General features: G+C 44.7%; 45 protein-coding genes and 6 pseudogenes (1 of these 51 running past the window's edge). 17 read left to right on the top strand and 34 right to left on the bottom strand.

The genetic code is table 11. The features are described 5' to 3' along the window. Window positions 1–271: pseudogene (gene metE / locus BLO31_RS09575) on the bottom strand (5-methyltetrahydropteroyltriglutamate--homocysteine S-methyltransferase) (it extends 2,008 nt beyond the left edge of the window). A gap of 269 nt (window positions 272–540) precedes the next feature. Between metE and metR the strand changes: the two are divergent. Beyond that, window positions 541–1,452, top strand: a complete 912-nt coding sequence (gene metR, locus BLO31_RS09565; RefSeq protein WP_070965200.1) for an HTH-type transcriptional regulator MetR — start codon at window positions 541–543, stop codon at window positions 1,450–1,452. Window positions 1,453–1,475: 23 nt separating this feature from the next. Here metR and BLO31_RS09560 read toward each other — a convergent pair whose 3' ends face one another. The 5 genes from BLO31_RS09560 to BLO31_RS23110 form a co-directional block, all read right to left on the bottom strand. Further along, entirely contained in the window at window positions 1,476–1,673 is a 198-nt protein-coding gene (locus BLO31_RS09560; protein ID WP_070965197.1) for a DUF4250 domain-containing protein, read from the bottom strand. A gap of 90 nt (window positions 1,674–1,763) precedes the next feature. Beyond that, window positions 1,764–2,444, bottom strand: a complete 681-nt coding sequence (locus tag BLO31_RS09555; RefSeq protein WP_070965194.1) for a hypothetical protein — start codon at window positions 2,442–2,444, stop codon at window positions 1,764–1,766. 104 nt (window positions 2,445–2,548) lie between these two features. Beyond that, a complete protein-coding gene (locus BLO31_RS09550) occupies window positions 2,549–5,005 on the bottom strand; it encodes an EAL domain-containing protein (RefSeq protein ID WP_070965191.1) in 2,457 nt (818 codons plus the stop codon). Between the two features lie 152 nt (window positions 5,006–5,157). Next, window positions 5,158–7,263 (bottom strand): EAL domain-containing protein, encoded by a 2,106-nt coding sequence (locus tag BLO31_RS09545; protein ID WP_084659738.1) that lies wholly within the window; start codon window positions 7,261–7,263, stop codon window positions 5,158–5,160. Then, a complete protein-coding gene (locus BLO31_RS23110; protein WP_084659736.1) occupies window positions 7,220–7,642 on the bottom strand; it encodes a hypothetical protein in 423 nt (140 codons plus the stop codon). The genes BLO31_RS09545 and BLO31_RS23110 overlap by 44 nt, the downstream gene beginning before the upstream one ends. A gap of 225 nt (window positions 7,643–7,867) precedes the next feature. Here BLO31_RS23110 and BLO31_RS09540 point away from each other — a divergent pair. Then, window positions 7,868–10,107, top strand: a pseudogene (locus BLO31_RS09540) (YgiQ family radical SAM protein). Window positions 10,108–10,255: 148 nt separating this feature from the next. Then, a complete protein-coding gene (locus tag BLO31_RS09535) occupies window positions 10,256–12,268 on the top strand; it encodes a methyl-accepting chemotaxis protein (RefSeq protein WP_070965188.1) in 2,013 nt (670 codons plus the stop codon). 64 nt (window positions 12,269–12,332) lie between these two features. Here BLO31_RS09535 and BLO31_RS24860 read toward each other — a convergent pair whose 3' ends face one another. The 14 genes from BLO31_RS24860 to BLO31_RS09475 form a co-directional block, all read right to left on the bottom strand. Further along, window positions 12,333–12,860: an EAL domain-containing protein gene (locus tag BLO31_RS24860; RefSeq protein ID WP_281182247.1), complete on the bottom strand. Its 528-nt coding sequence runs from the start codon at window positions 12,858–12,860 to the stop codon at window positions 12,333–12,335. Window positions 12,861–12,901: 41 nt separating this feature from the next. Then, on the bottom strand, window positions 12,902–13,969 hold the full coding sequence (locus tag BLO31_RS24855) for an EAL domain-containing protein (protein ID WP_281182246.1): 1,068 nt from the start codon (window positions 13,967–13,969) through the stop codon (window positions 12,902–12,904). Next, window positions 13,966–15,039 (bottom strand): protein-glutamate methylesterase/protein-glutamine glutaminase, encoded by a 1,074-nt coding sequence (locus tag BLO31_RS09525; protein ID WP_070965185.1) that lies wholly within the window; start codon window positions 15,037–15,039, stop codon window positions 13,966–13,968. Before BLO31_RS09525 ends, BLO31_RS24855 begins: the two co-directional genes overlap by 4 nt. Continuing rightward, window positions 15,036–15,839: a CheR family methyltransferase gene (locus BLO31_RS09520; protein ID WP_070965182.1), complete on the bottom strand. Its 804-nt coding sequence runs from the start codon at window positions 15,837–15,839 to the stop codon at window positions 15,036–15,038. The genes BLO31_RS09525 and BLO31_RS09520 overlap by 4 nt, the downstream gene beginning before the upstream one ends. Further along, window positions 15,839–16,369 carry a chemotaxis protein CheW gene (locus tag BLO31_RS09515; protein WP_070965179.1) on the bottom strand — a complete coding sequence of 177 codons (531 nt, stop codon included), beginning with the start codon at window positions 16,367–16,369 and terminating at the stop codon, window positions 15,839–15,841. The genes BLO31_RS09520 and BLO31_RS09515 overlap by 1 nt, the downstream gene beginning before the upstream one ends. Beyond that, complete coding sequence (locus BLO31_RS09510; protein ID WP_070965176.1) at window positions 16,359–16,871, bottom strand: chemotaxis protein CheW; 513 nt, start codon at window positions 16,869–16,871, stop codon at window positions 16,359–16,361. The genes BLO31_RS09515 and BLO31_RS09510 overlap by 11 nt, the downstream gene beginning before the upstream one ends. 8 nt (window positions 16,872–16,879) lie before the next feature. After that, a complete protein-coding gene (locus BLO31_RS09505) occupies window positions 16,880–18,319 on the bottom strand; it encodes a methyl-accepting chemotaxis protein (RefSeq protein ID WP_245688454.1) in 1,440 nt (479 codons plus the stop codon). Continuing rightward, a complete protein-coding gene (locus BLO31_RS24420) occupies window positions 18,277–18,864 on the bottom strand; it encodes a hypothetical protein (protein WP_245688453.1) in 588 nt (195 codons plus the stop codon). The genes BLO31_RS09505 and BLO31_RS24420 overlap by 43 nt, the downstream gene beginning before the upstream one ends. 27 nt (window positions 18,865–18,891) lie before the next feature. After that, entirely contained in the window at window positions 18,892–21,051 is a 2,160-nt protein-coding gene (locus BLO31_RS09500) for a chemotaxis protein CheA (protein ID WP_070965173.1), read from the bottom strand. Next, on the bottom strand, window positions 21,044–21,328 hold the full coding sequence (locus BLO31_RS09495) for an STAS domain-containing protein (RefSeq protein ID WP_070965170.1): 285 nt from the start codon (window positions 21,326–21,328) through the stop codon (window positions 21,044–21,046). The genes BLO31_RS09500 and BLO31_RS09495 overlap by 8 nt, the downstream gene beginning before the upstream one ends. Window positions 21,329–21,335: 7 nt before the next feature. Continuing rightward, on the bottom strand, window positions 21,336–21,704 hold the full coding sequence (locus tag BLO31_RS09490) for a response regulator (protein ID WP_070965497.1): 369 nt from the start codon (window positions 21,702–21,704) through the stop codon (window positions 21,336–21,338). A gap of 14 nt (window positions 21,705–21,718) precedes the next feature. Then, window positions 21,719–22,321, bottom strand: coding sequence for a hypothetical protein (locus tag BLO31_RS09485; protein WP_070965167.1), 603 nt, complete (start codon window positions 22,319–22,321; stop codon window positions 21,719–21,721). Between the two features lie 201 nt (window positions 22,322–22,522). Beyond that, a complete protein-coding gene (gene serC, locus BLO31_RS09480; protein ID WP_070965165.1) occupies window positions 22,523–23,617 on the bottom strand; it encodes a 3-phosphoserine/phosphohydroxythreonine transaminase in 1,095 nt (364 codons plus the stop codon). Between the two features lie 123 nt (window positions 23,618–23,740). Next, window positions 23,741–25,003 carry a DUF945 family protein gene (locus BLO31_RS09475; RefSeq protein ID WP_070965163.1) on the bottom strand — a complete coding sequence of 421 codons (1,263 nt, stop codon included), beginning with the start codon at window positions 25,001–25,003 and terminating at the stop codon, window positions 23,741–23,743. Between the two features lie 183 nt (window positions 25,004–25,186). Here BLO31_RS09475 and BLO31_RS09470 point away from each other — a divergent pair, with 183 nt between their 5' ends. The 3 genes and pseudogenes from BLO31_RS09470 to BLO31_RS09460 all read left to right on the top strand — a co-directional run bounded on the left by BLO31_RS09470 (window position 25,187) and on the right by BLO31_RS09460 (window position 28,367). Then, complete coding sequence (locus tag BLO31_RS09470; RefSeq protein ID WP_070965159.1) at window positions 25,187–27,148, top strand: ATP-binding protein; 1,962 nt, start codon at window positions 25,187–25,189, stop codon at window positions 27,146–27,148. Beyond that, window positions 27,145–27,641, top strand: a pseudogene (locus BLO31_RS09465) (response regulator). The gene BLO31_RS09470 and the pseudogene BLO31_RS09465 overlap by 4 nt, the downstream one beginning before the upstream one ends. Before the next feature lie 177 nt (window positions 27,642–27,818). Beyond that, window positions 27,819–28,367 (top strand): hypothetical protein, encoded by a 549-nt coding sequence (locus BLO31_RS09460; RefSeq protein ID WP_070965156.1) that lies wholly within the window; start codon window positions 27,819–27,821, stop codon window positions 28,365–28,367. Between the two features lie 101 nt (window positions 28,368–28,468). Here BLO31_RS09460 and BLO31_RS09455 read toward each other — a convergent pair whose 3' ends face one another. Then, window positions 28,469–29,056 (bottom strand): TfoX/Sxy family DNA transformation protein, encoded by a 588-nt coding sequence (locus BLO31_RS09455; RefSeq protein ID WP_070965151.1) that lies wholly within the window; start codon window positions 29,054–29,056, stop codon window positions 28,469–28,471. Window positions 29,057–29,428: 372 nt separating this feature from the next. Here BLO31_RS09455 and BLO31_RS09450 point away from each other — a divergent pair, with 372 nt between their 5' ends. From BLO31_RS09450 to BLO31_RS09430, 5 genes are all read left to right on the top strand, one after another. After that, entirely contained in the window at window positions 29,429–30,349 is a 921-nt protein-coding gene (locus BLO31_RS09450; protein WP_070965148.1) for an HDOD domain-containing protein, read from the top strand. 31 nt (window positions 30,350–30,380) lie between these two features. Continuing rightward, entirely contained in the window at window positions 30,381–31,286 is a 906-nt protein-coding gene (locus BLO31_RS09445) for a LysO family transporter (protein ID WP_070965145.1), read from the top strand. Window positions 31,287–31,382: 96 nt separating this feature from the next. Beyond that, window positions 31,383–31,895: a hypothetical protein gene (locus tag BLO31_RS09440; protein WP_070965142.1), complete on the top strand. Its 513-nt coding sequence runs from the start codon at window positions 31,383–31,385 to the stop codon at window positions 31,893–31,895. 105 nt (window positions 31,896–32,000) lie between these two features. Beyond that, a complete protein-coding gene (gene panP / locus BLO31_RS09435) occupies window positions 32,001–33,638 on the top strand; it encodes a pyridoxal-dependent aspartate 1-decarboxylase PanP (RefSeq protein WP_070965138.1) in 1,638 nt (545 codons plus the stop codon). Window positions 33,639–33,953: 315 nt separating this feature from the next. Beyond that, entirely contained in the window at window positions 33,954–34,808 is an 855-nt protein-coding gene (locus BLO31_RS09430; RefSeq protein ID WP_070965135.1) for a MurR/RpiR family transcriptional regulator, read from the top strand. 46 nt (window positions 34,809–34,854) lie between these two features. Here the strand turns inward: BLO31_RS09430 and BLO31_RS09425 are convergent, their stop codons facing one another. Beyond that, window positions 34,855–36,096, bottom strand: coding sequence for an iron-containing alcohol dehydrogenase (locus tag BLO31_RS09425; RefSeq protein ID WP_070965132.1), 1,242 nt, complete (start codon window positions 36,094–36,096; stop codon window positions 34,855–34,857). 356 nt (window positions 36,097–36,452) lie between these two features. Between BLO31_RS09425 and BLO31_RS09420 the strand changes: the two genes are divergently transcribed. Further along, window positions 36,453–36,716 (top strand): GrxA family glutaredoxin, encoded by a 264-nt coding sequence (locus BLO31_RS09420; RefSeq protein ID WP_070965128.1) that lies wholly within the window; start codon window positions 36,453–36,455, stop codon window positions 36,714–36,716. A 171-nt stretch (window positions 36,717–36,887) separates the two neighbouring features. Next, the gene (locus BLO31_RS09415; protein WP_070965124.1) at window positions 36,888–38,570 is read left to right on the top strand and encodes an aspartate:alanine antiporter; all 1,683 of its coding nucleotides are present in this window, start codon (window positions 36,888–36,890) and stop codon (window positions 38,568–38,570) included. 100 nt (window positions 38,571–38,670) lie between these two features. On the opposite strand, the gene fabV is transcribed toward BLO31_RS09415, so the two are convergent. From fabV to psrA, 3 genes and pseudogenes are all read right to left on the bottom strand, one after another. Further along, window positions 38,671–39,873 (bottom strand): enoyl-ACP reductase FabV, encoded by a 1,203-nt coding sequence (fabV, locus tag BLO31_RS09410; RefSeq protein WP_070965121.1) that lies wholly within the window; start codon window positions 39,871–39,873, stop codon window positions 38,671–38,673. A 160-nt stretch (window positions 39,874–40,033) separates the two neighbouring features. Then, a pseudogene (locus BLO31_RS09405) lies at window positions 40,034–42,318 on the bottom strand (acyl-CoA dehydrogenase). Between the two features lie 112 nt (window positions 42,319–42,430). After that, window positions 42,431–43,057, bottom strand: a complete 627-nt coding sequence (gene psrA / locus BLO31_RS09400) for a TetR family transcriptional repressor PsrA (protein WP_070965116.1) — start codon at window positions 43,055–43,057, stop codon at window positions 42,431–42,433. Window positions 43,058–43,498: 441 nt separating this feature from the next. Here psrA and BLO31_RS09395 point away from each other — a divergent pair. Both BLO31_RS09395 and BLO31_RS09390 read left to right on the top strand, forming a co-directional pair. Next, a pseudogene (locus BLO31_RS09395) lies at window positions 43,499–44,423 on the top strand (1-aminocyclopropane-1-carboxylate deaminase/D-cysteine desulfhydrase). 15 nt (window positions 44,424–44,438) lie between these two features. Beyond that, the gene (locus BLO31_RS09390; protein ID WP_070965113.1) at window positions 44,439–44,699 is read left to right on the top strand and encodes a DUF1496 domain-containing protein; all 261 of its coding nucleotides are present in this window, start codon (window positions 44,439–44,441) and stop codon (window positions 44,697–44,699) included. Window positions 44,700–44,739: 40 nt separating this feature from the next. On the opposite strand, the pseudogene BLO31_RS09385 reads toward BLO31_RS09390, so the two are convergent. The 9 genes and pseudogenes from BLO31_RS09385 to BLO31_RS09360 all read right to left on the bottom strand — a co-directional run bounded on the left by BLO31_RS09385 (window position 44,740) and on the right by BLO31_RS09360 (window position 54,355). Beyond that, a pseudogene (locus BLO31_RS09385) lies at window positions 44,740–46,181 on the bottom strand (NAD-dependent succinate-semialdehyde dehydrogenase). 204 nt (window positions 46,182–46,385) lie between these two features. Then, a complete protein-coding gene (locus tag BLO31_RS24415) occupies window positions 46,386–46,688 on the bottom strand; it encodes a hypothetical protein (protein ID WP_245688452.1) in 303 nt (100 codons plus the stop codon). Next, window positions 46,664–47,581, bottom strand: coding sequence for a CobW family GTP-binding protein (locus tag BLO31_RS09380; RefSeq protein ID WP_245688451.1), 918 nt, complete (start codon window positions 47,579–47,581; stop codon window positions 46,664–46,666). Before BLO31_RS09380 ends, BLO31_RS24415 begins: the two co-directional genes overlap by 25 nt. A 168-nt stretch (window positions 47,582–47,749) precedes the next feature. Beyond that, entirely contained in the window at window positions 47,750–48,175 is a 426-nt protein-coding gene (locus BLO31_RS09375; protein ID WP_070965110.1) for a hypothetical protein, read from the bottom strand. Between the two features lie 306 nt (window positions 48,176–48,481). Then, window positions 48,482–49,252 (bottom strand): restriction endonuclease, encoded by a 771-nt coding sequence (locus BLO31_RS24410; protein WP_245688450.1) that lies wholly within the window; start codon window positions 49,250–49,252, stop codon window positions 48,482–48,484. A gap of 88 nt (window positions 49,253–49,340) precedes the next feature. Continuing rightward, entirely contained in the window at window positions 49,341–49,544 is a 204-nt protein-coding gene (locus BLO31_RS24405; protein ID WP_245688449.1) for a hypothetical protein, read from the bottom strand. A 35-nt stretch (window positions 49,545–49,579) separates the two neighbouring features. After that, complete coding sequence (locus tag BLO31_RS24400) at window positions 49,580–51,598, bottom strand: DEAD/DEAH box helicase family protein (protein WP_245688457.1); 2,019 nt, start codon at window positions 51,596–51,598, stop codon at window positions 49,580–49,582. Window positions 51,599–51,617: 19 nt separating this feature from the next. Continuing rightward, window positions 51,618–53,612, bottom strand: coding sequence for a site-specific DNA-methyltransferase (locus BLO31_RS09365; protein WP_070965107.1), 1,995 nt, complete (start codon window positions 53,610–53,612; stop codon window positions 51,618–51,620). Then, window positions 53,609–54,355 (bottom strand): hypothetical protein, encoded by a 747-nt coding sequence (locus BLO31_RS09360; RefSeq protein WP_070965104.1) that lies wholly within the window; start codon window positions 54,353–54,355, stop codon window positions 53,609–53,611. The genes BLO31_RS09365 and BLO31_RS09360 overlap by 4 nt, the downstream gene beginning before the upstream one ends. Before the next feature lie 384 nt (window positions 54,356–54,739). Between BLO31_RS09360 and BLO31_RS09355 the strand changes: the two genes are divergently transcribed. Together BLO31_RS09355 and BLO31_RS09350 are read left to right on the top strand one after the other, a co-directional pair. After that, window positions 54,740–56,614 (top strand): hypothetical protein, encoded by a 1,875-nt coding sequence (locus tag BLO31_RS09355; protein ID WP_070965101.1) that lies wholly within the window; start codon window positions 54,740–54,742, stop codon window positions 56,612–56,614. A 138-nt stretch (window positions 56,615–56,752) separates the two neighbouring features. Beyond that, entirely contained in the window at window positions 56,753–57,532 is a 780-nt protein-coding gene (locus BLO31_RS09350) for an NYN domain-containing protein (protein ID WP_070965096.1), read from the top strand. Window positions 57,533–57,671: the final 139 nt, after the last annotated feature.

Below are 57,671 nucleotides of genomic sequence, written 5' to 3'. Positions count from 1 at the left end.
GGTCAGGGAACCCATTTGCATGACGCTTTGGCACATGACCAAGAAGTAGTGTGGTCGTTAGTACGTGATCGTACCAAGCAAAATCGCCCGCTGTTACATAGCTAAGACCAGCATCTTCTTGTGTTTTCCAGTTTTTACTGCGCAGGCCAGCACCGACTTTTTTCAGTTCTGCTTGGCTGATTTCGCCTCGCCAATACTTTTCTTGAGCAAATTTTAATTCTCGTTTTTCGCCAACACGTGGATAGCCAAGTATATGAGTTGTCGTTGTCATGTCCCTGTTCCTTATAATGAATTCGTTAGTGTTCGGTCAGACAATTAAAGATGTCTGGATGGCCAAACTATCTCGCTATTCTCTTTTTGGAACAATCTCCAAATATTCAACTTGTTTATTAAAATTTTTCATGCATATCAAATTAGCATCACTAAACTTCATTATGGAAAACAGAATTTATCATTTAGACGTCCAGATGTTTACACTTCTGAAAATTCAGGGTAAGTTATGAATATTCATGGATAGGATTATATGTGTGAGGAAAACTCATGATTGAGTTAAAACACCTGAGAACGTTAACTTCACTAAGAGATACGGGATCGCTGACGGCGACGGCGACCTCATTACACTTAACTCAATCGGCCCTTTCTCATCAGCTCAAGGATTTAGAAACTCGAATAGGTGGCCAACTATTCCTGCGTAAAACCCGCCCTGTTCGCTTCACTTCTGAAGGGAAAATTCTGCTCAATCTCGCTGACGAAATACTGCCGAGACTGGCTAGTGCTGAAAACGAACTCGCGGGATTAAAAGAAGATGTGAATGGCAGACTACATATGGCCATTGAATGTCATTCCTGTTTTCAATGGTTGATGCCTGCTCTAAAGGAGTATCAAGTAAACTGGCCAAATGTCACCCTAGATTTTTCTTCGGGATTTGGTTTTGAGCCTTTACCAGCCTTGATGAATGGTGAATTGGACTTGGTTATCACCTCTGATATTCAGCCCAGATCAGAAGTTCACTACGAGCCACTGTTCGATTTTGAAATGCGCCTAATCACCGCCGTAAACCATCCCCTCGCCCAGAGTGATCATATAACGCCAGAAGATCTCTCCGATCAAACCATGCTCAGCTACCCAGTGCAAAAACAGCGTCTAGACGTGTTCAAGCACTTTTTACAACCCGCTGGCGTAGACCCTGTAAAATGGAAGCAAGCGGATAACACCTTGATGTTAGTTCAAATGGTTTCTGCTGGGTTAGGCGTCGCCGCTTTGCCAAATTGGGCTATCAGCGAGTTCTCTAGGCAGGGGCTTATCACCAGCATCCCATTGGGCAACGGGTTGTGGAGACGACTGTTTGCGGCCACTAGAAACTCCGAAAAGAGTAAGCACTACTTGCAGGCTTTCTTTACGACAGCTAGGCAACAGTGTCAAAGCCACCTTGAAGGCATCAAGATGGCATAACAAGAAGATTTCAACTCTGGGGTTTATCGGTAAGCTTTGAACTGATTAGTTAAAGGATCGTACTGATACCCCAACATATCTAGCTTGCCAACTAGGGACTCGACATCCATCTCATAAGTGCTTACCAGCTCTTCAAAGCTATCGCACTCTAAGCGAAGTTTTTCGTTGACGATACCAAGTAAAATAACACTGTCTAGGTTAGTCACATTGCTCAAATCCATCACCATGCTCCTTCTATCTACACAATTGAGAGAGTGGTCTCTCGTCTCTTAAGCGTAGCGTCAATTTGGCTGGTGAAAAGTGAGCCAGTTCTAAACCACAAACAATATTTGACCAGAATAGACGCTAGTCAACATAACGAGCTGCGCGAGCGCAAGTAGGGCTTTATTCGGCGCTTTGCCTGAAATTAGATGCCAACACCACAAGAGCGTTGCTGCAACCATAAGTGACAGGGTGATCAACAGAGGTTGGATCAACAACTCGCGCTGCGATTCGTCAAACTGATACGCTTGAGCCAGTGCCAAAAGGCTGGTCAACATAGCCGCACAAACTCCAGTCACTGGCAGAATTCGATGAAACGCCTGTAGCCTTGTTCGAGCAATTGTTAGCAACAAGTGTGCGAACAGCGCGCCACAAAGAAACACTTGAATTAGGGTGTTTATGCCCGCAATCCAAGAGCTTGATTCGCTGGCTTGAATTAAGGTATAGGCAAAAGCCAAACCATTCGCCAAGTGCATTACCCATAGTGGGCCTTCGTCGCGGGTCTTTTTTGTTTGGACTTGGGAAAAGAAATAAGCAATGGCAAAAGTGACTAAAAATGCCTGAATTTTTAATGATGCTATCGCCAACCAGAGAATAGCGATCGCAGGCAATACTTTGTGAACTCGTCCTCTCTGCCCCGGACAAATATCCCCTTTGACCAAAACTAAGGTTAGAACACACTGAGCACCAAGTAACAAAGGGGCCAGCAACAGCAAAATTTCCTGCAACATCGAGATTTACCACTGGATATGAATAGGTGACGCATAATAGCAAATATTCGGCGCTTTAAATCCCATAAATTTTTATGGTTTTGTCACTAGCATTTAAACGGGGGTTAGTTGCTGGCGAAATAGCCGAGTACATCTTGATAGGACACTACCCCGAGATAGTTACCCGCTTCGTCCTCTACCACCCACGGCGGTTTGACACCGCTCCGAACCAATTCGGACATTTGCGTGACCTTAGTTTGAAACGACAAACGGTAGATATCGGTGCGCATCACCTGATTCATTCTTTTGCCCTTTAGTTTGAGATCTGCGGTCGTTTCCAGTTTTGTTCCAAAAGTCGGGCTTAAGTGGTAGTTCATACAAGCGCGATCGACAATCCCGACGCAATAACTTCCATCGAGTATAGGGATAACTTCTAAGTTGAAGTTTGGAGAATCAAACAAGGTTTTGGCGTGTTCTAGGGTATCTTGTGGTTCAAGACACGGCACATGCGTATGAGTCACACTCAGTATTCCCACCCCTCTAACCGAAGACTTGCGTTCTAGATAATCTTCCAGTTTGTCCATATAGGACCAAGCTTGGTCCAGTTCATCCATCGACAAAGGTCTAGAGAAAAAATACCCTTGTATATAATCCACTCCGATGGAGCACAGTACTTCGAGTTCATGTCGACTTTCCACCCCTTCCGCGACGACTTTTACATCTAGGGTATGGGCGAGATCCGTGATCATTTTTACAATGTAGTATCGCGAAGAACCAACTTTGATATGTTTGACAAACTCCCTATCGATCTTCAATAGGTCAAAGTTGCAATCGCTGAGGTAAGCAAAAGAGCTATAACCCGTACCAAAATCATCAATCGCGATACTCACCCCTTTTTGGCGTAAGTTTTTAATAAATGAAGACTGTCTTGATTCACTGTCGAAGTAGGCACTTTCTGTGAGCTCTATGGTGACAAGGTGAGGCGTTTGCGCATACTCTTTGATCATCATTTCCGCGCTTTGCAGTACTTCTTCCGGTTCAAGTTTGGTGTTTAACGAGCGATTGATCGTCAAACCAATATTGTTGCCGTAACGAGATTGTATGGTGTTTAAATCTTTTAACGCTCGAACCCCCACTGCCCAATCCAAATCAGAAATCAAATCGAGATCTTCGGCAATCGTCACCATCTCTTGAGTGTTCATCAGTTTGCCGGACGGCGTTCTAAAACGGCACAAGGCTTCAAACTTAACGATATCCCATGAATGCACATCGACAATGGGTTGATAAAACACTTCTATCTCTTGTTGAGTGATTTGCTTAACCGCCCAATCTTCAAGTTCCTTTCGACGCAAAACTTCTCGGTGAATTGCCCCGTGATAAAAGGCAATCAAACCTTTGGAGTCGTCCCCTTGTTCCAACATCGCTTGTACCGCGTGAGTCACCAACAACTTTGGAGTATGGGTGTCATGGCCCAATACCGATACGCCAACCTTTCCAGTGACTATCGCTTTGTGCATCTCCTTTCCCGACGAGAGGTTTAGCTCACTAAAGAACTTTCGGATGGTTTGATGGATAATTCGGACTTGGTTTGGACCACCGCTTTTCTCACAAACTAAACAAGCGACAAAATGGTTGTTACCTATGTATCCAACATGGCTAGAAACGGGGTTGCGCGCGAGGTGTTCGGACAACTTAGACTTGAGTTCAAAGTGATCACCATCGCCAAAATTTGGAACGAAAGCGAGTACCATAGTTACCTTGTCCTCAGCGGAATCCATCCACTGATTGGCAATAGCGTGAGTAAATTGTCCTTCAGTTGAAAGCTGAGTTAATAACTCGACGCCACCGTGTTCTACGTCGGCGATGCGATAAAGGTGATTCGACAAGTCTAAGTAGTATCCGATATAAAACGCTCTATCTCGCACCACCACTTTTTGAACGGTGAGCTCTTGCGGCACGATCTCCTGCTTGTGGGTTTTAATTAAAATTACACCACTCCAGAAGCCATTTTTCTCGATATCGACTCGCATCGTCTGGTAGAAGTCGTCACTGTGTTTACCTGAGTTAAGCACGTCGACGTTCTGACCGATCAATTGAGCACTACTGTAACCGGTATGACGGCGAAAATATTGATTCACCACCAGAATTTCACCGTAACCATCTGCTATTACAATCCCTCGGTGAGGGTTGTCAAACAGTTGCCTAAATAGAGCGCCCAGCATAGGGCCCGAAGAAGGGAATGAGAGTCTTGGATACAATTCCCCGACTAAGTACCTACTATCACTGGGGCGAAATACAAACTCTACGTAACTGATTTTTCCTTTGTTGAGGTATAACGCGCAGTGGTAGCTCGCTTCTTCTTTCCTTCGATAGGCAAGCTCCATGCGTTCGATAAACTCTCCTTGGTCGTCAAAGCTCATACACGACAGTATGAAGTTATCAGACAAACTGGGAAATCCAGAACCAAATAGTGCTTGGCACTCGGTGACATCGAGTTCCATTCGATGAGTGTCTATGTTCCAGTTCCATTCTACGCAAGGTTGAGAAGGAACGTCGGGCAGGTTTTCCACTGCATTGGTCATATTTCCTAACTCGCAGACAATCCATTAAGGTTGGCAGCCACACTGCTGCTTCTCCCTTAAACATAGTTCAGATTTAATCTACTGACAGAATTATCACCTTATCCAATCTTGTGCGTATGTTTTCGTGCAAATAACGGCTACCCAATGCTGGGCTAGCCATCACTACCTTCGGATTTGCCACTGTGGCGTTTACTAATAAAGTATTTAACCAAATCTTGGTAACAAATCAGCCCGCGGTACTCACCTCGAATATCTGAAATCACCCAAGGAAACGGGTGCCGATCTAGATACCACTCCAGTTCGTTTAAGGAGATATCATCTGACAGTGAAGTAAACTGTGTATCCATAATCGAGTTAACGGGCCGATGCCAAATTTGAGCTTCTTTGCTGGTCTCTAAATCCGTTCCCATATTTGGAGTTAGGCTTAAGTTCAACGAAGCTCGCGTGACTAGCCCTACGCAATGCCTATCTACCACCACTGGCAAAACGTCAAAACGCGGATCTTGCAAATATTCATGAGCTAATCTAAGCGGCTCTCCGGGGTCGAGATGCTGACTCGCTGGGCCAATAAGCCTAGCCAGCGTGTCGATTTGATGACTGCTTTCTACCCGTTCCCAAAGCGCAAGCAACTTGCTTTCAAACTCGCGAGTTTTGTGTATATTTTCCAATGGCACTGGGCGCGAGAAATAGTAGCCTTGCATATAATCAACGCCCAGACCTTTTAAAATTTCAACTTGGCCTTCAGTCTCCACGCCTTCTGCCACTACTTTAACCCCTAGCGTGTGACAAAGACTAGTCAAGGTGCTGACGATGTAATAACTGGTGTTGCCCTTTTCCAAATTACTCACAAATGAGCGGTCAATTTTCAAAATATCAAAATGGCTCGCCGCTAGATAACTGAATGACGAATACCCCACACCAAAATCATCAATAGCCACGCTTGCGCCGAGATTTCGCAATGATTCCAATCCTTCACTTTGGGTCTCGTTACAGTCAAAGAATGCACTTTCCGTTACTTCTATCGTAATCAATCCAGGGCTAATATCACTTTTTTGAATGAGAGCCTCTGCATCGCGAATTACCTCTTCGGCGCCACTTTTAATATTCATTGAACGGTTCATTGTAATGCCAACTTGATAACCCAATATTGCGTGAATTTTCTTTAGCTCTCGCAATGCAATTTCATTCACTAACTTATCTACTTGGCTCACTAAATCCAGATCTTCTGCCACTCCGATAATCTCTTCGGTGTTAACAGGTTCCCCTTTAAACAGAGGGAATCGACATAGAGCTTCCAGTTTAGCTATCCGCCAACTTTGGCTATCGATGATAGGTTGATAGTGAACCGTGAGTAGCTTATCTTCCACAACATGGGTCAGCCACTCTTCTAGCTCTTTTCGCCTTTCTATTTCTTGATGGATTTCTCGGTGATAAAAACTGAATCGACTGGAGGCTCCTGAATGATTTTCCAACATGGCTTGCACTGCGTGATTCACACACTTTTGTGGCGAATCCGCATCTAACCCAAAAACAGAGATACCGATTTTCCCGTCGATCACCATTTTGTAAACCGAACCACTCACGCTGTTTCTAAACTCGCGGAAAAAGTAACGAATTTTTGCTTGTAAAGCTCTGATATAATGGGCTTTGTTTGCACCAAAATATTCAATATTGGCAACAAAAATCCCGTTAGCTAAATATCCAGCGTGAGTACAATGACGATTGGTACTCAATGACAAGGCGATCTGCTTTTTGTCACTGTGACGGCGCGTTTGGTCCAACTCTGGCCTAATGGCCAACACCACACCACAACGCTCCTCATCGTAGTGCTTCACGCTCTCTTCTAGCTGCTTTAAAAACTTGTCCTTAGTAGGAAGTTGGGTGAGTAACTCCATCCCATCTAGCTCGTTCTCATCCACTCGTTGGGGATGATCGGAGAGATCGACGGTAAGCCCTAAAAAGTAATTGCGCCCGCCATTTAAACGCAACCGCTGGATGGTCAGTTCTTGGGGAATGATATCGCCACTGGCATTTCGACTGAGTATTGTTCCCGTCCAATGACCAGAAGATTGAATTTGACGCCACATCCGTTTGAAATAACCCGAGGTGTGCTTATTCGAATTAAAGATATTGGCTCTTAGCCCAATCAGCTCGCTGCGAAGAAAACCAAACTGCTTTTCGTAATAGGTATTACAGGCGAGTATTCGAGTTTGCTCATCGGTGATCACTATGCCGTGGTGGGGGTTTCGAAACCGCATGAAACAAATTTGCCATCTCTTGGCGACTTGGGATGATCACCAGTGGTTGAAAGTGACCGGACAACACATCGTCTTCAATTTCTTCAATGTAAAACTCGCCAAAAACCATAACGTGGTCATTGGGCAGTAAACTGCAACTCAGGTATTGTCTGTTACCTGTACGCCTAGCTCTCACCACGGCCTGTTTAAATTCATTGGCTTGGTCTGGTGTGAAGAACTGAAGTATATCGTTTGCCGTTTCTATCGGTTTATTTGGTCGAAGCAGTTCTTCAAACAGCGCTTGGTCATAGGTAAATTGATTCGATTTTATGTCCCAATGCCAAGAGAGCGATGGATATGGGGGCACTAACTGATTTTTAGCTTGGATTGTATTTTCCATCTCCGCCTTCCTTTGCATCATGGTTTATAAAATCACTTTAATATAAATGTACTAGAACGAAAGACGGTAAATCGTGAGCTAAGGCCAAAACAGTACATATTTTCCCTTATCAAATATGTGCTTATTGTCTGCACTTTCGACAAATGATTGCTACTCTTTACTTGCCTATAGATCCCTAAAGGGCAAGCCGCTATAATTCGCGCTCCGCGAAGCAGAGAACAAAATATGTACAGCAATATCACCCCAATTCACGAGTACAAAAAATACTGGGCCGAGTGCTACGGTATCGCACCTTTTTTACCTACCAGCCGTAAAGAAATGGATGCGCTTGGTTGGGATAGCTGTGACATTATTATTGTAACGGGTGACGCTTATGTCGATCACCCAAGCTTTGGTATGGCAATCATTGGACGTTTGTTAGAAGCGCAAGGCTTTAGAGTCGGCATTATTAGCCAGCCAAAATGGAACGACAAAACCGACTTTATGGCGCTAGGCAAACCAAACCTGTTTTTTGGTATCACTGCGGGAAACATGGATTCCATGATCAACCGCTATACCGCCGATAAAAAGCTACGCCACGACGACGCTTATACGCCTAACAACGAAGGGGGCAAGCGACCAGATCGAGCTACCCTAGTCTATTCGCAGCGCTGTCGCGAAGCTTACAAAGACGCACCCATTGTACTAGGCGGCATAGAAGCCAGCCTTAGACGCGTTGCTCACTATGACTATTGGTCCGATAAAGTTAGGCGCTCAGTTCTCTTTGATGCCAAAGCTGACATTCTACTTTTTGGCAATGCGGAAAGAGCATTAGTTGAAGTCGCTCATCGCCTTGCCAATGGTGAACCCATTAGCGAGCTGACCAATATTCGCGGTACGGCAGTCAATCTAGCTGAAGCCCCAGAAGGCTACACAATTGTCGACTCTTCACGCATTGAAAAACCGAGAAAAGAAGCCTTTGTTCCTACTAACCCGTATCAAGTAGAAACGCAATGTGAGACAAAGAGCAAAACCGAATCTGACGCTAAGCCCATTTCGATAAGACCCTCTCGTCACGATGCAGAAACGACAGCGGTAAGACTGCCTAACTTCGAAAAGCTTAGCAACGATCGTATTCTTTACGCTCACGCGAGTCGCATCTTGCATTTGGAAACGAACCCATACTCAGGCCGAGCTTGATACAACGCCACGGTAATCGAGAGTTATGGGTTAACCAAGCACCGATTCCACTGTCGACAGAAGAGATGGACTACGTATTTGGATTGACCTACGCGCGCGTTCCACACCCGAAGTACGGCAAAGCCAAAATCCCAGCTTATGACATGATAAAGACGTCGGTGAATATCATGCGAGGTTGCTTTGGCGGCTGTTCTTTCTGTTCGATTACCGAACACGAAGGTCGCATCATCCAAAACCGTAGCAAAGAGTCGATTCTTAACGAACTTGAAGAGATTCGCGATAAGGTGCCCGGTTTTACCGGTACAATTTCGGACCTTGGCGGGCCAACGGCAAATATGTATCGCTTAGGGTGTAGCGATCCGAAAGCAGAAGCAAACTGCCGCAGACCTTCATGTGTGTTCCCCGGAATTTGCAACAAACTGAATACCGACCACAAGCACACCATTGATCTTTATCGAGAAGCGCGAAAAGTCGATGGCATCAAAAAAGTCATGATTGCCTCTGGTGTTCGATACGACTTAGCCATTGAATCTCCAGAATACGTTCGCGAGCTGGTCACCCACCACGTGGGCGGCTATCTAAAAATCGCACCAGAACACACTGAAAAAGGCCCACTCGACCTGATGATGAAACCAGGTATGGGAACTTACGACCGCTTCAAAGAGATGTTTGAACAGTACAGCCGCGAAGCGGGTAAAAAGCAGTATCTTATCCCTTACTTCATTTCTGCTCACCCGGGAACCGAAGACGAAGATATGCTAAACCTTGCCCTCTGGTTAAAGAAGAACGAGTTTGAATGTGATCAAGTGCAGAACTTCTACCCTTCACCAATGTGTAACGCCACCTCGATGTACTATTCGGAAACCAACCCGCTTAAACGTGTGAAGTACAAAAAGCGAGAAGATGTCCCAGTGGCAAAAGGGGAACGCCAGCGTCGATTACACAAAGCCCTACTGCGTTATCACGACCCTGCGAACTGGCCGCTTATCCGCGAAGCCTTAACCCAAATGGGTAAAAAACACCTGATCGGAGACAAACCTAGCTGTCTTGTTCCTGCTGAAGATAAAGAAGCACAGACTCCAGCTCAAAGAAGACGTTCTGGCCGACATGGTGCAAACCGCTTTGCGACCAAACACACTAAGAATCAACCAGGTTTCTCTGGATTTAAAGAGAAAAACCAAGGGGACAAACCTGCACACGGCAAACCTAAAAACAAAGGTAAATCAGGCCATAATCCACACAAGGGCCGCACCGGAAAACCTAAGCATCGTCAGGCTTCTCACTAGTCTCCTCTCTCGAAATAAGCGCAGCATTTACTGCGCTTATTGTTTACCCACCCTTTAGAAATAAATTCGTCAGTTATTTTCTGGCGAAGTGTGAAATAGGCACCATACTTAGGAAGTCAAAACTAAACCTTAGTTGGAGTGCTCGCGCATGAATATAAAGCTATCTCAAGCTCTCTATTTAGGCTTCTCTATCATTATCATTACTACTTTGGTCTTGGCATTTGTCGTCTGGTCTCTTGTCAACAAATCCGCAGGGATTTCTTCTGAAATTAAATCCGATGACGTGCCCGGCGTGCTCGCCTACCTCAATGTGCTCGATGAAATTGGAGATATGCAAACCAATGCCCTTGAGTATCTCAACGGCGAAGCCGATGAATCAGCGAGCTTTAAAGAAAACGCCGAAGAGTTCAGATTTTACTACGCAATCTTAAGGCCGCTTGAGTCATCTAAGCCGACCGATATAGAAAAGATGGATAAGATAGAAGCGTATGCAAACCGATATATCGATACGGTTAACCAAGAAGTGTTTAGTAAGTACAACCCCGACGATGAAAAAAAGGCTATCGACAAGATCTATCGACTGACCAAGGAAGTAGGTGAGCCCCTTGAAAACTTGCTGGATAAGCTAAAAGAAGATGAGTTTACTGACGCCTACAAAACGACTAGTCTCGCCGAATCTCTCAACGATGACCTTCCCGGTGTGCGCTACTACTTAGAGTTGGTTGATGAAGGCGGCGATATGATTTCATCACTAAATGCTTACATCATGGGTGACCCTAACGCCAAAGAGGCATTTAACAAAGATGCCGCTTCCTTTAGTGACTATCTGGAGCGGCTAAGACCGCTGGAGAAAAGGCCAAACGAAGTCAGAGACATCAACAAAATCGAGCAGTATTACTTTGAAATCATTCAAGTGGCACAAGAGGTGTTTGATGGCTATGACCCAAGTACCAAGATCGCTGCCAACGCTTTAATTGATGACCTAGAACATCGAATTATCGGCCCTCTCGAAGACATTTTAGACTCTTCTTCTCAAGAAGAGCGCGACGACGCCATTAGTGCATTAGAAACGCTTAACATCAACAATGAAAAAATCGTCTTCTGGCTACTGGTCAACGTTATTGTCGTTGTCACAGTGGGCAGCGTTGTTGCTTGGCAAATGAGCACAATGATCAACAACCGTCTAAGAGTCATTGCGGTGAAAGCACAAGCCATCTCTGACGGGGATCTCTCTGGGCCTGCCATCAATGAAACCAACCGAGATGAACTGGGCAATCTATCCCGTTCAATAGACGGTATGCAAAATTCTCTACGCGAGGTAATTTCTAACATTACCAATGTCGCCACCGAAGTAGCCAATAGTACTGGTGCGGTGGACGATATGAGCAAACAAGTCGCTCAAGGTATTCAAGCCCAAGCAGATAAAGCGAACTTGATTGCCAGTGCGGTTGAGCAAATGACGGTCACCGTTAACCAAGTCGCTGACCAGAGCACCGATGCGGCGAAAAGCGCTCGTCAAGCTGGAGAAGAGGCCGAAAATGGCGGTAAGTTGATGCAAGAAACGGTCAACGGCATGAATCGAATCTCGGAAGTCGTCAACGAAACCGCGACGACAGTAGACAGCTTAGGCAAGCGCGGTGAAGAGATCGGCAACGTGATTCAAGTGATTAACGATATTGCTGAGCAAACCAACCTATTGGCACTTAATGCTGCAATAGAAGCTGCCCGCGCTGGTGAATTAGGGCGAGGGTTTGCCGTAGTGGCTGACGAAGTTCGCGGTTTGGCTGAGCGCACCTCAAAAGCCACCGAAGAAGTGGGCGGCTTGATCACCTCCATTCAGCAGGAAACTCGTCAAGCCGTTGTACGAATGAGTGAAGGTACTCAACTTGTCGCTGAAGGGGTTACTTTGTCTAACTCGGCGGGGGATGCCTTAATTCAAATTGTCTCTCGTGCTCAAGACGTCAACGGCATGATTGATATGATCGCAACCGCTGGTACTGAGCAGGCAACGGCTACACAAGAGATGTCGAAAGACATTAATGCCATTAGCCAAATCGCCGACAGCTCAGTAAGAACCACACAAGACGGTGCTGATGCTGTCTCTCAGCTTTACCAAAAAGTAGAAGAGCTCGAACAAGTGGTATCGAGATTTAAACTTTAAACCGATAGTTCTAAAAAAGCAGGCTTAGCCTGCTTTCTTTACCACCAAAAGTTACATTGTAACCTCAATCGTCAGTTTTACCCTCACTGGAATGAGACAATAGATACTCAACAAACTCTTTTTCTCGCAAAGGACGGCTGAAATAATAGCCTTGGATGTACTCTACTTCTTTCGCTTTTGCGTAGATAAGCTGCTCTAAAGTCTCTACACCTTCCGCGACTACGGGTTTGTTTAAGTTCGTTGCCAATGAAGCAATAGAGTTGAACACCGTCTGCAACTTCGCATCATCAACCACATTCGTTACAAAAGCCCTATCGATTTTTATTTCGTCGAAACTCAATCGGCACAGATAACTCAGGCTGGAAAAGCCAGTGCCAAAGTCATCAATCGATACTCTGAAACCTATTCCCTGAAGCTGCTCTAATACTTGATTTACATAGTTAAAATTATCGATCAAAGCCGATTCGGTAAGTTCTAGCTTAATTTGACTGGGGAATAGGTTGTGCTGATGGATACTGTCGACTAGCTTGTCGACAAACTCAACGTCTAGGATTTCAACCACACTAATATTCAGCGCAAACAGAAGCTCCATAGTGTTAACGCCTTGGTTTTCTAAACTAGCTACAAGCTGACCTAACTTGTGATATTGAACTGGGTTAACACACCAATATCACCAATTTTTTCCGCAATGGGAATAAACTCCATTGGAGAGATGAAATTACCATTTAAAGTCCAACGAATTAGACATTCTGCACCGGCAATTTTTTCTGTTTCCGAGTCGTGTATGGGTTGGAACACCACAAAAAAATCGTCCTGCAAATCGGTTTTTGACACCGCGGCTCTAAACTCGGTTTCTAGGTTGTTTTGGTGTTCAATCTGTTTGGCTAAATCTTCTTGGAACTCAGCTAACCTCACTCTTTCCGACAGTACATCAAGTATCGCCATCTCTGCTTTATTTAAGCTTTGTTCGTGGTTATCTCCTTTCTCTTCAACGTAGTAACCCAATGCCACATTGCTAAAGAAATGGCGCCCGTTAAAATGAAAAGGCTCGTTTAGCAAGGAGTAAAAACTTTCCACGTCCAGTTGAAAATCTTTGGGAATAAAGATGTTAAAGCTGTCTGTTGAGTGCTTGCTGCACACTGCCCCTTCAATTTCGTTACTGACTCGCGCCAGTATCTCCATAAAAACGAGATTGGCGACTGCTGTACCCCAAATTTCGTTAATACGTTGATAGTTGCAAATACGCACGCAGCACACTAAGCCGTGGTCGTGCTCTTCATTAATTTTTGCTAAAAACGCCTCTCTATAAAAGAGTCCCGTGTGCGGGTCTTGCATCGAAAGCTGTTTGTTTAGTCGCCTCGCGGCCACCAGCTCACTGATATCAACCAGTTGGATCAAGTAAGCACCTTTGTAAGCAATCAATGACAGTCTTACCCACTCCACATTCCGATCCGGATAGCTGATCCCCAGTTCAAAATGACACTCAAGCCCCACTGATATAGCCTGTTTTAGATGCCCTAAAAGGTCAAAATAGGAAAAATTTTCATCGACAAACTTGATGTCTGACTGGAACAAATTTTGATCTCTCGCCACTCGGAATAAGTCACTCGCCTGCGGTGAGAGCTCTTTTACGCTAAAGTCTTTGTCAACGATGGTATAAGCGATACTCATCGCTTCAATTTGATCACTGAGGTTTTTCATAGTTTCACCATCGCTTTCTGAACCTGATAAGGGAGGAGATCCAGAGAGCAAATCTTGCCGACTCCACCTTTTGCTATCGCTTCTTTGGGCATTCCAAACACCAAACTAGACTCCTCATCCTGAGCGAACGTTGCCGCTCCGGCCTGATGTAACTCTTTCAAGCCTTGAGCGCCATCATCCCCCATACCGGTTAAAATCACGCCGATCCCACGATTTCCTGCATTTTGAGCCGCAGATCGAAACAGCACATCCACGGAAGGTTTATGTCTTGAAACCAAAGGCCCATCCTTTAATTCTAGATAGTATTTGTGATTTCGACACTTTAGTAAGGTGTGCACGCCACCGGGGGCAATGTAGACGTGCCCTTGATGTATCTCTTGGTCGTTTTTAGCTTCGACCACCTTGTGTTTTGTAAACTCATTGAGTCGCTCGGCAAAAGCTCGTGTAAACAGTTCAGGCATGTGCTGAACCACGACGATGGGCGGACTATTTACCGGTGTGTTGACCAAAAACTCTCGAATTGCATCTGTCCCCCCTGTCGATGCCCCGATAACAATAACGTGACTCGCCTCTTCATCTTGGCTCGGTGCTTGAGGCTTGAGAATGACGTCAGCACTCTCTTTTTGTCGATAGCTGTCAGTACTTGTGTACTTCAATGTTTTAACTTTGACTTGATGTGCTTGCTTTATTGAACTGATGATTTGTCGCGCTTCTGGAGACTGCAAATAATCACTCAGTTGGGATTGTGGTTTATTAATCACCTCAATCGCTCCGGATGAAAGTGCTTCTAGGCTCAGTGCAGGATCTTGCTCGGTCATTTGTGAGATGATAATGGTAGGTGTGGGACGCGTTGACATGATTTCTTTTAAAAAGGCGATACCATCCATTTTCGGCATAACAATGTCGAGAAGTACCACATCTGGCCAATGCTTTTCCATCTTTCGCCTTGCCAAAATCGGATCAGGGGCTGTTCCGCATACATGTATCCCCGGATCTTTTTCTAACATTTCCCCTAGCACTTGTCTGATCACGGCGGAATCATCAACAATAAACACATTTATCGGTTTCATTTTCCTGTCCTTCGGTAGATGCAATTTTCGATTTGCACTACTTCACTACGTCCGCGTAACACGTTTTCACTATGCCCCAAGAAAAGTAAACCGTTGGGCAGTAATTGGGACAGCACGTTATCGATTATGGTGCCCTGCTTATGTGAATCAAAATAAATCAATATGTTACGAAGAAAAATCACGTTGTATTGGCTGTGAGCGTCTGAATTCATTAAGTTGTATTGCTTAAACTGACAAAAGCGCCTGATCACTTTTGACATAGTAAAATAGCCTTCGTGCTCCCCTACCCCTTTCAAGCAGTATTTCTGTCGATACTCACTAGGAATTTTGTCAGCCAGAGAAAGTTCATAGCGACATTTTCGCGCTTTTAGTATCGCTGCGGCAGAGACATCACTTCCAACCAACGACCAATTGGCACTGCCACATATATCATCGAGTGTCATCGCGATACTGTAAGCTTCTTCACCGGTCGAACAGGCCGCACTCCAAGCTTTTACCGAAGAACAGGGCATATCCGTCAATAGATGCTTTAGATGTTCAAATTGATAGGCTTCTCGGAAAAAGCTCGTTTCGTGGGTGGTTAACTTATCTATAAACCAGTGAAACTCGTCTTCATTGTTCCCAGAAGTAATGATGCTTAAGTACTGATCAAAGCTTTCACAATTGGTGAGTTTTAGCCGATTGGCTAAGCGATTCTCCACCATCACTCTTTTGTGTTGCCCTAACCGAATACCCGTATTTTGCTCCAAAACCGTTTGAACACATGCAAACTGAGCCTTAGTTAAGGGTTGCGGCGACATCAGCTCTCCCACTTCGCTAAAACACCACTTTGAAATGTCAGCATTTGGTCGTTAATGCTCACACCATCCATCATGGCCGACATGACCAACACCGGGACTGTTGCCGTATCTAACTGGACCATTTGCCAAATAAACTCGTTGGGAATATGTGAACCAAATGCAGGCTTTTGATAAAAGTGCTCTTCTTCTACCGACTGAATCGCCAGTACCCGTGACACCACTAGACCCACGATCATGGTTTGCAGCGTTTTGGGGTTGACCGTCTCGTGCAAAATAATGCAGCTGTACTTGTCGTAATCTTGGGGCATGTCCAATCCAAGGCGACAAGCCGCATCGACAACGGGAACCACACTGCCGCGCACATTGATAACGCCGCTAATCACCGGTGGACACATTGGCACTTTTGTTAACTTAGAGAACTCGATAACCTCTCTTACTGATTCGATAGGGATAGCGACGACTTCAGCAGATACATTGACTAACAACAGATCCATATGAGTAAAAGAGACGCTTTCTTGTTCAGTCGCCATTCTCCGCCTCCTCTAATTTTTTCTGTTCAGTAAACAGCCATTTCCACTGTTGTTCGCTCAATAGCTTGTCGGTATCCAGAATGGTTAATAATCTATCCGGCAACTTAGCTAAACCTCGGATAAGGGGAGATTCCATCACTCCTCCAAGCTCTGGTACCGGTTCTAAATCTCCGCTCGATATATCGATAACTTGCCGCACCAAATCCACTTTGTTGGCCACGACAAATGAGTCCCCTTTGTGATGAACTTCTGTCACTATCACACACGTTTTAGAGCCTACTGGACAATACTCATGCCCTAGACAGCACGACAAATCGAGCACAATAACCAAACGTCCCCTTAGATTCATGATCCCTAGCACCGAGTCGGGGGCACCGGATAGGGATTCGATATTCGGAAACTCCATAATTTCCCGAATAGAGGATATCGGATAGGCGTAATACTTATCGGCTACTTTAAACTCCAAAAATTTCTTTTCATCCGCCTCAATATTTGATGCCATATAGCCCCCTATTCATCAAAGGGTACAAAGCCCGATTCTGGCTCAGCTTTTTGCGGCACCACAGTTGCTCTTGGTAGCCTTCTTTCTCGATTTCCGACACTATCATTGTCGTTTAACTTAAAGTAGTTCACCGTATTTCGTATTTCTCCCGTTTGCTCTTGAACCAAAACCGCTGTCGCGGCCAGTTCTTCAGAAGCAGAGGCGTTTTGCTGAGCGATCTCATCGAGCTGAGAAACGGTTCTATTAATTTCCGCTACGCTGGTACTTTGCTCAGTTGAGGCGGCTGTAATTTCTTGAACCAAATCGGCCGTTTTTTGAATGTTTGGTACCATTCGATTGAGCATATCCCCCGCGTGCTGGGCCACTTTTACACTGTTGTCAGCTAGAGTACTTATCTCTTGTGCCGCTACCTGACTTCGCTCTGCTAGCTTGCGCACTTCATCAGCAACCACGGCGAAACCCTTGCCGTGCTCACCTGCACGCGCCGCCTCAATGGCGGCATTAAGTGCCAACAAGTTGGTTTTATAGGCAATGTCTTCAATGATGCCGATTTTCTCAGCAATTTCAGTCATGGCATTTACCGTGTCGTTAACCGCCTTACCGCCTTCGTTCGCTTCCGAGCTCGATTGAGTGGCAATGCCGTTGGTCACTTTGGAGTTTTCCGTATTCATGGAAATTGATGAGCTCATTTGATCCAAAGAGGCGCTGGTCTCTTCGACGCTCGACGCCAATTGACTCGATGTGGTACTCAACATCTGAGAGGTTGTGGATACTTCGTTGGTACTGTGAGAGATGGATTCAACAGACCGCTGAATATCTAGCAAAATACCCTGTAGTCTTTCGAGAAAGCCGTTAAAGCTCTTAGCGGTTTCACCAATTTCATCGCCGCCAAAATCGGGAATTCGCCGAGTAAGATCCCCTTCACCTGAGCGTAAATCTTCGGCAGCCTCGGACAGAGCTTTAATTGGCATCACTATACCTTTGATAAGGAACAGAGCGGTGACAAACGCAAGTAACACTGCCACACCCAACAGGCCCCAAACTAGAGAGATACTCTCTCTGGCGGCTTCCACTAACTGCTCCAACGAGTCATTGGCCTGAGTGCTCGCTTTTAAAGTAATGTCATCGAGAATGGTCTCTAGCTTGTTAAACACCTCGTGTTCTAACTTATCGATTTCAATCGCAGCGTCTAACTTGGATCTCGGGTTGTATGTCGCAATTATCTCTCGCCCGCCGTTGTACAACTCTAAATAGAGTTGTTCCACCTGAGCTAAGCTTTTAATTTCTTGAGGTTTTCTCTCTAGTGGTTTGATTTCTTGTAAAAACGCGGCAAAGTTGCGCGCTTCATTTTCAAACGCATTATCAGCGCCTATTTCACCGCGCATATAGGCGTTTAGCGCCGCCATCATGTCGCCTTCTTCGTCGATAAGTTCAAGATAGTAGCGCACACCGGAAGGTCATCGTTTACCACTTCTTCAAAATCCCCTCGTCCTGCATCTTCTACCTCTTCTTCTTTTAATGTGTCCAGAAGAAGCTCCAACGGTTCGGCATACTCTTTCACTAAGAAGTTATATCGATCGACAGCTTTACTTTCCAACGAGGGGTCGAATCGCTTAAACACCAGATTTTGCATATCGTCGTAGTAGCGCTTTGATAAATCATCGATCTGCCTTATCAGCACTCGGTCGACTGAATCCAACTGGCGCAAGTTTTCGAAAAATGTAACAAACTCCGTGTAGTTGGCAGTAAAATCTTCTTTCTCTTCAATTTCGCCGGTGATGAACTCCAGTACGTTCGAGTTCATATCACCGAGTTCGTCTAGCATGCTAAGGGCCATGGTGACCTTGGGTATTTCTTCTTTACCCACTCCGATGGCGTATCCTTCGATGGTTCTGTTTTTGAGTTGTACCGAAACTGCAATCACAAACAGCAAAAATCCCATGGTGAACATTGCTAGAATGATTTTATTTCGAATCGATAATCGTCCTATCATTTCGAGTCCCCCTGTTTTAAGCAGTCGCTATGACTGATTAAAACGCTCTACATTGATTCGATCGTTTTGGTTTAAAGCCGTTTGAATAAGAGCGAAAATATCCAAGATGACTGCCACGTCACCGCTTCCCAAGATGGTCGCTCCACTCACCCCTTTTAGTCCTTCAAACAAGGGGCCCAGTGGCTTAACTACCGTTTGAAACTCACCTTTTAACGCATCGACCACAAGCCCTGCGCGAAAAGACCCAAATTGCACAACGATAAGCGCTTCTTCTTCGAAACTGCTTGTCGCCTCTATACCAAACCATTCTGACAAGCGCACAAAAGGCAGTACCTCTTCACGCAAATTCACAAACTGTTTTTGTAATGATTCGGGGTCAGCGATTTCTTGTAACTCCAAGCACTCAACAACATTGTCCAGGGGGATTACATAATCGCCATCTCCGACTTGGAACATAAAACCATCAATAATCGACAGCGTTAGGGGTAATCGGATAGAGACTCGACTGCCTTGTCCTGCACGTGTTTCCAGTTCTATGTTTCCTCGCAACATTTCAATATTGCGCTTTACGACATCCATTCCGACACCGCGCCCCGAGAGATCGGTCACTTCGTCTCTAGTGGAAAAGCCGGGCTCGAATATTAATTGGCGAATGTCACGAGCTGATAACGAGCTTTTCGCTGCTATCAAACCTTTTTCCGTAGCTCTTTTTAACACCTTTTCTTCATCGATCCCCCTGCCGTCATCAATCACTTCTATCACGATTGATCCAGAGTCATGGAACGCATTTAGCCGAATCATTCCCGTGGCTGGTTTGCCGTTTATTACCCGTTCTTCGTGACTTTCTATTCCGTGATCTATGGCATTTCTGACTAAATGGGTCAGGGGATCACTCAGCTTTTCGACAAAGGTTTTATCCAGCTCAGTTTCAGCCCCGCTCACCACTAGTTCAACCTGCTTACCCAACTCAGCGGAGGTGTCTTTTACTACCCGTTTGTACTTGTTAAACGTGTCGCCAATTTGCACCATTCGAAGCTGTAAAGAGCTGTCGCGAATACTCTCAACTAGGCGTTCAAGTTGTGCCATTGCCTCTGTCAAAGGTTCACTTCCCGTCTCGTGGGCGAGGAGGCTGGTTCTCGCGCCAGTTATCACCATCTCTCCCACCAAATCAATCAGTCTATCGAGCTTATCGGCTTCAACTCTGAGTGTTTTTGCTGGTTTGATCGCGGGTTGTTGCTTTTTAAGAGCCGCGTTGAGCACTTCTTCGGGTAGTTTTTGCTCTTGTTGCATCACTTGACCAAGAAGTGGCTGGCGATTGGTCGCTTCGGCAACTTTTTTTTGGCTCTTTAATCCAGAGTTCAATTCTTGCTCTGTAATCGCCCCTACTTGCAGCAGTATTTCACCGATTTTGTGGTCGGCTTCCGGCAGGCGGCGAATCAGCTCTAGATATTGCTCTATTTGGCTATTGGGTGGGATTAGAATGATTTGTGCATCGTTTTGAATAAATTCAAACACTTCCATTAATTGGTTTCGGGTAACGGCGCCTCTAAAACGAATTTCAAAGCCCAGGTAACAGACTTCTGGATCAAATTGTTCGAGGTTTTTATCCAGCTCGTCTAAAACCATTCTCGCTTCGACGACTTCCCCTAAGTTACTGAGGTAATTAATAAACGAAATCGGGTCCAGCCCATCTTTAAATACCGTTTCCAGTGGGCGGAATGAAATATGCCAAACACCAGACAACACATTTCCTTCAATGTGCTTTTTCGGCGCTGGTTTAGATATGGGGTCGGGTTCTTCTGGAAGCCACGTATCCAGTTTATCAATAAGCGCATTAACCTCTGAATGGGACGAAATTAGATTGCTTTCTCCATCCTGTAGATCTAAAACCTGTTTCTTGAGTTGATCGCCACTTTCTATCAGTAAATCAATCAGCTCTGGGTTGCCTTCCAGTTGATTGGTTCTAATTCTGTCGAGCAGTGATTCCACTTTGTGGGCCAAGGCAACGAGCTCGGTTAAACCAAACAGTCCTGCGCTTCCTTTAATGGTGTGAATGTTTCTAAATAGCAGATCTGTTGTACTGGCATCTAAGTGGTCGCAATCCAAAAGCGTTTGCTCTACATCCTCCAATAGCTCTAACGCTTCGTTGATAAAGGTTTTTAATGCGCCGTTGAGTTCGTTACTCATTGCTGCCTCCAGCCGATGTCCAGTGCATGCTAAACATAGATTGGAAATGCGCGACTTTATCGCTCATCGCAATAATAGGAGAATCGATACCTCTGTTCTCCGCCCAGCGTGAAAACCAGACCAATAGTTGAATGCCCGCGCTGTCGATCTCTTCAACCGCCGAAGCATCCAAAACAAGCTTTTGCTCACTTTCTAGCAGAACCCTTAGCTCTTGGTACACATCGGTCACTTCATAGATACTGAGTTCTTCTGGAAGCATGTAGGTTTGCTCTTCCATACATCACCTAACAAGAGAGTATTTTTGAAACCGCTTGCAGCATTTGATCGGGCTTAAATGGCTTCACCATCCAAGCTTTTGCTCCGGCCTTTCTACTCTCTTCCATTAAGTATTCCTGTGTTTCGGTAGTCAGCATAATGATCGGGGTAAACTTATACTTAGGTAAGGTTTTAACCTGCTTTACAAAGTCGATACCGTTCATATTTGGCATGTTTACATCGCTGATGATCAAATGCACTTTACTTCCATCAAGCTTGGCTAATCCCTCCACGCCATCGCGGGCTTCCAACACCTGAAATCCCGCTCCAGATAGAGCAATATTGACCACTTGTCTTAATGATTCTGAGTCATCCACAATTAATATTGTTTTCTTCATCTGTTTACCTTTGGTCAAAAATAGGTGACGCTGCCTTCCTGATGAGGTTCTTTTTTATCTTCACTTTTTGTACGCTGCTCGATCAGCAGTAGTGCATCCCGTACCTTAGATTCATCCCAATTTGGGTTATCTTTGTCGTAATGCCTAAGTTCATTGGCGATCACTTCCATCCCTTCCATAACGCCAGCTAACTTCTGCTGTAGCCGGTCGCCAAACTGGGCCAATACGATAATTTCTTGCTGTAAGCGTCTTATTTTTTTTAACTGCTGCTCTACTTTTTCCCTGTTTGGTTCCCTTTGAGACATTTCATTGATCGTCGCGTCAGTACAGTGCTGTAGCTCGATAATTTTTTCCGTCAAATGCTGAATTGCGGCTGACGAAAACTGGTAGCTGGATTCCAACTGTCTACTGAGGTGGGGAATAAGTTGCTGTTCGAGTGATTCAACTGGAGGCTTACTTGATTCTTCACTCTCTCGTAATGCATATCCGTAAAGTGCCAATACAAAAACGGTGATCAATGCACTAGTTAACAGTGTCATCAGGTTCACACCCAGTAACACTGACTCAATAATTGCGATACCGATAAAAATTACGCCAGCAGAGATAGCGACTTTCACACACTCTTTCCCTATGGAGCCCCATTAGTAAAAAGCCTAGTCCAAAATATTGAGAAATGAATTAATAAGGAGGAATTAATGAAGAATTAGAGGGACTTTACAAAAGTTGCACAAGGTAAGACTCAGAGGTGGTTTTCAAATCCGCTACAAAAGAAAAAGCCGAAGAACAAGTCTTCGGCTCTGAGCAAGTCGTAAATAACGTTAGGCGTTTTCTGCTTCAAACTCTCGCATAAAGTCGACTAAAGCTTGAACTCCCTCTAGTGGCATCGCATTGTAGATGGATGCGCGCATGCCACCAACAGCTCGGTGTCCTTTAAGTGCAACGAGACCGCGCTGCTCAGCAAGTTCGAGGAACTGAGCATCCAGTTCTGGCTTGCTTAACTGAAACGGAACGTTCATACGAGAACGGTTGTCGCTATGTACGTTGTTAACGTAAAAATCTGAGTTATCGATATAGCTGTATAAAAGCTGAGCTTTTTTCTTGTTCAACTCTTCGATCGCCGCGACGCCGCCTTGCGCTTTAAGCCACTTAAACACCAACCCCGATAAGTACCACGCAAATGTTGGTGGCGTATTGAACATAGAGTCTTTCGCTGCCAGTACTTTGTAGCTAATAAAGCTAGGAAGTAGATCACTTGCAAGTTCTAACAAATCATCACGCACAATGGCAATGCATAGACCTGATGGCCCGATGTTCTTTTGCGCTCCCGCATAAATTACGCCGTACTTAGACACGTCAATTTTACGAGAAAGAATGTTGGAAGACATGTCGGCAATAATTGGCTTATCTGTTTGCGGAAGATCAGAGATCTCTATTCCGTCGATAGTCTCATTTGGACAGAAGTGAACGTAAGCCGCTTCTGAGTCAATTTTCCAGTCGGATGCAGGGTGAACGGCAAGCTTGCCATCAATTTCAGTTTTAGCTTTAAATACGTCAACATCACAGTATTTTTTCGCTTCGGCAATCGCACTTTCTGCCCAGTAACCAGCATCGATGTAGGAAGCTTTGTTTTTGCCACCTAGCAAGTTAAGAGGTACAGCAGCAAACTGAGCACGAGCACCACCTTGGCAAAACAGCACTTTATAGTTCGCTGGAATATCTAACAAATCTCTTAAGTCTGCTTCTGCTTGTTCTGCGACTTCGATAAACGACTTACTACGGTGACTGATCTCCATCACCGATGTGCCCAAGTTATTCCAGTCGATAAACTCTGACTGAGCTTGCTCCATCACTGGTTTTGGCAGCGCTGCGGGACCCGCACTAAAGTTAAAAATGATGTCCTTGGTATCGCCCATGACTTACTCTGCTCCTTGCTCTTAATTAGATTAATGTGATTAATACCACTTTTTTGAGCATATAAAAACAAAAAAGAGGTCTTTAGACCTCTTTTTTCTGTCAGTAACGTTTTTTTGCCATTGTTATTGAAGCAACAGTGGCATTAACAAAGCAAATACGGGGATCTCTTGTCCGTTGCTAAAGATCAGTTTTCCATCTTTTAGGTCGGCTTTCATCCCATAACCACCCTGAATTTGCTCTACAAATTCCATAACTAAGCCCTCGTCGACGGTTTGACGCACAAAAGGATAGTTAGCCACCAGCTCGTCGGAGACAAAGGTATCCATATTGCCAACCAACGCCGGAACGATTTGCATCGGGTCATGTGCAATACCTGTTGTGCCTTCTGGTACAGCGACTTTCCAATGAGTCTTAAACTGGCCATCGTCCACCTTGAGCTCTAAGCGTTCCATCGCCAAATAGAACCCTTTCTCCAACAAGGTCTCCACCATAGGTACCGCTTTTTCAATGTCGGATTCACTCAATATTGAATTGTGTGCATACAGATCGTAAAGCTCGGTAAGAGATTGGTTGTCGATGTCGCCAAAAGAGACATCAAGAGCAAAGTCACTGATGGTGGCATCCGGCGCTTTTATCGATTCAATCGCTATCGCGTGCTTGCTATCAAGACGAGATGTGGACTCATCTACAGACGTATTCAAAACATACGAGGTGTTATCCATTTGGAATTGCACCGCATCATTGAGATCGAGCGCTTTCAACGATTTGATTTGATAGGACTGACTGCCAAGCCAAAATGCACCCGTGTATTTTCCTTGTCCTTCACCTAACCAGTTTTCGAGCCTGACACTCTCTCCTGAATGAAACTGAACATTGACCAAAGGCACATCAAAGTCGAATGTCATATCGCCAGTGGTGGTGAGGTGTCCACTGATGGTTGATTTAGCCACTTCAACAGCAGCATTTTCTTCCGCTTCGATAACCGTGGACCACTGGTCGAGCACAACCTTAAAGTCCGTATCTCCGTTGAGTTGAGTTTTTGTGGTTATCGTTAGTGGCAGCTCGTTAAAGTCTTCTATCTTTGAAACCGAAGTTAAGCTGACTAGCCCGTGTTTAACTTCACTGACAACCGTGTACTCCGTAGGTAAACCGTCTGTAGTGAGTTGCTCTAACAACATAGGGTCGGTCACTGAAAACTGAGTCGTCACTTTTGATGACAAGTAGCCGCGGTCATAGCTGACTAGCTCACCGGAAACAGAACTATTGTTTAGTTGCTTCATTCCGTCGGTAATAACGCTCTCTCCGATTTGTCCTACGGCTAAGGGCCAACACAAAAGAAGAGATATACCACCACCGATGGCTCCGTATTTTTTTAGTTCATGCATAATTTCATGTTCTTACTGAGATTTTCTCCTAGTCTACAACAAAATCGGTGCATTTTTTCAGTCTAATGTGACCTTGGCTAAATTTCGTATGAGTCGCAAACAAATCTCGAACCCAGCTCTCAGCAAAACCCTCCCCTGCCTGTTAAGGTGATAACGAGTAAACCGCTGATTTGAGAGGATACGTTGAACCCCTTTGCCATTTTGTGTTTGGACAACAACCCGACAAGTGCGCAACAGCTAAGCGATGAATTGAGTTCATTTACTGGACACTTCGACCTTTATTCCGCATCGACATTGCAAGAAGCGCACAACACCCTGACTTGGTGCCAAGATCAAGAGCAAAGCGTTGCACTTGTGATCGCAGCTCATGACGAAGGGTTCAATGGGGCCGATTTCCTGATCCATTTAGACAAGATCCCACACACTCAGACGGCGCGAAAAATTCTGCTCAGCTGTGGTCAAGATATCCAAGCCATTTTGGCCGCCGTCAATGAAGGCCGGCTTGACCACTGTTTGACCAAGCCGCTACAAGACAAGCTGGTGTATCAGACTGTCAAAAAAGAGCTGACAACCTTTGTTATGGAGCACGATAAAGACAATCTGCTCAGCTATAGTCAAACACTGGAACATCAAAGGCTGCTTCGCGCTCACATTGACAAAAAATTGCGCAGTTACCGCGAAGGTTTTATCTCCGACCACCACAAACTCACCGATAGCGAGCTCGCCGAACGCGTGATCAATGCTCTTCATCAGTTTTTTGACAAAAGTGATGAGACAAGGGCAAGAAGAACATACTCACCTGAGCACCTTCTCACCAAAGAAGGAGAAGCCAATCGATTTTTGTGGTTCATTACCGATGGAGAGGTTGCCCTGTATAAAAAAGACGAACTTGGCATTCAGCGCGAAGTGGTCCGACATACTAAAGGCAACATTGTTGGAGGCATGTCTTTTGTTACTGGCGAGGCTTCCTTTTCCACCGCGATTACTTTGACATCTACCGAAGTGATTAAGCTCGACAGAGAAGTATTTGCAAAAGTCATGCATTCTCACACTGAACTGTTGCCGCTTTTCACCAACTTGCTGTTGAGACATTTCAATCGTCGTTTACAGCGCAGTATCACTACAAAAATTCAATTGCAGCACACACTTGAGTCTTTGGAATCCGCCCATCAACAACTCATTGAGAGAGAAAAGATGGCGATGTTAGGACAACTGGTCGCTGGCGTGGCTCATGAACTTAACAACCCAATAGCTGCGATCCTGCGCGGAACAGAAACTTTGAGCAACAGTGTTGACCATTTGATGTCTAGACCGAGTGATCACCAAGATTTAGCTCAAGGCGCAGACGTACTTAGAAGAGCTTTAGAGGCAAGCCCCTTATCTACCGCAGCAGAACGTGAAAAAACCAAATCCATATCAGAAAGGGTTACTGATCGTCGAGTCGCCAAAAAGCTGGTTAAAATGGGGCTGGAAGAAGACCCTGACTTACTTCATCTGTTTGACCGCGATCCCAACCATGCCAAACAACATATCGAAGAGCTGGAAAACTACCATTTAGCAGGGAGCACTCTTCGCTCTATCAATGTGTGCGCTCAAAGAATTGCCGACATGGTAAAAAGCCTTAAAGGCTACGCCCGCCAAGACGATGAAACTTTCCACGAATGCGACTTGCACGAGGGAATAGAGGACACATTAGTCATCTTTGAAAGCAAATTAAAAATGCACCAAGTCATTAAGGATTACGGTGAGTTGCCCCCTGTATCTTGCCTACCCATTGCTTTGCAACAAGTATGGACAAACTTAGTTTCGAATGCGATTGACGCCTTTCCTGCAAAAGGTTGCCTGACCATTAAAAGTGCTATTGAACATCGCAATGGACAAGAGTGGGCGGTTATTCGCTTTTCTGACAATGGCAGTGGTATACCCAAAGAGATACAAGAACGCATTTTCGCCTTGAACTTTACGACCAAAAAAGAAGGCAATTTTGGCTTGGGTATCGGGCTATCTGTCTGTCAGCAAATCGTCAATCAACACGGTGGTGAGATTAAAGTGGAGTCCACACCAGAGCAATCCACTACTATGGCGGTTTGGTTGCCGTGTAACCAAGACCCTTCATCTTCTTTTCACCTAAGGAGTGAACAATGAATAAGTACTTAATTCTCTGTGTCGACGATGAGCGCGAAGTTTTAGACAGCGTTATCCAAGATCTAGATGAATTTGAAGAGCACTTTGTCGTAGAAGCGGCAGAGTCCGTTGCAGAGGCCAAGGATATCATTGCCGATTGTGCCAACGAGTCGACACCTCTGGCATTAATTTTATGCGACCACATAATGCCAGAGCAAACAGGCATAGAGTTTCTGATTGAACTGGCCCAAGAAGAGGAGACAGAAAACTGTCGAAAACTGCTTCTTACTGGTCAAGCAGGGTTAGAAGATACGGTCGAAGCCATCAACCACTCTAGCTCGATTTTTACATTGCCAAGCCTTGGCGTGGAGATGAATTAAGAAAAGTAGTTAAAGATCAACTCACTAGCTACATCATCGAATGTGAACCAGAGCTGATGCCTTGGGCCTCTATCTTAGACACTGAAAAAGTATTAAACGCGATTGCAAAAAATCGTATTAGCTATGGGGAATAAGACCGAAACTTTCATTGAATTGGTACACGGCTTGCATAGTTCAAACAATTCGACAAAAGAATGACATTTGTAGGTGACTCTAACTTCAGATGTATTATGATGTCGTAAATCATTGTCACGACGCTTTTTTCGCGTTTTAGACCAAGGAAACTAACAAGGTATAGGTTAACCGTCCTTATGCGTAAAACAATTTTAGCGACAGCGCTTTTGCTTTTGTCAGGCCAAACTTTGGCAGAAACCGATCCGAACAGCCCTTCAGTAATGAGCAACTTTAGCTACGATTACGTTGAGGCAAGAATTGGTGCTAGCCCAGTAACCTTTGGTGCTGCTTTCAGTAAATCTATTCACCCTAATGCTCACCTCATTGGACGAGCTGACTCTGAGTTTGAAGGTGATTACGACACTGGTATCGGTTTTGGTTTCCACGCCCCTATTAACAACTGGGCTGACCTCACCGGCGAAATGCTTTTCCGTCTAGTTGATGACGGTGCAGCCAAGGGGACAGATACAGGAATGGAACTCAACCTTGGTGTACGTCAATGGTTAGGTCCACAGCTAGAAGTTGGCGGTAAAGGCGGTTACGTTTCTATCAATGATGACGACGAGTGGACAGCTTCCATCTACGGCCGTTTCCATTCTACAGAGCTGTTCTCAATTGGTGCAGAAGCGCGCTTTAACGACTTCTATGGTGACCAGTTGATGTTCACCACGCGTTTTAAGCTGTAATACTGACGCATCTGATGTAAAAAAACCGAGGTGATTAAACCTCGGTTTTTTGTGCTCAATTAAGCAAAGTGACTAAGAAAAGGCAGTATCAAAAGTCAATGCTATTGGCACCCAGCAAGCAACTGGCGTTTACGCGGCTCTTCGATGAGCTTCCAATGAATGCCATCAATGGCGCCTGCAAACTTCCAAAGTAGTTTCACGTCGACATCATTGCCATACGCTTCACGAACTTTGGAAAATACCTCCGAAGCACCTAGTGCCATAAAAGTATCAACATCATCAACTCCTGCTTTTTTCACCATACGCTCAAGAGTGAGTTGCATATTGGGTAAGTCGCGTAGACGGCGATTCGCAGAGGACTTTTTAAAGTTGCGTTCTGATACTGAAAACTCAATCGACTGCTGAACAATGCTGTCCAACGAATCGTGCTTGCTTTCTAACAGGCTAGTAATATCGTAGTAATTTACTGTCGCTGTCGTTTGTCTTTTGACATGTTTGTATTTTTCGCACCCTAAGCCAGTTAGTTGTGTATCAAGCTGTTCACCACCGCGGATAAATACCTTATCGGTACTCATTAGCGAGAACATAGCATCTTCTTGAAAAAGACCTGTCCCACCAAACATGGACCTTTTCGTAAAGTTACCAAACTTACTGACATATTGTACGAACATTTGCTCTGTCATATCCATTGATCCTTGTAATCAAAATAACCCCGATTAATACGATCACCAGATACCAGCAGCTTTAAGCGATAAAAAATAACATCTTCGACCAACAAATGATTTTTTAATATGACGTTGTATCGAATTAAAGTACTAGAGATGATAGTTAACGTTGCAAAATAAGTCCGTGCACTCGTCACATGATTTCGATCTCAAATTCCCCAATTAGTGACCAGAATCACAAGCAGAAACAGTGGTATTTTTTCGCGCAAAAAAAGATTTCCAAACCGAACCCAGTTTTATAAACTGACATACATTCAATTTGCTGCAGTGATAATTTGCCTAACAAAGACATTCGAAGTTACACTATAAAACGGTTATGCAACGTCAGCACATTATATGAATCATCTATCTTTTTATTGGCTTCCAGAAAATAATGACCTTCTAATAAAAGGCATCGAATCAGAATTTGCTCAGCTCATCGAACAATCGATCAGTACGGGCAAAATTTCTCTTCCCCCTATTCCCGAAGTTGTTCTCCGAATTCAAAAGCTCTGTACTCAAGATTCCACGTCTGTTACCGATGTTGCGGATAGTCTTTTGGAAGACCCCGGTCTCGCCGCGATTGTTATTCGCGTTGCCAACTCGGTGATATTTAACCGAAGAAATATCACGTGTACTGACTTAGTAACTGCCGTTTCTAGGTTAGGTATTCTCAGAGTAAGAGATATTGTTACTGCTCAAGCTATTGAACAGCTTAAGCACTCGGTCAATATGAGTAGCCAGTGCAACCGCATATTGATTGAAAGTGCCGCAAACTCAAGGGAACTGGCGGCGACTATGGTCATGGTCGCGCGCGGATTTAAAGAGAGCGGCGATGTACGTTACAGGAACATTGAAACGGACAAAGCTCTTTTGGCAGGTTTGCTCGCTGATATTGGACTATTCTGCATTGTCAACGAGTACTATTACTACCTAGAACGCGGTAACTACCTTGACGAAAACATCGCTTTGCAAATTTTCAATAGCCAATGTGCTCAAGCAAGTAAACTCGTGCTTTCAAACTGGGGATTCGACGACGATTTTATCGAAGTGTCTATGAACCATGCAGATGCTAACTCAGATTATGACGTAAGTTATCTCGACATCGCTCGAATGGCTAACCACATTCTTATGTTCCGCCGTAAAGATGATCTCATCGATGAACACAAAGTCGAGTTTGACGTGACTGGTGCTGATATTCTTTATAAGCTCAGTAACTTGAGTGATATGGAGTTTGACTCTCAAATTAACGATGTGATCAGTGCAAGTGGCCTTTAACCTTCGGTCGTGACCATCAACAGGAAGTAACATGTTTTCAGGGATGTTGTTTATCTTTGCCCCTCTGGTGGCAGGATATTTTATCGCCGTTGCAGACCAAAAGAAGTTAGAGCGAATCAACTCAGCGACTTCCCATCTGATTTATCTCATTTTAGCCTTGATGGGACTGAGCCTTGCTGCACTAGACAACCTAAGTCAGAACCTACAGCTTATTATACAGTACACCGCGGTGTTCTTTTTCTGTTTAGGCGCCGCCAATCTTGCGGTCTTGCCATTCATAGACAAACTATTTCCCATCGAAACCGACGTTAAAAGTAGCAAACTCCCCCTGTCGAGCATGGCATTAGAGTCACTAAAGCTTATTTTTGTCGTTGGTGGAGGATTGGTTGCTGGCTTGCTGTTGCCCCTCAGCCTGTCATGGGTAGATACCGCCAGCGAGTGGATACTGTTTTTGTTACTGTTTTTTATTGGTATTCAGTTGAGAAACAGCGGTCTCACCCTAAAGCAGATCCTTATAAACAAGCAGGGCATGCTGATCGCTGGAGCTGTCATTGTCAGTTCATTTATTGGCGGCCTAATCGCTGCGGCGATATTGAAACTTCCCTATTACCAAGGCTTGGCAATGGCTTCGGGGTTTGGCTGGTACTCGCTGGCCGGTATTCTTATGGGCGATGCTTTTGGCCCAGTGTTTGGCGGCACATCCTTTTTGATAGAGCTACTTAGAGAGCTTGTTGCTTTAGTGCTCATTCCTATCTTTATTCGTTCAAAACCGTGTACTTCAATTGGTTATGCCGGTGCCACAGCGATGGACTTTACACTGCCAATCATTCAAACTACCGGTGGTGTACGATGTGTTCCGGTAGCGATAGTAAGCGGTTTTATACTCAGCCTCTTAGTACCAGTCTTGATGCTGTTCTTTGTCTCTCTTGCAGGCTAGATCGCAGAAATCTGTACTAAAGTCTCTATTATTCTTCGAATTACTATAAAAGCCATAGCCATAAGGCGACTGGGATAAATGTCAAAAGGAAATACTATGAAACGCATGATTGTTGCTCTAATGCTCAGCGCGACCTCAACGTTTGCCTTAGCAGATGACAATACTTGCCTGTCCAAGAAATACGACGCGTATATTGATGCGTCTTTACACTGGTACGAAGATTTAACGGCCTTAACTGCCGAGCAAGATCCGAACTTAACTGAAGTGAGCCAATGGTTTTTAAACGGCCGTAAAAATCACTTTGAACTGAATCGCGCAGCTGTCCATTACTACTTAGAGAATGACCCATCGAAAGTGGCGACTGCTCAAGCTGTAGAAGGCTGGTTAAAACTAGAGCAAAAAGACATCAAAGTTTTGGCCTCTCGAAGCGACGAGTTAGGACATCTGGCGAGAACGACCTTTAACGATCGTCAATCTAAGCGTCATCACCAGAATTACGAGCTTCGCTCAGCCTTTGCTGACTTGCTTAGTCATCCGACAAAGATTGATACCGCACTTAAAAGATATAACAGTGCAATCAGTAAGTTAGAAGAGATAAAGTGCCAATAGGCCCCCTCTCACTAGGATGGCAGTGACAATTAAAACGGGACATTGGTCCCGTTTTCGTTTAGATTGTCCCGCCTGCAATAAAAATCATTAGAGCAATGTAGCTGTATGGTATCGGAACAAAAAACGGCGGATGTGAGTTTCGAAAGCTTACTTCGAATCTTCACCGTTCCAGAAGGACCTGACTCCACTCTTACCAAAATGGAAGAAGAGTTATCGCGCAACTTAAATAAGTTTTTGCGCGAGCATATCGTTGCGGAAGAAAAACCGCTAAGAGATATCGAAAAAGACTTTTTAAACCCCATTATCCCAGAACAACCAGAGTTTGTTTCAGAACATACCGAGCACTTGCTAGATACGCTAGTTGCCCAATCAGTTCATACTTCTGCCCCGAGCTTTATCGGTCATATGACGTCGGCACTTCCCTATTTCTTGATGCCGCTTTCCAAGATTATGATCGCCCTTAACCAGAACTTGGTGAAGATCGAAACGTCAAAAGCATTTACGCCGTTAGAGCGTCAGGTGTTAGGCATGCTACATCGCCTGATTTACTCTCAAGATGACTCTTTCTATCAAAAATGGATGCACAGCGCTCAGCACTCGTTGGGGGCATTTTGTTCTGGGGGCACAATAGCCAACATTACCGCGCTATGGGTTGCGAGAAACAATGCCCTTAAAGCGAATGGAAACTTCAAAGGCGTAGAGAAAGAAGGCTTGTTAAAAGCCATGAAGCACTACGGGTATGAAGGGTTGGCGGTTCTCGTTTCAGAACGCGGACACTATTCGTTGAAAAAAGCCGCCGACGTTTTAGGCATAGGACAAGAAGGCTTAGTAGCCGTTAAGACCGATAACAACAATCGCATCTGTCCAGACGCGCTAAGAGATAAAATCCGCGAGCTAAAACAACAGAGTATTAAACCTTTTGCCGTTGTTGGCGTCGCTGGTACGACAGAAACAGGCAGTGTCGATCCGTTGCAAGATATGGCAGAAATTTGTCAGTCTGAAAACGTCCACTTCCACGTTGACGCTGCTTGGGGCGGTGCCACACTGATGTCGAATCGCTACCGTCACTTACTCAAAGGGGTTGATCTGGCCGACTCGGTCACCATCGACGCACACAAGCAGCTCTACATCCCTATGGGTGCCGGAATGGTGCTGTTTAAAAACCCCGACGCAATGAAGTGTATTGAACATCACGCTCAATACATTCTTCGCGAAGGCTCAAAAGATCTCGGAAGCCACACTTTGGAAGGCTCACGTTCGGGAATGGCGATGCTGGTCTACGCGGCTATGCACATTATTAGTCGCCCCGGCTATGAGTTATTAATCAATCAAAGCATTGAAAAAGCGCACTATTTTTCTGATTTAGTTAAAAGCCAAAGCGATTTTGAGCTTATCTCTGAACCCGAACTGTGCTTGTTAACTTATCGCTATGTTCCAGCTCCTGTTCAGAAGGCTTTACGCAAAGCAAATCCTGAGCAAAAAGCGCAGCTTAACGAGAAGCTCAATGAGCTAACTAAGTTTGTGCAAAAGCGCCAACGGGAAACGGGCAAGTCTTTTGTGTCGAGAACGCGTCTAAACCCTATCGAGCACAACAAGCTCAACACCATAGTGTTTAGAGTCGTACTTGCCAACCCACTAACGAGCTACGAGATTTTACAAGCCGTTTTAGATGAGCAACGCGAGATAGCAAGTCAAGCACCACGCTTATTGGAAGCGATTAACCAACTCGCCGAGTCTATTTAATAATATGTGTTTGAGCTAACTGGCTGAAAATTTCTTTCTTAAGAAATGTAATTTATCTATCAAACATCCTTAAATTTTGGCTATTTTTACCGATATGCATCACCAAATCCGTAGTTTAGCCAAAATAATGTTTGAGGCTTGTCATATTCTTATCAATTGAGCAGCACAAATGTTACTGTAAACCTTTGCGTTAGGTTTATACTGGAACCATGGCGCTGGTTAGTTGCTGCCCATTTGGAAACACATGATTTCCCCGCTTGTGCTACAGGCACTCGGTATAACCAGCGAGTTGTTCTCTATACCCCTGTGAACACTATGAACACATTAGAAAAAATTCAAAAGAATCTAGAAAATTTCAGCAAGTCTGAAAGAAAAGTAGCGGAAGTAATTATGGCTTCTCCGCAAACTGCTATTCATTCTAGTATTGCTACACTGGCTAAAATGGCCGATGTAAGTGAGCCCACTGTTAACCGCTTCTGTCGTCGTTTGGATACCAAAGGTTTTCCAGATTTCAAATTGCACTTGGCGCAAAGCCTTGCCAATGGCACGCCATATGTAAACCGCAATGTTGAAGAAGACGATGGCCCTGATGCATACACCCACAAGATTTTCGAATCGACTATGGCTTGTTTGGACGTTGCTAAAAACAGCTTAGACCCAATGCAAGTCAACCGAGCGGTGGATCTTCTTACTCAGGCCAAGCGAATTTCATTTTTTGGATTGGGTGCCTCTTCTGCCGTTGCAAAAGACGCTCAAAACAAGTTTATCCGATTCAATATCCCTATTACCTGCTTTGAAGATATTGTTATGCAGCGCATGAGCTGTATTAACTGTACCGACAATGACGTAATAGTACTTGTCTCCCATACGGGTAGAACTAAGAGCCAAGTAGAAATTGCCAACCTTGCCCGCGAAAATGGCGCAACGGTTATTGCGATCACTGCGAAAGACTCACCACTTGAAAAAGCGGCATCTCTATCTATCTCATTAGATGTACCAGAAGACACGGACGTATACATGCCAATGGCAAGTCGCGTAGTACAGATGACGGTGATTGATGTGCTGGCGACTGGCTTTACACTACGCCGTGGAACGGGATTCCGCGAAAATCTAAAACGCGTTAAAGATGCGTTGAAAGACTCGCGCTACGACAAGTTGTCGCACTTTTAAGTGAGCACTCGCCACAATGTTAAACGGAGCCAATTGGCTCCGTTTTTTATTGGCTTTGCAACATACCTGATTCGTTTACCAAGTTCGCGCTGCTGTCCATTGCCGAATCGGAATCGAGCACTTGCTGGCATTCACCTTGGCAACGACACACTTGATTGAGAATGTCGATAAGGCGCTCACTGGTTAGGGGGATAGGATTGCCACGAATTGCGACGGACATCAATGCGTCAGAGGCGACTTGCTCGAAAGAAGTGGAACACACACCAAATTGGTTAAGCTCGGGGATCTCAAGCTTATCCAACATCATTTTAATCCAAAGCACACCGTCTTCTTTACAAGCGTTGTTGCGCCCCGTCACTATTGCGGAGATACGCTGATAACGATGCAAAACATCTTGTCTGCCGAGTTCTTTTGCCGCTTTAATGTTTTCAGACATGACATGAGGCGCCAACCTCGCTTTAATTACCGACGCCGGAGCGTTGAGCTTTCCGCCTAATGCAGAAACCAAACCATGAGCAGCCCCTAGCTTAGCATTTGTGGTCGCCATTCCCCCTAACATTGCAGCAAATGCGAGATCGGCTCTGGCACTATGGTCATCGTGTAAGCATCCTGCAAGAACAGAGCGACTTAACCTGCGCAAACCCTCCTCGCATATCATATCAGTCAGGGGATTAGGGTCTCCACATACATAAGCTTCCATTAGGTGAGCAAAAGCGTCCATCGCCCCTCTACCCGACAAATATCGATTCATACCATAAGTTAACGTCGGATCGACTATCGCCACGTCAGCCACCATATCAGGGCTTCTTAAACTGACTTTTACTTTATCTTGCCCAGAGCGCAGTACCGCGTTTTTCGTTACTTCCGCACCCGTTCCTGCGGTCGTTGGGATTGCGATAAAAGGCAGCGGCTTAGATTTAAGTGGCACCTCTCTACCCACTACTTCAACATAATCGTAAACGTCACCTTGGTTGGGAACGATGGCGGCCAAAGCCTTACCCATATCGATAACGCTTCCCCCACCCATGGCAATAACCATATCCGGCTGAAACTTACGACTGACTACCGCCGTCTCTTCAATCATCGTAATATTGGGTTCGCCTTTAATGGCGACGTGCTGATAGCGAAACTTTTGACTCTTTAAATAGTGAATCAAAGGTTCACAACGCTTGGTAGACTGGCCGGTAACAAGAAGTACGCTGTATCCGTAATGATTGATTTGCGAGAGAGAAGAGTGGAAAGCGCCTTCACCAAAAACAATGCGCGTTGCGGTCATAAATTGAAACATGCTGCCATCCCTGTTTTTACTTATGCCCCGAATAGTCGGTGCCAAAAAGGTGTGCCTTGCTATACAAGCTTGCTACTAGATCGAAAAAAAATACTTGAGCTAGTACGACTTCTCACAAAGTCCTTAGCTATAATATGGGCTTTGTGCGACTTAGACCACATCTGACGAATATTTAACCCCCAATGCCGTGCTTTTGAACGATAGATTTTACCTATTAAAACGAAAGGTAATTGCTACTTTATTTCCTACCTTCAATCGGGCATAGTGACACTATCAAACAAAGGAGACCGTCAGGGCATTAACGTTTTCGAATCCAGCCCGACACCTTCAGTTAACAGATTCAGGAGAATTACCCTATGTTCGTTGTTATTTTCGGCCGCCCTGCTTGCCCATACTGTGTTCGTGCAAAAGAGCATGCAGAAACTCTTAAAGAAAAACGCGATGACTTCAACTACCGTTATGTTGATATCCAAGCTGAAGGCATCTCTAAAGCTGACCTAGAAAAGACCGTTGGTAAGCCAGTAGAAACCGTGCCGCAGATCTTTGTAGACCAAGAGCACATTGGCGGTTGTGACGACTTCGAAGCATACGCAAAAGAAAACTTAGGCCTTTTTGACTAAGTTACCGATTTTGTTGAAAAACCCGCTCACTTCGAAGCGGGTTTTTTTATGGCAAAAGTACAAAAAAACTAATGCGAAAAGCCTAAGTTAACTACTTAAATTTTTGCAATATTCGGATACAATTCCCACACTTACTTTATTCATTCTCGCTTAGCTTAATAGAGCCGCTCCGTGAACATAGATGTTGTACTCTTGCTCGATCAAAACCCTATCTTATTGATATTTGTTGTCCTAGCGATAGGACTGGCCATTGGCAAAATTCGTTTTGGTAACTTCCAACTTGGCAACTCCATAGGAGTGCTATTCGCTTCATTGGTGATGGGCCACTTGGGATTTAGCTTCAACGCCGAAGCGCTCACCATCGGATTTATGCTGTTTATTTATTGTGTTGGTATCGAAGCGGGCCCGAACTTCTTCGGTATTTTCTTTAGAGACGGTAAGCACTATTTCTTGTTGAGTATGGTGGTACTCTCTTCCGCACTTTGCATCACTTACTTTAGCAATGTCTACCTTGGCCTAGATTACGGTTTGTCAGCGGGCATGATGGCCGGAGCGTTGACCTCGACACCGGTTTTAGTCGGGGCACAAGATGCGCTTATGTCTGGTTTGGCGACCGTACCGAGAGAACTGAGCTTCTCGGAAGTGTTAGACAGCCTATCCGTTGGTTATGCCATGGCCTATTTAGTTGGGCTATTTAGCATGATCACCTTTGCCAAACTCATGCCTAAACTACAAAAACAAGACCTTTCCGACTCCGCTCAACAGATAGCGCGTGAGCGCGGCATCGGTAGCTCTGGCCAACGCAAAGTGTATTTGCCAATTATCAGGGCATACAGAGTAGGACAAGAGCTGATCGATTGGACTGATGGAAAGAACCTGCGCGAGCTGGGTATCTATCGACAAACCGGATGCTACATTGAACGTATTCGACGCAACGGTATTCTCGCCCATCCCGATGGCGATGCCATATTGCAAGAAGGCGATGAAATTGCGTTAGTAGGATTTCCTGATAGCCACGCTCGACTCGATCCAAGCTTTCGAAACGGCAAAGAAGTATTCGACCGAAATTTACTTGATTTAAGGATTGTAGAAGAAGAGATCGTTGTAAAAAGTGACTCTATCGCCGGCAAGCGACTTTCTGATTTAAACCTTTCTGAATACGGCTGTTTTCTTAACCGCGTAGTCAGAGCGCAAATCGAGATGCCAATGGATCTCGATATCGTTCTCGCCAAAGGGGACATCCTTCAGGTCAGTGGAGAAAAAAGCCGCGTTCACGGCCTTGCTGAGAAAATTGGTTTTATCTCCATCCACAGCCAGATGTCCGATCTGCTGGCATTTTGTAGCTTCTTTATCCTCGGCGTTCTGTTTGGCTTGGTCACTATGACATTTGGACAAGTCTCTTTTGGCTTAGGTAATGCCGTTGGCCTGTTGTTATCCGGAATTACACTTGGATTCTTACGCGCAAACCACCCTACTTTTGGTTATGTACCTCAAGGGGCGTTAAACATGATTAAAGATCTCGGTTTAATGTTCTTTATGGTTGGGATTGGATTAAGTGCTGGTGGGAAAATGTTTGAACACTTAACCCAGTTTGGCTTACAGATCTTGGGGGCGTCATTCTTAATTTCGGTAGTGCCGGTAGGATTAGCCTACTTAGTTGGGGCTTACATGTTAAAAATGAACCGCGCGTTACTCTTTGGAGCCATAATCGGTGCCCGCACATGCGCGCCTGCAATGGACATTGTAAACGACTACGCTAAGTCGACCATACCTGCTCTGGGTTATGCGGGAACATACGCAATCGCCAATATTCTTATGACCTTAGCTGGTACAGTGTTGATTATTCTCATATAAGCCCTCACCTCTACTTGTTGTAGAGTCAAAGTACCCACTATTAATCGTAAAAAAGGCGCTCTACTGAGCGCCTTTTAGCTATCTAATTATCAACTAGAGTTTAGATATTGATAAAGTCTGTTTCCACTAGTGGGTTAACATCTGCTTCGTAATCAACACCTTCAACGCCAAAGCCAAATAGCTTCAAGAACTCTTCTTTGTACTCAACGTAATCCGTTAGTTCTTTCAGGTTCTCTGAAGTGATTTGCGGCCAAAGGTCGCGACAGTGGTTTTGGATATCGTCGCGAAGTTCCCAGTCATCTAGGCGAAGACGGTTTTTCTCATCAACTTCTGCTGCACTGCCATCTTCTTTGTATAGACGTTGGCTGAACATACGATAGATTTGCTCCATACAACCTTCGTGAATGCCTTCTTCACGCATTTTCTTAAACACCATGGCGATGTAAAGAGGCATAACTGGAATTGCAGAGCTTGCTTGTGTCACTACAGACTTTAGAACAGCAACGTTTGCGCTACCACCAGTGGCAGATAGCTTCTCGTTTAGAGCCGTTGAAGCGCGGTCAAGGTCCATCTTAGCTTTACCCAGAGCACCTTCCCAGTAGATAGGCCAAGTTAACTCTGTACCGATATAGCTGTATGCCACGGTTTTACAACCGTCAGCCAGTACACCAGCTTCTGATAGTGCATTGATCCAGAGTTCCCAATCTTCACCACCCATAACGGTAACAGTGTCTTGGATTTCTTGCTCAGATGCTGGCTCGATGCTCGCTTCGATAATCAAGTCTTTATTTGTATCTACCGCAGTAGAAGTGTAAGTATCACCGATAGGCTTAAGCGCTGAACGGATTACTTCACCTGTTTCAGGTAGCTTACGTACAGGAGAGGCAAGTGAGTAAACCACCATGTCTACCTGACCTAAGTCTTCTTTAATAAGATCTATGGTTTTTTGCTTCGCTTCATTTGAGAAAGCATCACCATTTAGGCTTTTAGAGTAAAGGCCTGCTTCGCGAGCCAACTTGTCAAAAGAGGCTGCGTTGTAGAAACCCGCTGTTCCCGGTTTCTTTTCTGTGCCTTCTTTCTCGAAGAAAACACCGATAGTAGAAGCATCGCCACCAAATGCCGCAGCGATACGAGAAGATAGACCGTAGCCACTTGAAGAGCCGACAACCAATACACGCTTAGGTGCATCTTTGATAGGGCCTTGTGCTTTAGTGTAAGCGATTTGTTCTTTTACGTTAGCTTCACAACCCACTGGGTGTGTTGTGGTACAGATAAATCCACGAATTCTAGGTTTGATGATCATATTCAACTTCCTTCAAAAATCCCCGCTAGGATAAAAGGTTCATCGTTAAATCGCATCTAATTTCTTTAAAATCACTGCAAAATAATAAGTGGTTGGAGCACTTAACCTAAAATTCATCAAAAAGGGCACCCTAAATAGGTGCCCTTGCATTGGTCTGAAGCTAGGCGACATTATTGAGCTTGGGCTTACTTGAGGTCTCGTTTGTCCTCACTTCACTCATATCATGGCTAAAGTGATCAACCTGTATCGCTTTATAGCGCAGCTCTTCGGCTCGCTGGATTTTAGCGACTTCTTCCGCGGTTAATACTCCTGCCTCTAGTGCTTGTGATAAGCGAGCAGTAAGTAGACCTTTTTTCTCTACTTTGCCTTCTTTAGCCGCTTGGATTAGTTTGCGCTCTAGTCCTTTGATCTCGTACATCGCAAGGAAAGCTTTCTCCATCAAGCCCACACTGTCATCTTCTTCTTTACCGATGTAACAAAGGTGTGTAAGGCGATTTCGATGAGCCCCTGGCGTCATCAAGCTCTCGGCAAGTTTAACAGTCAACTCATCGCTGGGTTTAGCATAGTGATTGCCCAGTGGGAAAATTATCGCTTTCAACAAGGTTCCAACCCCTGCCACTGGGTAGTTCGTAAAGGCTTCTTGTAACGACTTGGCTCCGTGGTACAAACAGTGTTGAACAGCATAGTGCACATAGTCTAAGTCTTGTTGCTGACGACCCTCATCTTCGTACTTTTTCAGCGCCGCTGACGCCATGTAAAGATACGCTAATACATCTCCCAAACGAGCGGAGATCATCTCTTTGCGCTTGAGATCGCCCCCTAGTGTTAACATCGCAAAGTCTGCACTTACTGCCAGCGCTCGACTTAGGCGAGTCATCTCTTTGTAGTACTGCTTCGTCGCACCACTCATTTCTGCTTTAACAAAACGCGAACCCGTCAGGGCCGCACCCAATGCGCCAAATGTGTTTTTAGTGGCATGGGCAATGTGTTTGAACAGTAGTTTGTCGAACTCTTTTGCCGCCTCTTTTTCATCTGGAATTTCGGCAACTTCCATCTCTTTGAGGACGTAGGGGTGGCAACGGGTTGCTCCTTGGCCAAAAATCATCAAATTGCGGGTCAAGATGTTCGCCCCTTCTACGGTAATCGCTACTGGAATACCGAGATAGTGGGTCGCTAAGTAGTTCATCGGCCCGTCTTGTATCGCTCGACCGGAATGAATGTCCATGGAGTCATTTAATATGGTTCTGGCCATTTCGGTCATATGGTACTTAGCAATCGCGGTGACAATACCGGGTTTCTCTTTCATATCCAATGACGTGGTTGTTAGGGTTCTTGTCGCTTCGAGAAGATAGGTTAAGCCCCCAACTCTTCCCAAGCTTCTGCCACACCTTCAAACTTGCCAATCGACATACCAAATTGCTTGCGAACATAGGCGTAAGCACCGGTCGTGCGCGATGTTAAATGGCCGATAGCAGTACCTAAAGCGGGTAACGATATACCTCTGCCTGCCGACAGACACTCCACCAGCATACGCCATCCTTTACCTGCGTATTCTTGGCCGCCAATCAGCCAATTCATTGGAATAAAGACATCCTTACCACGCGTTGGGCCGTTCATAAAAGCCAAACCTAGCGGATCGTGCCTTTCGCCGATTTCTACACCAGTGTGGTCGGCAGGGATCAAAGCACAGGTAATACCCAGTTCTTTTTTATCACCTATGAGTCCGTCGGGGTCATACATTTTAAAGGCTAAGCCGAGTACCGTTGCCACTGGGGCTAGTGTGATGTAGCGCTTGTTCCAGTTCAGACGCACCCCTAAGACTTCTTTGCCTTCGTGCTCGCCATAGCAAACGATGCCTTCGTCGGGTATGCCACCTGCATCGGAGCCCGCTTCTGGGCCAGTTAAGGCAAAGCATGGAATGTCGGTACCATCCGCTAAACGCGGCAGCCAGTAGTCTTGCTGTTCTTGGGTACCGTAGTGAGATAGTAGCTCTCCTGGGCCGAGTGAATTAGGTACCATAACAGAGACCGCAGCACTGATACTTCTGGTAGCGATGCGTGTCACTATGGTCGAGTTAGCCAGCGCTGAAAACTCTCTGCCACCGTATTTTTTAGATATGATCAACGAGAAAAATCGTTCTTTTCTCAGGTATTCCCACACCTCGGGTGGTAAATCTCTGTCTTGTTTAACGATTTTGTAGTCGTCTAACATGGCTAACAGCGTTTCTAGCTGCTGGTCGATAAAGCCTTGCTCTTCTTCGCTAAGTACTGGCTTTGGATAGTGGTGAAGCTTGGTGAAGTCTGGGCTACCGGAAAACAGTTCCCCATCCCACCACACGCTGCCAGCTTCCATCGCTTCTTTTTCGGTCGTAGAAAGAGGAGGAAGTACTTTTTTAAACATTTTAAATGCAGGGTCACTAACCCATTTTCTTCGTAGAGAGCACATAATCAGATCCTTTTGTTCACTTTAAGCACTGCAGTGGTGCCTTTGCGTATCCGGTTTTTTTATTATTGATTTAGTCTGTCGCTGATTTATTGTCTTTGCTTTTCAGCGATGTTTATTTTGCGGCAACTCCCGCCGCTAAAAACGGAATAAGTCTGTCGATAATCGCCTTCGAACTCGCTTTAGACTCAAAGTCGTTTTCTGCAATTTCTATCAACGCCTGACTAGAGGCCATGGTAAAGACGCAAGTACCAAGGGTGAAATGTAAGCGCCAAAACAGCTCTTCTTGTGTGAGATCTGGATTGGCTTTAAGTACTGAACGAGTAAAAAGAGATAGGGTTTCTTGATAGCGAGTTGTAATAAACCATCTTAAGTGGCCTTGAACATCGGTGTACCCTCGACCAATCAGCAGCATAAATCGACTCGTTCCATCTGGTCTGAGTTCGTCTAAAGAGGTCAAAGGCGAGCGCAGGGACTCAAATACTTCTTCCATCTGATAGCTATCATTGAGATTGAGTGTAATTAAAGCGTCCTGTACCGCAGGCATAAATGCTTCCAGATAGCGGTTGAGCACGGCTCGTACCAAGGTTTTCTTGTCGCCAAAGTGATAGTTGACCGAAGCGAGATTAACCCCCGCCTTACTAGTGATAGTCCTGAGCGAAGTATCATTAAAGCCGTGTTCAGCAAACAGCGCTTCCGCAACGTCGAGGATTTTGTCTTTGGTTTGATTTCTGGATGTCATTTCAATCGCTCGTATTAAACACCTGTTTGAAATATACAAGCGATACATTTAATTAACAACTAAGTAACATCACATTTTTTGGCATTGGTCCGACCACACAAAAACGCCATCACCTAACCTATTGATAGTAATGGCAAATAAAAAAACATTACGAAAACTTAAATTTTTTCTGAACTGTTTTGAATTTGCCCGGTCTGAATTAGTGTAGTTAGCAGAGCATTGTTAGTTTCACAGGCCGTCAAACTGTATTCCTTCTGCTAATACCAAATACGCTGCTTTTTCTAATTTAACTCCTATGTTTGTATCCGCCCAGAGCCAATTTGCTCTGGGCTTTTTTTCATCTAAGACTTAAGACAATCCGCACTTTAGTGGCTTGGGATCAATACAAATCCCCCACCATCACGTAAACTAATCCAACAAGTTAGGAACAAACCCATTGCTATGAAGCTTTCAGAAAGCCCCGTTACTCAGCATCAATTTGGCGAGCTGACGTTTTTCCTTAAACGTGATGACCAGCTCCATAGTCACTTCTCTGGCAATAAAGCCCGCAAGTTTATGAGCCTACTCTCGCTGCATAATCCCAAGATCACTACGTTAGTGGCATATGGCAGTGCTCAGGCAAACTCTTTGTATACGTTGGCAGCTTTAGCAAGAATCAAAGGATGGCAACTAGACTTTTACGTCGATCATCTCCCGAACTGGTTGAGAGAACGCCCAATTGGAAATTATCGAGGCGCACTGGATCTGGGCGCAAACATTATCGCCCTTAATCAAGATGAAAGCGGTGAGCGCATCCACCCCAGAGACTATATAGAGCAAAACCAACTGGCAAACGAGACTACGGTTGTCGTTCCCGAAGGTGGACGCTTTCGAGAAGCTGAAGAAGGTGTTCAGCAGTTAGCAAGAGAAATATTGAGCTGGAGCCGCTTTCAGCCAATGAAACATCTCACCGTTGCTCTGCCTTCTGGTACTGGCGTTACCGCTCTATATCTACACAAACATCTCAAACCACATGGCATTGAAGTGATAACCTGCCCTTGCGTCGGCGGTAAAGACTACCTGATCAAACAGTTTGAAGAGCTGGGCGAAGACGACTTTCCACAGGTTTTGGAGCTGAATTACAAGCATCATTTTGGCAAGCTATATCACGACGACTATTTGATTTGGCAATCTCTGCTAGAGAAAACCAGCATTGAGTTCGACCTTCTTTACGACCCTATGATGTGGCAATGCCTTGTCGATTGGAGAAAAGAACATCCTGAAAAGACTATACTTTACGTTCATCAAGGGGGCATTCTCGCAACGAGAGTATGTTGCAAGGTACGAACGAAAATATGGAGCAATTGGTGCAAACCAACCCTACTAGGCAAGGAGTAAAACCATGAAACGATTGTTTATTTTGCTTTTTTTACCTGTGGTGGCTTTTGGTAAAACCATCACAACACCTTCTAAGGCGATTGTTGGTGTAAACGCTACCGACGCTGTAAAACGCGTCTGCTGGTACCAAGACAGTGCCTATTCCGAAGGCGCAATTTTGCAAGTTGGGGAGTTCTACATCAAGTGCCAAGCTGCCAATGATTTTGAAACCAATGGCGCGCTTAAATGGGTATCGATAGCCAATGATGCACCTGCAAAGAACTAGTTCCTTTGCTTTGGCGAACCAGTAGACTATCGATCAGAGGTTATATCCCGCCGATCAACAGATACTGTTCTTCTAAGTACTCGTTGATACCCTGTTTGCCGCCTTCACGCCCCAGCCCGGACTGCTTCATCCCGCCAAATGGGGCGCTGGCTGTTGATACTATGCCTTGATTAATACCGACCATGCCCGATTCCAGTACATCGCTGATGGTGAGTGTGCGGGATAAGTTTTGCGTGTAAACGTAACTAATTAAACCTGATTCGGTACGGTTGGCTCTCTCGATAATTTCATCGTCACTACTAAAAGAGCTAACGGCTGCTAAGGGGCCAAAGGTCTCTTCTTGGCTACAGAGCATGGTGTCATTCGCCTCTGTCAAAATGATCGGCGTAACTATGTTGGAACCGACTAACGGCCGAGTGCCAAAACGCAACGTTGCGCCTTTACCTATCGCATCATCGAAATGACTCAGCACTTTTTCAACCGCATCGCTGCGAATAAGTGGCCCTATATCGACGCCTTCAAAGCCATTGCCAACTTTTAACTTGGCGACTCTATCCACCAGCAAATTAACAAACTTGTCGTAAACTTTTTCATGCACATAAATGCGATTGGCCGCGACACAGGTTTGCCCACCATTTCGAAACTTAGCTACCATCAGGCCATCGATCGCACTATTGAGGTCTGCGTCTTCAAATACAATAAATGGAGCATTGCCACCCAGTTCTAACGAAAGCTTCTTAACGTTGCAGGCGCTCTGAGACATCAGCAATTTGCCAACATTCGTCGAACCTGTGAAAGAGAGCTTTCTCACCCGATTATCCGATGTTAACCGCTGACCAATCAGCACTGCATCACCCGTGACTACTTGTATCACACCAGCAGGAATACCCGCTTTATCCGCGAGTTCGGCCAACGCGAGCGCTGTCAATGGCGTATCAGGGCGGGCTTGAGAACTACTGTACACCCTGCGGCCAAAGCTGGTGCGAGTTTACGTGTCACCATTGCCGCGGGAAAGTTCCACGGAGTAATGGCCGCAACCACTCCTACCGGCTGGCGTTTCACTTGTATCTGCGCATGTTCCGTCGCTGCGGGAATGGTTTCTCCGTAAATACGAACAGCCTCTTGCGCATACCAGTCGACAAAGCTGGCAGCGTACTGAACTTCGCCCTTCGCCTCGCTGAGCGGTTTACCTTGCTCTGAGGTGATGATCTCGGCCAGCTTTTCGCTGTATTGGCAAATCAGTTGATACCAACGAGCTAGTAGTTTTGACCTTTGCGGCGCAGGCGTTTTCTTCCATGTTGTTAAAGCGCTATATGCGCCTTCGATCGCCTGATCAATATGAGGAGAAGAGAGGCTTGGAACCGATGCTATTGTCGCTTGGTTAAACGGATTGACGACGGAGTGCGTCTCTTTGTCACTCACCCACTTTCCATTGATATAGCATTGCTCTTTTAGCAAAGCGTTGTCTTTCAGCGTTCCCACCTTCCACCTCCACAGCGTTTTTCACTAGCATAACGGCTAATGTTAATCTTAACTCAAGGTTTTTAATATTTTGTGAACGAAGCGATATTGGCAAAACCGCGTCTGACAAGTGGAAACAGAAAAGCGGGCAAGCACAAACTGTGCGCCACCCGCTCGTTGGATAGAGTTAGCCTAATTGACTTTGAAGAGGCTCGTCGGAAACAGCTACAACTTGGCGATTTTCTGCGGCCACGGGTCGTCAAAGCTTCCGCCGTTTTGCCAGTGATTAAGCTCTTCTTTGGTTAGGAAACAGCGATTGAGTGCCTCTGTGAATCTCGCGGCTTCATCTTCTTGTCCAATTACTGTTAGGCGACATCGGCGATCGCCAAAGCGGCTGTCTACTGCGTCAATTTTAGCCTGCAGGATAGCTTTTTGTTGTTCGGTGAAGTCTTGAGTTTCATCTTTTAAAATAGGAGCACGCCAAAAACCAACCACTTCGAGCCCTACACTTCCGTTGGTTTGGTCCATAGTAGTGACATATCATCTCGACTCGGCATCCAAAAAAAGCCTTTGCTTCGAAAGACACCTTCGGTCAGATAGCTGTGGCACGTTTCCCAAAGCCGCTGGGGGTGAAATGGTCGGTCGTCGTTAATCACTTTAGCCACTATCTTTTGTCCCGCCTTACCAGACAAGGTGAGCGGCGCATCTACTTGGTCTTTCAGTTCCTTAGACAACTGTTCGACCAGTTCGAAGTTGTAGTTTTCGACCTGAGTCAGTTGCGCTGTCGAAATATTGCCCCAAGACGTACTCATAATAGCGGCGTAAGGATTAATGGGATGCAAAGACTGAGCAACTGCCTGTATTGCATTCGCATCTAATCGGTCGCTTTTGGTTAGGAACACTCGGTTAGAGAACATGATCTGCTCTACCAGTAGATTCTCTACGCCTCGCTTGCCTTTTTGTAAGTTTTCCTGCCATTTGGGGATCAGTTGGGAACCTTGTTGATAGTCGGTGTTTAGCCATGTTGCATCAACTAAGGTAATCACCCCTTTAAGCGCAAACTGCTTTTGAGTTTTGAAATATTGAACCAAGGGCAACGGATGACTGCTGCCTGATGTTTCGATAAGTACCCACGGGGGCATGTTCTCTTTTGCCAGTTTAGACAGTGCAGCGTCGATCTTTTTTACCCCTTCAGGGCTACTAATGCTGTCTCCGCTGATGGTAATAAAATTGCCTTCTGCTTCACTGACAACATCGGTATTCGCGATTAATACACCATCGACGTCCAGCTCACTCATATCATTAACAATCACCGCGGGAATGTTTTCCTCTTGTTTAGCGCGGTTTAATACTTGGCGCAGCAAGGTGGTTTTACCCGAGCCAAGGAAGCCGTGCAAAATAGTGACGGGGATTGGAGACATAGGTGTTCCTTATAAAACAATAGATAAGATTAATTATCACTACGTTATAACATAACGACATATAAATCAGAAGCGAGTAAGGCGTTTATGCCTATCAATATGGCGGTTGAAAAATTAAGGACGTTAGAAGAGAAGCCCAGTGATTTACTTCACTGGGCCGAAGAAGGATTACATCACGCAAGACTGCGCTTGTTGCGCTTTTTCTATACCTTTCTCTATAAGGGATTGAGCATCTGGGTTACCAATCGACTCTAATACTTTGTTCACTATCTTCTCTGCCGAAGATTCTGTCGTCGCATCGATTAAACACTGATACGCATTAGCAAATTGATCGGTCACTTGTGCAAGGGCAAGTGGATCGCCAAAGTCTGCATTTAGAAGCTCATCAATAGATTCTGTTAGCGCTTGAGCTGATTCTGCGGCATCGCCAAACTGACCGAGATCGATCCCAGCCAGATCGACGGATTCGACTTTCTCTTGCACCGAGTCCACCGCTTTGTTTGCCGCTTCTTGTGCTTGGTCGATCATTTTTGTTGCATCTTCACAACCCATCAATGCGATAGCGAGTACAGATGCGAATACGTTTTTTTTCATTTTATGTCTCCTATTACAGGAACAATGGTCAGAAGAGAATGGAACCGTCCGGTGATTAACAATAAGCTCACCTGTCCGTTTCGCCGGTTTCCCTTCAATAGATAAAAACCATATTAGCATCTCATATTGCTGAGTTAATGACTTGCAAACCTCTTGTTACACTCTTATCGCGGCATTAATACCTTAGCGCCAAATAAAATCAAACCCCAGTTTTCGACCGGGGTTTAATCTAGAGTAGTTTCCGTATTTTTAAGGGCTACTGTTTCTTTTGAATACCCGTGATAAAACTGTCGTAGCAGTCCACTTTTACAAATTGAGCTGCATTATCGAGGTCATTCCCTTGGCTATCTTTAGACAGGCTTTGAAGTGCGCCATTCCACAATGAACTTTCGCTTTTTCTGACTCTCTTAGATCATCGGAAAATAGACTCGATTTAGTCTCAACCACAAAATAGAGCTGATCACTCGCGTCGTTATCACTTTCTATTAGTACAGCCCAATCTGGGTTGTAACTTCCCAGTGGCGTGTCTATTTTAAACCACGGTGGCAGCTTGGCGTATAACTTGACCTCTGTTGAGGCTTCTAGCTTTTTCGCAAACTCACGCTCTACGTTTGAGTCACAAACTAGGTGATCGTAAATCGATTTATCCACTGCCAGCATATTCTTTAGGTAACCTGTTAGCTCTTGCTCTTGGAAGAGTTCTTGAGCGTAATACGCATGCTCGCCAATACGTTGATAGCGGATCCCTTCGACCATGGCTAAACGCATTTGTTTTCGGATCACTTCGTTGGTTAGCTCGATAAAACGTTGTGGGTTGTTCTTAAACGACTCTAACTTGTCACCTATACCTAATAAGATCGCGACAATGGTTTTACGTGTGAGGTTTGTACTCGACTCTAGATAGGTCACTATATCTGGCAGTTTAAAGTGACTAGTGTGTTGATAGTGTGTCTTTGACTCTTCACCGTAAGTTGCTAGCTCTGCTTCTGTTACTGCGACTTTTACTTTGGTGTACTCAAATTTAGCACTAGCGACATTCACCGAGGTGTGGATCTCTTTAATACACTTCTCAATCAAGTCGTTGACGTCAAAGTCGACTCGATAAGTCGTTTTGTATTTAATTCGATCCCACAGCGCTTTGAAGTCACTGCCTAATACGACATGCTTACCGTGTTCTTCGCGCAGTTGGGCGTTTTTTTTTCTCTTCGTGCTTTTTGATGCTCAAGCCTTTTGCCAGTTTTTTTAGCACTGCCAATATCGCATCCCTAAAATCGAAAGCATCACTAGGCAAACTCACTGAGTTTGCAGCTAAGTCGCCTTCTAACAATTCAAGGATCTTGCCTTTTTTATCTATGTACCCTTTTGCCAAAAGGTGTTGGAAAACTTGTTCCGATTTTTCTGCGCCTAAAAACGTTTTTTGCCTAGTTCATCTGCGAGAACAATATTGGCGAATTGATGGGGTTCGACTGCACCAAACTTGATGCCCTCTTCCTTTTCGATTTCGCTTTGCAGCTCTGACACAAACTGCTCGTAGGATTCGTTTGCCATTACGGTTAGGGTGTTCACTTCAAATCCGTAGGGAACACGTTCACCGGATTGGTCAACCGCTAAGCGCAAGCCACGACCAATTTCCTGCCGCTTTTTCATCACCGAATTCGTTTCGTTAAGTGTACAGATTTGGAACACATTGGGGTTATCCCACCCCTCTTTTAATGCCGAGTGGCTAAAGATAAAGCGCAGTTCCTCGTTAATTGAGAGTAACTTCTCTTTATCTTTCATAATCAGGTTGTATGCCGACTCATCCGCCGCAGTTTTACCGCTCTCCCCTTTGGAAGAGAGTTTAGATTCGGCAAACAAAGGGTTGCCCGAAGCGTCCTTTTTCTTATCTTGAGCAAAGTAGCCATTGTGAACGGTACTAGCCAACGCTTTTAAGGCCTGCTCGTTAATCTGGTATTTGCCTGAATCGTCTTTATCCCATATGGATGGGTAGAGCACACGGTACTTAGGCTTTTTAAGCTGCTTGACGAACTCTTCTTCGAACCAAAGTGCAAACTTACCCTGAGTAGGCACACCCTCTTTGGTATAACCGCGATAATTCGCTACCTTGTCGATAAAAAATAGGCTAAGAACCTTAATGCCCTTTTGGCTAAGTATTTTGGCGTGATCTTTTTCTTCTGCGCCTGCGGTTATCTTGTTAAAAAACCTCAACTCTTTTTCAAGGTGCTCTTCTACGGTTTTAGCCAGTTGAAGCCGCTTAAAAGTGTCTTGGTCTACTTCACCAATAGACTGACCAAGCGTAAGGATGTCGTCTCGACTGGTAAAATCGATATACTCATTGCCTTGTTCGCAATTGATATCGTTGATGACATAACCTTGATAAACACTGCGACCACCAGAGAGCTCAAACAGATCCGCTCCGCTTTTCACTGTTATCTTCTTACCCGCCTGAAGCTTGCCCGTTTTGGTTTGTGCATCGATCTCTATCTTGGCGGTGATAGGCGATTTCTTATTATCGACACTGAGCAGCTTGATGTAGGCTTGGTTGTGATTGTCTTGAGCTTCAAACGACGCCACTTCTATCTGTTTGACTAATTTGCGTTCGTAAGCGTCGATAGAATCTAGCTTGTACAGCATATTAAAGCTTTCCGTCAGCGTGGCGGAATAGCGGAAAGTGCAGAGTGGGTTTAGGCTCGCTATCGCTTTTTTGCGATTTGCCGTTGATGCGACCGACTGCGGCTCATCGATTAAGACAACTGGATTGCTCGCCTGTATAAACTCTATCGGCTTCATCCCATTTAGGCGATCATCGGCACGGTGGATCAGGTTCGCTTTGGTCTCTTTTTCTGGATCGGTAAATGACTTACTGAACGCATCAATATTGATAACCATAATTTGGATATAGTCATTAGAGGCAAAGTTTTTAACTTGCTCCCGCTTGGCAGAGTCGTAGACAAAGTAGTCATACTGGACGTTTTTGTACTCTTTTTTGAAATGCTCTTCGGTCATTTGCAGCGATTTGTACACGCCCTCTTTGATCGCTACCGATGGCACCACAATGATAAATTTTGTCAGACCATATTTTTGGTTTAGCTCAAACACGCTGCGCAAATAGACGTACGTCTTGCCCGTACCGGTTTCCATCTCCACGGTAAAATCAAGGCTTGGCAATGCGTTTTCGGCTGATTCGGTTTGCGGTAATCCGTTGATTAGTTGGACGTTTCGCGTGTTTTCATACAAAGTTTTGGCACTTAGGCTAAGTGCGTTCGCCACTCCTAACCCTTGGTTTGCTTGAAACATGTCCGCTTGCGCAGATTGTGACACCGAAAAATGGGTTTGAAAGCTCTCTTGCCCCTCGAAAACGCCAACAACCGCATCGATGGCTTCGTTTTGATGGGACAGATTGGGATTAAACTTAATCTTCATTTCGGACACTGGCTATCCCTTAAATGCTTTTGACATCTGAGATGCCAGTTTGCTTTAAGATCTGAATAGCGTTGGCTTTCACCGTATCGTCGGCAAAGGCTTGATCCTTAAACACGATTTGAGGCGCAATACCGCCAAACTCAGTGGCCAGTTTAGCGATATCTTCTACCACTTCACTGGTTACTTCGTCTTCAAGGCAGGCAATGAGTGCACCGGAAGCAACAACAAAGACGGCTTTATCATTGAGTGTTTTCTCTTCCACTTTTGTCGTTAAGCTGTAACCGTATTTAAGTAAGATTTCATAAAGTACATCTTCACTTGTGCGATCACTTTTAATCGACTGCGCAGCCTGTTGAAGCATCTGTTCTAGGTTGTCGAAATCCGCATCCCAAGGGCGAATATTGGTTTCGTCGAGCCTAAAAGATTTGAAACCGAATACCTCGACATTTTCGACACTCTTAAGTCGGGTTGTGGTGGTGTTAGAAATGACTCCTCCACCAGCAATCGGCTCTGGCAGTTGCACCAGAATAAATCGACGTGAACTCTGCTGCGACAGTTTTAGCGCAGCGTGTCCGGTGGTGCCCGAGCCCGCAAAGAAATCCAAAATCAGATCGTTTTCTTTGGTAAAATAGGAAATCAGCTTAGAGGCAAAGTCCACTGGCTTGGGGTTATCGAAGCTAATGTTCATTTTCTTTAGCAAGGCGTCATCACTGCCTGAGAACTTAAGCACCGATGGCACGTTCTCATACATGTTCTCTTTGAGAAGGTACTTTCTTTCTGGCTGTTTAGATTCGTCTTCACCAAATACAACCAAACCTTTGCTAAGTAGCGACGCCATTGTTTCTGGCGGATTTCTCCACCCTCTGTCTGGCACGGGACAAGACTTTTGCGTAACCGGATGGAGCAAAGGAATAAAGTAATCGTCTGGCGCTTTCTTTTTGTTCGGCCACGCCATAGAGACGGTACGATACACCTCGCCGTTTTCATCTATCTTGTTATAGGCCGCTTCGCCGCCAGACAAATAAGATTGTTTACTTACCCAAGTTTTAAATTCTTCGCGAACATCTTCAATAGCATACGTCTTTTTATGCTCGCTTAAATCCAACCCAAGCGAGTATTTGTCATTCAGCTTTTTCAGCTCTGCTGGGATAGAAGACGAACCAATTTTTGAGTACAGAGATTTGGCTTTGGAGAGCATTTTCTCTGCGTTTTCTTTTGGCCGTGAGATGGTGTTGTTTTCTTTAAAGGTATTAATGTCTTTTGAGAAAACCAAGATGCTCTCATGCTGATAGGCGATTTTTGACGAATCCCCTTTGGGGTTGCCCTTGTCCCAGCAGATTTCACCTAAGAAGTTATCTTCTCCATAGATTTCATTCATCAGCATTCTTAGGTGATAGTTTTCATTTTCATCCAAATGAATCACTATCACTCCATCGTCACTGAGCATATTGCGAGCAAGGCGCAAGCGTGGATACATCATAGACAACCAGTTCGAGTGGTAACGCCCAGAGGTTTCCACGTTGGTACTGGTTTTTTTGCCATCGGCCGACAACTGGTGCGTTTGTTCTAAGTAGTTGCTGATGGTTTCTGAAAACGAATCAGAGTAGATAAAATCTTTACCCGTATTGTACGGAGGATCGATATAGATCATCTTCACTGATTTGTGGTAGCTCTTTTGCAGCAGTTTTAATACTTCGAGGTTGTCGCCCTCAATAAACAAGTTGCCGCTTTGCTCCCAATTAACACTGGCCTCTTTGTTTGGGCGCAGTGTAGCATTTGAAGACGAGAGCGCCAGTTGGACCGCCGCCTTTTTCCCCGCCCAGTTAAACTCATATCTCTCTGCTTTATTTACTGCGCCGCTTTCTGACTCTTCAGACAACAGCTCAAGCAGTTTGGCGACGTTTAGGTCGCCATCTGAGTTGCACTCTGGTAGCAGCTCTAGAATTTTTGTTTTTAGTTCGAGTTTAATGTCTAAACTTTTTGCTCTATCAGAGTTTGAATCGATTTTGTTCATTTATCCGTCACGGCTTCATTGTTGTTAAACAATTTGTCAAAGCTAAAGATGCCTACTTTTTTCGGGTTTCCACTATTAAATGTAAAAACACTTACAGTTGATGGGTCATCGAAGAACTCGGGCTCTTCAACTCGCCTATTGTACAAGATAAAGAATCCATCTCCCGTCATTTTGCAAAGATTTTCTAGAACATAAAAATTCGGGAAATCGACTCTAAACGGTGACCATCTGTCTAGTTCAAAGCTTGAGCGCTTTAACTCGATGATGGTGGTTTTGTCACTCTCTTTAATTAGGTCGATATCGGCAACAACGATTTTTTTCCCTAGTTGTTCACGCTGCCAAGAGTGATAGGCACTGCTCTCGGCGCTGTTGATCGCTTTTTTTGTTGGCTTATCAGAAACAGGTAGACCCGTTTTAGCGAATGCATCTTTAAGCTGCTGAAGGCTGACCGTGTTTAACGCACCATCGAAGCTCGCCAACTCGACCGAATCGATTTCTGGTTGAGAGCTGTTAAAACGCACTTGGAACATAGGTAAATCAGCTTTTTTAGCAATGGTGCTCGCTAACGAGACGATTTTACTGTCTACTGCCCATTTTTCATTAAAGGCCAAAACAATCACCTTAGGATTGTTGTTACTATCGCCGTAAACCAAGATCCAAGCGTTCTCCGACACCCAATAAAAATCTTTTATCTTTTTATCTGCTAGCGCTTGGTATATTGCATTCGTTCTGTAAAAACACATTTCATCTAACCTCTGACGTGTTGCTGGGTTAACCCCAACCTATGATTATCTCGCTTTAGCCCACTATGTTAACCCACTTTCTAATAAGATAATGCCGCCTTATTCGAGTTTTAATCAATAGTTTCAGATTGTTAGTTGGGGGGGGGTATGGTGTAGATTAACACAAGTAATATATTGACTTAGCCAATATTTCAATTTAGGTTATATACAAAGGGCTGAGGCTTACCTGCGGTTTGTAATGTACTTCTTACAAAACAAAGCACTCACATCGTTGAAGAAAAAGACACTACCACTCACGATCAAACCATCATTCTCGGACCTTATAGCCGGAAGTACGCCGTCACTAAAGTGTGATGGGGCTAGCTTATTTTTAATGGTTTTAGAATGACTAATAACTCTATCCCAACTACGTACATCCCATTAGAGAAGTTCCATATTGTTCCCTTAACAGGGCTATCTCCAGCAGAGCTCAAAGTCTCTGCGAAGAGAACATCGCGTGACCGTGAAAAAATCACTCATACAACAAAACTAAACGCCATTACTAAATGCCTTGGAATAGCTGGTGGATTTGCCGCTTACGAGAAAGAGTACAATGGAAGCTTACTTCCGTTCATGGCAAAACATAACCTTAAAAAGCGCAAAGACCTACTCAAACACAGAAAAAAGGGCGCGCATCACTTATATTATCCTTTCACCCACCAGCAAGTATCAGAGAGATTGTTCTTCTCTGAAGGACCTACCCCTCAGAAACTGTTTACTGGGCATGATTTTGACTTTTCTAGTGTATTCGGATGGCATAGTGGCGACTTGCATGATGCACTGCAGCAAGACGCTGATTGGGAACAGATCATACTCAACAATTATCACGTACGACAAATCGCCGACAGTAAATTTGATCCAAGCATGCTTCCAATAAGACAACAGGAATTACTTAGCTTGGATGTCGCATCTGAAATTACACTATCTGTGGTGGATAGAACAAACTTGCCTTCAGTATTAGACTATCTAACCAACAAAACCACAGAGCCAGTAGAGCGACCAACCCGATATAAACAAATATCGGTGAAAATTGTCGACCTTATACTGCTAAACAACAGGATTATTACTAGTGGCAGCAGTTATCACCTTCTAGGAAATGCTCTAACCAACATTCCTAGTACCACTGCTCATATCAAACTTTACGCTCAAAGTACCACTCCTGTAGAAGAAGCGTCTCTTGATATCGACTCTCAAAAATATATTCAAACACTTCTCGCAGCACGGTTTAAACATAGTGATGCAGGCTGGGTGAACGTATTGCCTTACAACGAAAAACTGATTTTTTTATCGGATGGCAGAGGAAACTTTGACTTTCTCGTCCAAAACCAACGCGATGCGATCTTTTCTCACGAGGTATATGGTGACAATTTAAAACGTGCAGATATCCCGAGCTTTATAGAAGATTATCGCTTTGAACGCTGGCACTACTTTGAATATGAGGGGAACCGAGAATGGGATAGTCACTGCTCAGAAATGAATTATTACCACAATGGTGGCCTCATGCAAAACTACCCCGGCACCCAGACTATATTGCGTGAGTACTATCAATATAAAGGGATTTATCACCCTGAGCATAAAGGTTCTACCGTTCGTCTAGATGGTTTCAATCAAGTATCCATCGATGAAAAAGAAATGATGGTCTCCGAACTCATAACGATTGGTGATCTCATCTACTTCCTAGAACAAAACGCAGAGTACAACAAAAACAGACAAGGTGATTCACTAGCCCCAGTCAACGCCGAGAGTGATATCACTCTGCCGGCATCATGTACATTTTTTGACGTCCTGGCCTATATTAACTGGTTGGAGAAACAAACGGGGGTTCCTCTTCGTATTCTGAACTACTCAGAATACAAATCATTGAGAGGAGAAAACTGGTCAAAACCAAAACGTGGCCAAGACAGTGGCATGATATTCATCAGCACTACAGGTGACGAATATGATTCTCACCCACCCTACATGGCTCAAAATGACTTTGACAACTTACACCTCCGGTTCCCAAAACCTCTTCACTGTATCGAAGAGAACGGATTGCAGTTTATTGATTCAAACTTCTTTTGTGAGTGGCTACTAGAAGGGGTTCAGATCCGTTCAGCTAGTCTCACTTCGTTCTATATGGACGCTTATGTGTTAAGGGCACATGGTCCTCAAAATTCAACCGGAAAATACAAAGGCATGAAGACAGGCTTCAGGCTCTGTTACGAGCTAAAGACTCATTAATTGACGCATATTGGTGGTGAGTTAAGTCACCGCCAGATTTATGCCTAATATGCTAGGACGCATAAAAATGATAAAGAACGACTCCAAATTAGAAAAACACAGAGTTCATTTCTCATCCAATGATGTAAGGTACAAAGAATGATAGACATAAACTCAGAAAAAAAGATAGCCGTACTAATTGATGCCGAAAACGCACAGTTTACGGTGCTAGACTCAGTTCTGAAAGAACTATCTAAACATGGACATATTCTAGCCAAAAAAGCTTATGGTGACTGGAGTTCTGAACACCTAAAAAACTGGAAACAACCACTAAATGAGCTTGCGATAAACCCCATCCAACAGTTTTCATACACGCAGGGAAAAAACTCTTCCGATGCGGCAATGATCATTGATGCTATGGATTTACTGTATTCAAATAAGTTCGATGCGTTTGCAATAATTAGCAGCGATAGTGATTTTACCAAGTTAGCTTCGCGGTTAAAAGAATCTGAAGTATACGTCTTTGGAGTTGGTGAGAAGAAAACACCAGTTGCTTTCAGAAACGCATGCGATGACTTTATGTATACAGAAATTCTCAAAGATCGTTATGCAATCAAGGATGAGACTACCTTAAATTCTGCTGAGAAGCCAAAGCAACCAGAATTGCGTAGTAAGCGCAACAAGCTCAGACAGGATACAAAACTTTTAAACATTCTTCGTGGGGCTGCAAACGAGTATCAAGATGAGGATGGTTGGTCATTCCTAGGACACTGCGGAAGTTTGATAAAGAGGCAATACCCGGACTTCGATTCAAAAAATTATGGCTTTAACACTTTAAGCCAATTAGTAGAAGCAATTGAACTTTTTGATATTGATCGAAGGGCCACAGGTACCGGAGCGGTTCATGTCTACATTAAAGATCAGCGGAAAAGTGCTTAGTTGTACTAATACAGCTTAGTTGTTTCTAATAGTTGAATAGCCATGCAACTTGGCATGGCTGTTACTTTGTAATAAACAAAATCAATTAATAGGAAAATAATTCAAAAATCAACCACAACCTTCAAATACACTCCCTCAG

The sequence above is a fragment of the Vibrio sonorensis genome (assembly GCF_001854765.1).
Classification (GTDB): Bacteria; Pseudomonadota; Gammaproteobacteria; order Enterobacterales; family Vibrionaceae; genus Vibrio; species Vibrio sonorensis.
This window is presented reverse-complemented; position numbering and strand designations above follow the sequence as displayed.

What these genes read in the sequence shown, in the direction of transcription:
- BLO31_RS24860 (WP_281182247.1), bottom strand. Translation starts at nt 12,860, where the DNA reads ATGGAGCTTCTGTTTGCGCTGAATATTAGTGTGGTTGAAATCCTAGAC.
- BLO31_RS09555 (WP_070965194.1), bottom strand. Translation starts at nt 2,444, where the DNA reads ATGTTGCAGGAAATTTTGCTGTTGCTGGCCCCTTTGTTACTTGGTGCT.
- BLO31_RS09425 (WP_070965132.1), bottom strand. Translation starts at nt 36,096, where the DNA reads ATGTTTCAATTTATGACCGCAACGCGCATTGTTTTTGGTGAAGGCGCT.
- BLO31_RS09525 (WP_070965185.1), bottom strand. Translation starts at nt 15,039, where the DNA reads ATGAAACCGATAAATGTGTTTATTGTTGATGATTCCGCCGTGATCAGA.
- BLO31_RS09495 (WP_070965170.1), bottom strand. Translation starts at nt 21,328, where the DNA reads ATGGAAGAGCAAACCTACATGCTTCCAGAAGAACTCAGTATCTATGAA.
- serC (WP_070965165.1), bottom strand. Translation starts at nt 23,617, where the DNA reads ATGGGCGATACCAAGGACATCATTTTTAACTTTAGTGCGGGTCCCGCA.
- BLO31_RS09550 (WP_070965191.1), bottom strand. Translation starts at nt 5,005, where the DNA reads ATGACCAATGCAGTGGAAAACCTGCCCGACGTTCCTTCTCAACCTTGC.
- BLO31_RS09350 (WP_070965096.1), top strand. Translation starts at nt 56,753, where the DNA reads ATGATAGACATAAACTCAGAAAAAAAGATAGCCGTACTAATTGATGCC.
- fabV (WP_070965121.1), bottom strand. Translation starts at nt 39,873, where the DNA reads ATGATCATCAAACCTAGAATTCGTGGATTTATCTGTACCACAACACAC.
- BLO31_RS24420 (WP_245688453.1), bottom strand. Translation starts at nt 18,864, where the DNA reads ATGATAGGACGATTATCGATTCGAAATAAAATCATTCTAGCAATGTTC.
- BLO31_RS09545 (WP_084659738.1), bottom strand. Translation starts at nt 7,263, where the DNA reads ATGCGGTTTCGAAACCCCCACCACGGCATAGTGATCACCGATGAGCAA.
- BLO31_RS09420 (WP_070965128.1), top strand. Translation starts at nt 36,453, where the DNA reads ATGTTCGTTGTTATTTTCGGCCGCCCTGCTTGCCCATACTGTGTTCGT.
- BLO31_RS09500 (WP_070965173.1), bottom strand. Translation starts at nt 21,051, where the DNA reads ATGAGTAACGAACTCAACGGCGCATTAAAAACCTTTATCAACGAAGCG.
- BLO31_RS09380 (WP_245688451.1), bottom strand. Translation starts at nt 47,581, where the DNA reads ATGTCTCCAATCCCCGTCACTATTTTGCACGGCTTCCTTGGCTCGGGT.
- BLO31_RS09460 (WP_070965156.1), top strand. Translation starts at nt 27,819, where the DNA reads ATGCGTAAAACAATTTTAGCGACAGCGCTTTTGCTTTTGTCAGGCCAA.
- BLO31_RS09365 (WP_070965107.1), bottom strand. Translation starts at nt 53,612, where the DNA reads ATGAACAAAATCGATTCAAACTCTGATAGAGCAAAAAGTTTAGACATT.
- BLO31_RS09510 (WP_070965176.1), bottom strand. Translation starts at nt 16,871, where the DNA reads ATGGCATCAAATATTGAGGCGGATGAAAAGAAATTTTTGGAGTTTAAA.
- panP (WP_070965138.1), top strand. Translation starts at nt 32,001, where the DNA reads ATGGTATCGGAACAAAAAACGGCGGATGTGAGTTTCGAAAGCTTACTT.
- BLO31_RS09375 (WP_070965110.1), bottom strand. Translation starts at nt 48,175, where the DNA reads ATGAAAAAAAACGTATTCGCATCTGTACTCGCTATCGCATTGATGGGT.
- BLO31_RS24400 (WP_245688457.1), bottom strand. Translation starts at nt 51,598, where the DNA reads ATGAAGATTAAGTTTAATCCCAATCTGTCCCATCAAAACGAAGCCATC.
- BLO31_RS09535 (WP_070965188.1), top strand. Translation starts at nt 10,256, where the DNA reads ATGAATATAAAGCTATCTCAAGCTCTCTATTTAGGCTTCTCTATCATT.
- BLO31_RS09445 (WP_070965145.1), top strand. Translation starts at nt 30,381, where the DNA reads ATGTTTTCAGGGATGTTGTTTATCTTTGCCCCTCTGGTGGCAGGATAT.
- BLO31_RS24855 (WP_281182246.1), bottom strand. Translation starts at nt 13,969, where the DNA reads ATGAAAAACCTCAGTGATCAAATTGAAGCGATGAGTATCGCTTATACC.
- metR (WP_070965200.1), top strand. Translation starts at nt 541, where the DNA reads ATGATTGAGTTAAAACACCTGAGAACGTTAACTTCACTAAGAGATACG.
- BLO31_RS23110 (WP_084659736.1), bottom strand. Translation starts at nt 7,642, where the DNA reads ATGGAAAATACAATCCAAGCTAAAAATCAGTTAGTGCCCCCATATCCA.
- BLO31_RS09360 (WP_070965104.1), bottom strand. Translation starts at nt 54,355, where the DNA reads ATGTGTTTTTACAGAACGAATGCAATATACCAAGCGCTAGCAGATAAA.
- BLO31_RS09455 (WP_070965151.1), bottom strand. Translation starts at nt 29,056, where the DNA reads ATGGATATGACAGAGCAAATGTTCGTACAATATGTCAGTAAGTTTGGT.
- BLO31_RS09430 (WP_070965135.1), top strand. Translation starts at nt 33,954, where the DNA reads ATGAACACATTAGAAAAAATTCAAAAGAATCTAGAAAATTTCAGCAAG.
- BLO31_RS09440 (WP_070965142.1), top strand. Translation starts at nt 31,383, where the DNA reads ATGAAACGCATGATTGTTGCTCTAATGCTCAGCGCGACCTCAACGTTT.
- psrA (WP_070965116.1), bottom strand. Translation starts at nt 43,057, where the DNA reads ATGACATCCAGAAATCAAACCAAAGACAAAATCCTCGACGTTGCGGAA.
- BLO31_RS09355 (WP_070965101.1), top strand. Translation starts at nt 54,740, where the DNA reads ATGACTAATAACTCTATCCCAACTACGTACATCCCATTAGAGAAGTTC.
- BLO31_RS09450 (WP_070965148.1), top strand. Translation starts at nt 29,429, where the DNA reads ATGAATCATCTATCTTTTTATTGGCTTCCAGAAAATAATGACCTTCTA.
- BLO31_RS09490 (WP_070965497.1), bottom strand. Translation starts at nt 21,704, where the DNA reads ATGAAGAAAACAATATTAATTGTGGATGACTCAGAATCATTAAGACAA.
- BLO31_RS09515 (WP_070965179.1), bottom strand. Translation starts at nt 16,369, where the DNA reads ATGGCGACTGAACAAGAAAGCGTCTCTTTTACTCATATGGATCTGTTG.
- BLO31_RS09475 (WP_070965163.1), bottom strand. Translation starts at nt 25,003, where the DNA reads ATGCATGAACTAAAAAAATACGGAGCCATCGGTGGTGGTATATCTCTT.
- BLO31_RS24415 (WP_245688452.1), bottom strand. Translation starts at nt 46,688, where the DNA reads ATGGACCAAACCAACGGAAGTGTAGGGCTCGAAGTGGTTGGTTTTTGG.
- BLO31_RS09560 (WP_070965197.1), bottom strand. Translation starts at nt 1,673, where the DNA reads ATGGATTTGAGCAATGTGACTAACCTAGACAGTGTTATTTTACTTGGT.
- BLO31_RS09520 (WP_070965182.1), bottom strand. Translation starts at nt 15,839, where the DNA reads ATGTCGCCGCAACCCTTAACTAAGGCTCAGTTTGCATGTGTTCAAACG.
- BLO31_RS09390 (WP_070965113.1), top strand. Translation starts at nt 44,439, where the DNA reads ATGAAACGATTGTTTATTTTGCTTTTTTTACCTGTGGTGGCTTTTGGT.